We start from the raw sequence: 57671 nt of genomic DNA, 5'->3' as shown, positions 1-57671 counted from the left end.
CAGTGTTACGTAGTACTGATGGAAGGCGCGTTACAACTTGCGGTTAGCAATCGGTTACCTTGCACACGCGCTGGCGCCAATCCGCGATCTGGAATCGGAGGTTACCGGGACACGGCCCAGGGCCGGCTCCTCTCGTTCGAAGTGGTAAACGAACGATTAATTCGAAGCTGGCGTCGCACGCGGCCAGAAATGCACGAAAGCCCTTATTTTTCAGCGTAACTGACATCCCACAGCGCCGGCGGAGCTCCATCGCAAAAACGAATCCTGGCCGAGATGCCACAGATTTAGCTGATGCGAATCCTCCCCGTTTAACCGTTTCGCTAGTCGCGGCCGACCATAATGGGGGCAGACCCCAATTCATGAGATCCAGGTTCAGCACCGTGACATCCTTCGGACGTGTGATTTCCGTGCGCGGCTCCCTCGCTCGGGTCGGACTTCTGGCCGCGGGCCCGATGCCCGTCGCCGAAGTGCGCGCCACCGTCGGCCGCTTCATCAGCATCCGTTGCGCCGGTTCCACCATCATCGCGATGATCACTGAAGTATCGTGCGAGGACATGCCGAACTCCGATGAATATATCGCGACCGCCTCGGTCGACCTGCTCGGCGAAATTTCCGGCGGCGAGCGCCCCAAATTCCAGCGTGGCGTCACCAACTATCCAACCATCGGGGATGCCGTCGACGTCGTCACCGCCGAGGACCTTCGCACCGTCTATGCACCGAGCGGCTCGGACCAGATCAATGTCGGCACCCTGCAGCAGGACCGGTCGGTGATCGCCTATGTCGACGTCGAGGAAATGCTCTCCAAGCACTTCGCGGTCCTCGGCTCCACCGGCGTCGGAAAATCGACCAGCGTGTCGCTGCTGCTCAACGAGATCCTGAAAGCGCGGCCGAACCTGCGGGTATTCCTGCTCGACGTGCACAACGAATATGGCCGCTGCTTCGGCGACCGTGCGCTGGTGCTCAACCCGCGCAACCTGAAACTGCCGTTCTGGCTGTTCAATTTCGAAGAGATTGTGGACGTGCTGTTCGGCGGCCGTCCCGGCGTGCCGGAAGAACTCGACGTTCTCGCCGAAGTCATCCCGATGGCGAAGGGAATCTACACCCAGTACCAGAACTCCGATCGTCTCGGGCTCAAGCGCATGGACCCGAAGTCGGGCAGCTACACTGTCGATACGCCGGTGCCCTACCGGCTGGTCGATCTGATCTCGCTGATCGACGAGCGGATGGGCAAGCTGGAGAACCGCTCCTCGCGCATCATCTATCACAAGCTGATTTCGCGCATCGAGACCGTACGCAACGATCCGCGCTACACCTTCATGTTCGACAACGCCAATGTCGGCGGCGACACCATGGCGGAAGTGATCAGCCATCTGTTCCGCCTGCCGGCCAACGGCCGGCCGATGACCATCATGCAGCTGGCGGGCTTCCCCGCTGAAGTCGTCGATTCCGTGGTGTCGGTGCTGTGCCGCATGGCGTTCGATTTCGGCCTGTGGAGCGACGGCGTATCGCCGCTGTTGTTCGTCTGCGAGGAAGCGCACCGTTACGCCTCGGCCGACCGCAACATCGGTTTCGGTCCGACCCGCAAAGCGGTCTCGCGCATTGCCAAGGAAGGCCGCAAATACGGCGTCTTTCTCGGCCTCGTCACCCAGCGTCCGGCCGAACTTGACGCCACCATCATCTCCCAGTGCAACACGCTGTTTGCGATGCGCCTTGCCAACGACCGCGACCAGGCACTGTTGCGCTCGGCGGTGTCGGATGCTGCCGCAAACCTCTTGTCATTCGTACCCTCGCTCGGCACCCGCGAAGTGCTGGCCTTCGGCGAAGGCGTGGCGCTGCCGACGCGCCTGCGCTTCAAGGAAGTGCCGGTCCATCAGTTGCCGCGCAGCGAAGCCACCATCGCGTCCGTGCCGTCGGTCTCCGCCGGTCATGACATGCATTTCGTCTCCGCCGTGCTGGACCGCTGGCGCGGCGCCACCTCGCATCGCGACGTGCCGAACGATCCCGGTATTGGCGACCGGCCCGCCGCGGCCCGCATCATGACGCCGGTGGAAGCGCCGATGCTGCAGCCCTCGATGGGGCTCGATCCCGACCGCTTCTCGCTCCTGAAGAAGCCGCTGCGCTAAGGCCGCGAGCGTTTGCGCGAATTCTTCGCGCGGGCCGGTATCCACTTCAGCCAAAAACCCTATATGGTTCCGGCCAATGCCGCCTCGCGCGGCCTTAAGCCGGAACCTTTCATGACCAAGCCCGCCACCAAACGATTTCAACCGCCCGCCATCGACACGCTGCCGGAGGACATCCGCAACCGGATCCTCGCGGTGCAGGAGAAATCCGGCTTCGTCCCGAACGTCTTCCTGACGCTGGCTTACCGCCCGGACGAGTTTCGCGCGTTCTTTGCCTATCATGACGCACTGATGGAGAAGGACGGCGGGCTTACCAAGGCCGAGCGCGAAATGATCGTGGTGGCGACGTCGAGCGTCAACCAGTGTCACTACTGCGTGATCGCGCATGGGGCGATCCTTCGCATCCGGGCCAAGAACCCGCAAATCGCCGACCAGATCGCCGTCAACTACCGCAAGGCCGACATCACGCCGCGCCAGCGCGCCATGCTCGACTTCGCCATGAAGGTGAGCCAGGAGGCCAACACGGTTTCGGAAGCGGATTTTGCGGAAATTGCCAGCCACGGCTTCAGCGACGACGACATCTGGGACATCACGGCGATCGCGGCCTTCTTTGCGCTCTCGAACCGGCTGGCCAACGTCACGGCGATGCGCCCGAACGACGAATTCTACATGATGGGACGGCTGCCGAAGCAAGGCTGAGCCGGCTGGCTCGCTCCTGGTTCCAGGCATTGCGGGATGGGATGGCTGTCCTGCGGCCGGCAACATTTCATGTTGGAAGTGCTGCCGGCGTGCTAAAAGAGGCGCAAGATTTCTTGCGGACCGGCAGCAGTGAAAACCCAGCGGCCTATTGTTTCGGACGATGAGCACGTGGTGCTCAAGTTCCGGCCGCGTACCTCTGCCCACCCGCCCGGCCGGCGGGAAGAATCCGATCCGTCCAAGACGGCGAGCAAGACGTCCAAGACGGCGCCGGCGGCGAACGATCTGTCCCGCTACGAGCGGCCGCGCGACGAGGGCGACGATTTCCGTCAGCGCATGCTCGCCAATGTCGCCGCGCTGGCCTTCACGGTGGCGTTGACCGCGATCGGCATCTGGCTTGCGATAAGCATCGCCGATCTCCGCAAGACCCAGGATTGCGTCCTGATGGGCCGCCGCGACTGCGCCCGGATTTCGGTGACGTCGCCGGGGTAGCGGAGCAGGATCGCCGCACCCACGTCGTCCCTGCGAACGCAGGGACCCATACGCCGCGGCCATTGTTGGTGAAACACGAAGGAACGAGGAGCGAGCAAAAATACTGCTCCCTGTGGTTATGGGTCCCTGCGTTCGCAGGGACGACGGATCGATATGGGCTTGCGTTCTCGCGGCGCGATGCGCCCGAGCTTTTCCACCATTGTTTCCCAACAGAGGGAGCAGGGAATGATAACCGCCCTGCGAACAACGTCTCCAGGGCGGATTAGCGACAGCGTAATCCGCCGCTTCGACGCGGGTGCGTGTTCGCAATGTTGGCGTAGCATTGATGGAACGTGGCGGATTACGTCTGCGGCAAATCCGCCCTACGAGCTACGGGCTGTCATCGCACGGCCGTTTATTGGGTCCGTTCATTGACGATAGCCATCGCTGTTCGTAGCGCCTGCTCATAGCTCTTCAGTTGGCCTTGCGAATATTTCTGCATGGCCCGCAATTCGTCCGACGTCTTGCTCTTCAACTGAGCGAAGCTGGGCGACAGCGACGCGTCGCCAATCTCTCCTGATCCGTTCTCTCGACGTGCGAGCACGCTCTCGATACGTTGCAGCGCGAGCCGATTGCGCTGCGCTCCGTTGCCCGCGTGTGTGACATAGTGCTGCAGCCTGTCGGTGGACATGGCGCGAGCGCCCTCCTCGTCGCCTTTGATCAGGCGAAGCAGTTGCTCGTCGACGATGTCGGTGCACAATTCAATACATTCGTCGCAGATGAACACGGCGGGGCCGGCTACCAGCTTGTTCACCTCGTCCTGGTTCTTGCCGCAGAACGAACAATAGAGGAGTTTGGCTTGTGATGCTGGATTCTGCAGCCTGCCCGGCCAGCCGGACTGTGGCTGGGCCGCATCGATCTTGGCCGGTGGCTGGGCCGCATCGATCTTGGTCGACAGGATATTCCAATTGTCGTAGCCGAACGCTTTCGCGATCAGCTCCAAAGACTCGCTGTGCGTGGTTTGCACAGACTTGGCAGTTAAGGCATCGCGCAGGGAACGCGCCATGGCTTTCGCATCGCGGAAATCGCGCATGAGAGCACCCGTATCGGCGAACGGAGGAGATCGGTGCCTGCCTTGCCGACCCGTTCGCCAATAGCGAGGGCCGAGATATCAGATACGTTCACCATCCCAGAGGGCGCAGGCGGCTGGTGTATCAACCGGTCATTATAGTTGGCGCGACTGTGGTCATTGTCAACCCGGGCGACGAACGCAAGATCTCATAGCTCTTCGTCGGCGCAGTCTGTCCTTCCTCACCTTAGCTCCGCATCCCGCAGCGGCGCGCGGCTCAATGCGTTGCCAGCAGCGGTCGCTTTGCGGAGCAGCCGCATCAACTCCGCGCCCTCTTTTTCGGTGAGACCGCGCAGCATGAGGCGCTGGGCCGCCTCGACGGCGGGCGTGATTCCGCGCAGCGTTCGCTTTCCCGCCTCTGTAATCTGCAATTCGCGAGCGCGGCGGTCCCGGCTGCTGGCGTGGCGCACCAGCAAGCCTTTGTGCACGAGACGATCGACCACACCGGTGATGGTGGTGCGGTCATAGGCGATCAGACCGGCCAACGTTACCTGATCGATCCCCGGGTTGGTCCTGACGGCCGAGAGCGCCGCGTATTGAACCGGCGTGAGGTCAAAGCCGGCTTCATCGACCTCGGCGAGGAACACGGCCACCGCAATCTGCTGGAAGCGGCGCGCCAGATGGCCGGGCATCTCATTGTTGTCTCTCACCGAAATTCTCCGAGGCTGATCCGGAATTGACAAGCATACTGATAATCAGCATGCTGAGCAATGTCATCGATGCGCCTGGTCGCCGCGTCCGCCGCTTGCCCGGCATCCGTCGACCGACGCCGTCGATGAACGGCAACCTATCGGTCAAAATCGCGTTGGGGGCCAAGAACGGGAGGAGCAGGTCTCATGCAGTTTCATCTCAACGGCTTCGAGCCGGGCGATCCCGAAATCGCCGATCCCGTCGAGCGGGTTGCACCTTCCGGCATGTCCGGACCGGTTCCGGCGGAAGTCGACGTCCTGATCGTAGGGTGCGGACCGGCGGGTCTGACGCTCGCGACGCAGCTGGCGGCGTTTCCCGACATCAAGACCTGCATCGTCGAGCAAAAGCCGAGCCGGCTCTTGCGCGGCCAGGCCGACGGCGTCGCCTGCCGCACCGTGGAGATGTTCCACGCCTTTGGCTTCAGCGAGCGCGTGCTGAAGGAAGCCTGCTGGATTACCGAAACGACGTTCTGGAAGCCGGACGATCGCAAGCCTGAAAACATAGTGCGCAGCGGCCGGGTTCAGGATGTCGAGGACGGGCTGTCGGAAATGCCGCACCTCATCCTGAACCAGGCGCGCGTGCATGATTGCTATCTCGATGTCATGCGTAAATCGCCTGCGAAGCTCGAACCGTATTACTCGCGGCGCCTGCTCGACCTTCAGATCTCACCTGCTGCGCGGTTTGAAGATCACGCGGTGACCGTGCGCCTCGAACGGCTCGATGCCGGGCACGAGGGCGAGGTCGAGACCGTCAGGGCACGCTATGTCGTGGGCTGCGACGGGGCGCGCAGCACGGTGCGCAAATCGATCGGGCGCGAGCTGCGCGGCGATTCCGCCAACCATGCCTGGGGCGTTATGGACGTGCTTGCCGTCACCGACTTCCCCGACATCCGCTTCAAGGTGCTCATCCAGTCAGCCCGCGACGGCAGCATCATCGTCATCCCGCGCGAAGGCGGCTATCTGGTTCGGCTCTATGTCGAGCTCGCCAATCTCGACGCCGGCGAGCGGGTCACTAGCCGCAACATCACGTCGGACGATCTGATCGCGAAGGCACGGCGGATTCTCAATCCGCATACGCTCGACGTAAAAGAGATCGCCTGGTGGTCGGTCTACGAGATCGGCCAACGGCTTACCGACAAGTTCGATGACGTGCCGGCGGAAGAGGCCGGAACGCGCCTGCCGCGCGTCTTCATCGCCGGCGACGCCTGCCACACCCACAGCCCGAAAGCGGGCCAGGGCATGAACGTCTCGATGCAGGACGCCTTCAATCTCGGATGGAAACTCGCCTCCGTGCTGCGAAAGCGCAGCGCCCCGCAGCTTCTGCACAGCTATTCGGCCGAACGGCAGGCGGTTGCGAAGGAACTGATCGACTTCGACCGCGAATGGGCCGAGATCCTTGGCTCCGCCAAGGGCGACAACAAGGGCGCGGACGCGGCGGCAACCCAAAGCTATTTCGTCCGGCACGGCCGCTACACCGCGGGGACAGCGACCCACTACCATCAGTCCGTCCTGACCGCCGAACCTGATCACCAGCATCTCGCGAAGGGATTCGTGATCGGCACGCGCTTTCACTCCGCGCCGGTCGTGCGGCTCTCGGACGCCAAGCCGGTTCACCTCGGCCACGTCACGAAAGCAGACGGACGCTTCCGGCTCTTCATCTTCGCCGGCCCCGGCGATCCCGCAGCCGCCAACTCCCCTCTTCGCTCCCTCTGCGACTTCTTGAGTGAGAGCCCCAAATCTCCCGTCAGAAGGCATACGCCTGCGGGCGCCGATATCGATTCAGTCATCGATGTCCGTGCAGTGTTCCAGCAGGCCCATACGGAGCTCGCCATCGAGGCAATGCCCGCGCTTCTTCTCCCGCCGAAAGGACGCTACGGACTTCGCGACTACGAAAAAATGTTCTGCCCCGATCTGAGGGGCGGTCACGACATCTTTGCGATGCGCGGCATCGAAGGGAAAGCCGGCTGCATGGTCGTGGTACGGCCGGACCAATACGTCGCGCACGTGCTCCCGCTCGATGGCCATGCGGCGCTTGCGGCATATTTCGACGGCTTCATGTTGCGGGCGGAGTGAGCGCTGGGGCGATTGCGGCGGGCTTTCGCTGACGCCGCGGGCCGGCTCCCCGAAAGCGCCCATTTTTGTCGCAAAATCCAACGCATCGGGAACGGGCCGCCTCCATTGAACTAAGCGGTCTGCTCCGATATACGGGCACTCGACTCCGGCCGAGGGAACAGGGCCTTCCGGGGCCGTTCACGCCGCCTCCTCAGAGCCGTTCCGGATTATCTCCAATATATCAAAGGCTTAATGATGTCTTCCACATTCGATCAGATCGCCAACATTATCGCGGAGACCTGCGACATTCCGCGCGACACGATCAAGCCGGAGAGCCACGCCATCGACGATCTGGGAATCGACAGCCTGGACTTCCTCGACATCGCCTTTGCCATCGACAAGGCGTTCGGGATCAAGATGCCGCTCGAAAAATGGACCCAGGAGGTCAACGACGGCAAGGCCACGACCGAGCAGTATTTCGTGCTGCAGAATCTCGCCGATCGCATCGACGAACTGGTCGCCGCCAAGAATGCAGCGCCGGGCGCCTAGTCGCCCACCATGCAACTTGATTATTTCCAGCTCATCGACCGCATCGTCGACCTCAATCTCGACGAGAAGAGGATCACGGTCGAGGCCGAGGTTCCGACTAATCACACCATCTTCGAAGGGCATTTCCCCGGTTTTCCGATCATGCCCGGCGTGCTGCTGACCGAAGCGATGGCGCAAAGTTCCGGCTGGCTGATACTTGGCGTCCTGAAGTTCGAGCGCATGCCGTTCCTCGCCATCGTGAAGGAAGCCAAGATGCGGGGTTTCGTCAGTCCGGGCCAGTTGCTGACGATCGAAGCGAAGCTCGAGCACGAAGGTTCCGGCTTTGCCGTCACCAAGGCAAAAGGACGCGTCGGCAAGGAGCTGAAGTGCAGCGCTGAAATCACCTTCGGCCTTGCCCCCTTCCCCGACCCGGCCTTGCGCGTGCACATGGACGCGATGGCCAACAAGATCGGCTTCCCACTGCAGGCGATAACGCATGACTGAGCCAAAATCCCCGGATGCAAAAGAAGTCTGGATCACCGGCATCGGCATCGTGTCCTCGCTCGGTGAAGGGCTGGATGCGCATTGGGATGCGCTGAACGGCAAGAAGATCAATATCGACGACAAGCGGTTTGCGCCCTACATCGTGCACCCGCTTGCGCCCGTCACCTTCGACGCCCAGATTCCGAAGAAGGGCGACCAGCGCCAGATGGAAGCGTGGCAGCGCATCGGCACCTATGCCGCGGGGCTGGCGCTGGATTCGGCCGGCATCAAAGGCAACAAGGAAATCCTGGGGCGGACGGACATGATCGTCGCCGCCGGCGGCGGCGAGCGTGACCTTGCCGTCGACGTCGCCATCATGACCGCCGACGCCAAGGGTAATTCGAGCCCCGCCTTTCTCAACGAACGGCTGATGAACGATTTGCGACCGACGCTGTTCCTGGCCCAGCTCTCCAACCTGCTCGCTGGCAACATCGCCATCGTGCATGGCGTGTGCGGAACGTCGCGCACCTTCATGGGCGAGGAAGCCGCCTCTATCGACGCCGCGCGGATCGCACTCGCCCGCATCGAGTCCGGACAGAGCGAGATTGCGCTGGTCGGCGCCGCCCATAATGGCGAGCGCTCCGATCTCCTGGTCCTCTACGAATTTGGCGACTACAACCTGAAGGAAAAGTTCGCCCCCGTCTGGCAGCGCGAAGGCAACAACGGCTTTGCGCTCGGCTCCGCCGGCTGCTTCCTGGTGCTGGAATCCCGCGAGCATGCCGAGGCGCGCGGCGCCAAGCCCTACGCGAAACTGACCAAGGTGGTCGCCGATCTCGCCCAGCGCAAGCAGCCGGGCGCGGTGACCAAATCGCTGGAAGCGCTGTGGCCGAAGCTCGGCATAGCCGGCGACAGCGGCAATCTGATCACGGGCGCGACCGGCGCCGAGCCGGTGACCTCGGAAGAGAAGGCATTTTTGCGCCAGCACCCTGGGTTTGCGGTGCGCGCCACCGGAACGATGTTCGGCCACACGCTGGAGACCCAGTTTCCGCTGGGGCTGGCGCTTGCGGCGCTCTCACTCTCCCGCGGCGCGCTGTTTCCGCCCAACGATCCCTCCGGGTTCGAGGTTGAAAAGGCAGGTCACCCGGACCAGATTGTGGTGCTGGGGGCCGGTCACTGGCAGGGCGAAGGCATGGCCCTGGTCGAGGCCGTCAAGTAGAGCGTGGCCGAAAGCGCGCTTTCGGCACGGCTAGATGCAAGAGAGGCGCGCGAAACGCGCATTCAGGTTACGGCGCAACGTCGGGGGAACCAATGTCAGCACCACGCGATAAATTCGGCAGGCCGATCGTCGTCGTCACCGGCATGGGCGTGGTGACGTCGCTTGGCGCCGGCAAGCAAGACAACTGGCGCAAGCTGACCGCGGGTGTATCAGGCATCAAGACCGTGACGCGTTTCCCAATCGACGGCCTGAAGTCGACCATGGCGGGCACGGTCGATTTCGTCACCGTCGATCCCGTTACCTCGACGGGATTGACCGAACGGCTGGCCGAAATGGCCACCGAAGAAGCGCTCGAACAGGCTGCGATCGGAGCTAAGGCCGATTTTCCCGGACCGCTGTTTCTGGCGGTGGCGCCGGTCGAGGTCGAATGGCCGCAACGGCTCGAACTCGGGCGCGCGATCGGAAAGACCGAATTCGGCTATGACGACATGCTGCGCATCAGCGGCGGCGGCCGGTACACAAAGTATCATCATCGCTTCATGTTCGGTTCGGTGGCCAGCCATCTGGCCGAAGCTTTCGGCACCAAGGGATCGCCGATCTCGCTCTCCACCGCCTGCGCCTCCGGCGCGACCGCGATCCAGCTCGGCGTCGAGGCGATCCGCCGCGGCGATGCCGACGCCGCGCTGTGCGTGGCGACCGACGGCTCGGTCAATCCGGAAGCGATGGTGCGCTTCTCGCTGCTATCGGCCCTGTCGACGCAGAACGATCCGCCGCAGGCCGCCTCAAAGCCGTTCTCGAAGAACCGCGACGGTTTCGTGATGGCGGAAGGCGCCGGCGCGATGGTGCTGGAAAGCTATGAATCGGCAACCGCCCGCGGCGCCAAAATCCTCGGCGTGGTCGCCGGCTGCGGCGAACTGACCGATTCGTTCCACCGCACCCGCTCCAGCCCGGACGGCAAACCGATCATCGGCTGCATGCGCAAGACGCTGGCCGACGCCGGCCTCGAGCCGGAGCAGATCGACCATATCAACGCGCACGGCACCGCGACGCCGGAAAACGACAAGATGGAGTACAACACGACAGCGGTCGTGTTCGGCGAGCATCTGCCGAAGATTCCGGTGTCGTCGAACAAATCGATGGTCGGGCACACGATTTCCGCAGCCGGCGCGGTCGAGGCCGTGTTCTCGCTGCTGACGCTGGAACATCAGCGGATTCCGCCGACCATCAATTACGAGATTCCGGATCCGGCGATCCTGTTCGACGTGGTCGGCAACAAGGCGCGCGACGCCAAGGTTACCGCTGTGATGTCGAACTCATTCGGTTTCGGCGGGCAAAACGCCTCGCTGATCCTGACGCGCGAACCGGTGTAGCGGTTACGGCCCTGCATTTGCGATGAACCGCCTGCTCCTACGCACCAAGGCGCGCCTGCGCGACGCCGCCAAGCCGGTGGCGGAATTAGCCGTCGGCGCGCTGACGGTCGCGCTGTTGCGCACCACCCGCTATTTCGATCCGGACAAAACCGCCAATTTCTTCGGCCGTGTTACCCACTTCATCGGGCGACGGCTGCGCGAGGACCGCATCGGGCGCGAGAATCTCAAGGCAGCGTTCCCTGAGAAATCGCCGGAAGAGATCGAGACCATTCTGACCGGGGTGTGGGACAATCTCGGCCGCATCGGCGCCGAGTTCGCCCATCTCGATCACATCTGGGACTACGACCTCGACCATCCGGACAAGCCGAGCCGCATTGAGTTCACCCCGCGGACCAAGCAGATCTTCGATCACCTGCGGGACGACGGCAAGCCGGCGATCATCTTCGCAAGCCACCTCGGCAATTGGGAAATCCCCGCGCTTGGCGCGGTCGCGCATGGGCTCGATTGCGCGATCCTGTTCCGTCGGCCCAACATCGAGGCCGCCGACCGCGCCATCGAACGGATCCGCGCCGTCAAGATGGGCACGCTGGTGCCGGCCGGCCGCGAGGCGCCGCTCAAGCTCGCCGAGGCACTGCAGAGGGGCCAGCATGTCGCGATGCTGGTCGATCAGTACTTGGGCAACGGCGTCGAGGTGACGTTCTTCGGCCGCAAGACCAAGGCCAACCCCACGCTGGCGCGGCTGCTGCGGCAGGTCGAATGCCCCGTGCACGGCGTGCGCATCATTCGCCTCCCCAACCACCGCTTCCGCGCCGAGCTGTCCGAAGAAGTCAAGCCGGTGCGCGACGCCTCGGGACAGATCGACATCCAGGGCACGATGCAGGCGGTGACGTCAGTGGTCGAAGGCTGGGTGCGGGAGTATCCGGATCAGTGGCTGTGGCTGCACAGAAGGTGGCGGTAGGTCCGCAACCATCCCTCCCCGTCATTGCGAGCCAACGGGTCGCGCGAGTGCGCGCCCGATGACAGGCTCAGCGAAGCAATCCATCGCGCGGCATAACGGATAGATGGATTGCTTCGACGCTTCGCTCCTCGCAATGACGAGGAGCTCCCAGTCGAGGCTTATCCGCCGAATAGCAGGCCGAGGCTCCATGCCTTCATCGCCACGGTCGATGCCAGGACGAAGATAATCTGCAGCAGCGTGCGCGTTGAAAAGAACGTGAGGATGTTGGTCATGTGATGCTCCCGGCGGGAGCTATAGGTTCTCGCTCGGGTTTCGGCAACAGGAGTTCGGCGGGAGCGAACGTAGTCTGTTCGTCATTGCGAGCGGAGCGAAGCAATCCATCTCCGGGCTTGCCGAGACATGGATTGCTTCGCTCCGCTCGCAATGACGGAGGACATACGCCGGCCACCGCGCGTCACCTCCCGGTCTTCACCCTCGTCCACAGCCGGTTGATGATGCGCTGGGTGGCGGGGTCGCGGGCCTGGATGACGAACAGCTTTTTCTGCATCGCCTCGTCCGGATAGATGTTCCTGTCGTTGAGGATTTTCGGATCGATCAGTTTCTGGCTCGCCAGATTACCGTTGGCGTAGGACAGGAAGTCGGAATTCTTGGCGGCGACGTCCGGGCGGTAGAGGTAGTTGATCAGCTCATAGGCCTCCGCGACGTTCTTGGCGTCAGCAGGAATCGCGAGATTGTCGAAGAACATCTGCGCGCCCTCTTTCGGAATAGTGTAGCCGATCTCGACGCCGTTCCTGGCTTCCGCCGCGCGGCTGCGCGCCTGCATCACGTCGCCCGACCAACCCACCACGAAGCAGATCTCGCCGGAGGCCAGCGCGCCCAGATACTCCGAGGAATGAAACTTGCGGACATTGGGCCTGATCTTGCTGACGAGATCGGCGGCCTTTTCCAGATCGGCCTGCTTGGTCGAATTCGGATCGATGCCGAGATAGCTGAGCGCCGCGGGCAGAATGTCGTCGGCGGAATCCAGCATGTGGACGCCGCAATCCCTGAACTTGGCGAGGTTCTCCGGCTTGAAGACGATATCCCAGCTATCGATCTTCGCATCCGACCCGAGGATTTTCTGCGCCGTCTTGACGTTGTAGCCGATGCCCGTGGTGCCCCACATGTAGTTGGCGGCGTAATTATTGCCGGGATCATAGGCCGCGAGTTGGCCCGTCACCACCGGCCAGGCGTTGGCGAGATTGGGCAGCTTCGACTTGTCGAGCTTGAGGAAGACTTTTGCCGTGATCTGGCGCTGCAGGAAATAGCCTGTCGGCACCACGACGTCGTAGCCTGACTTGCCCGCCAAGAGGCGCGTCTCCAGGGTCTCGTTGGCGTCAAAGGTGTCGTAGACCACCTTGATGCCGGTTTCCCTGGTAAAGTCTTCCAGCACTCCCGGCGCCATGTAGTTCGACCAGTTGTAGAAATTGACCGTGCGCTCCTGCGCCCATGCGGGCGAGAGCGACAGCGCGACGGTCATCACACCGATCAGGCGAAGCGAGCCTCGGACTGGATCGCGCATCTTCTACCTCTTGCGACGGCCGTGCACCGCGTCCGACAGGCGTTCCAGCGCGGTATCAAGCGTTTCGTCCTTCTTGGAAAAACAGAAACGCACCACCGAGGTCACCGCATCCTGCTCGTAGAACGCCGATACCGGGATCGCGGCGACTTTATAATCGGTCACGATGCGCTTGCAGAACTCGACATCAGTCTCGTTGAGTCCGAGCGGCGACAGGTCGACGGTGAGAAAATACGTGCCTTGCGACTTCAGCACGGGAAAGCCGATGCTCTCCAGCCCCTTCGTCAACCGGTCCCGGCTCCGCGCCAGTTCCTTGCGCATGTCGTAGAAATAGTCATCTGATTTGCCGAGGCCATAGGCGACGGCGGACTGCAGGTTCGGTGCGGTGGTGAAGGTGAGAAACTGATGCACCTTGGCCGCCACCCTGAGCAGCGGCGGCGCGGCGCAGACGAAGCCGACCTTCCATCCCGTCAACGAAAAAATCTTGCCGGCGCTGCCGACCTTGATGGTGCGGTCGCGCATGCCCGTGATCGTGATCAGCGGAATATGCTCGCGGCCGTCGAAGATGACGTGCTCCCAGACTTCGTCACAGATCGCGATCGTATCGAACTGCTGGCAGAACCGCGCCAGCAATTCGAGGTCCTCGCGGGGATAGACGACCGCGGCCGGGTTGAGCGGATTGTTGAACAGCACCGCCTTGGTCTTGTGATTGAAGACACTCGCCAGCATCTCTTCCGTCAGCCGCCAGCCCGGCGGCTCCAGCCGCAGCAGGCGCGGAATGCCGCCGGCCTGGCGGATGATCGGCAAATAGCTGTCATAGACCGGCTGGAACACGACGACCTCGTCGCCGGGTTCGACGACGGCGAGAATGGAAGCGGTCAGCGCCTCGGTGCCGCCCGAAGTCACCATCACCTCGGTCATCGGATCGAGCGCGAGCTTGTGCCAGCGGCCGTAATGAGCGGCGATGGCCTGCCGCAGCTCCGGAATGCCCATCATCGACGGGTACTGGTTGTAGCCGTTCACCGTCGCGTCGGCCGCCGCACGGCGGATGTCTTCCGGCCCGGGATCGTCGGGAAAGCCTTGGCCGAGATTAATGGCATTGTTGTCGCGGGCGGCCTGCGACATCGCCTCGAACACGGTGACGGGAAGGTCGGCAAAGACCTTGTTCATGGACGTCATGGCGCGTCAGCCGCCGGTCCTGGTCTGCAATCCCGCAGCCTTCCACGCCAAAATGCCGCCCGCCAGATGCTTGTCATAGGGTAGACCCGCAGCCTGCGCCGCCAAAGACGCCGTCACCGAGCGCTTGCCGGAGCGGCAGGCGAACACCACCTGCCTGCCCTTGGGATCGGGAATGGCCGCCGGGTCGAACGACTGCAGCGGCACCACCACACCATCAGGATAGGCCTCCACCGCGACCTCGTTCGGCTCACGGACGTCGACCAGGAGATAGCGTCCTTCCGCCATCCCCTTCGCCACGTCTTCCGGCGTTAAATCGTGCACCTGATGGTCCGCCACGCAATCCTCCTGACAAGCCGCTGCGAGGGCTCCGATAGGCCCCCGCCAAGCGGGCGCCAAAGTCGCCCCTCGCGGGACGAAAATCAAGCGCCGTGAACGGTTTAAACGGCCGTCAAAACGCGCTGCAGCCCCGCGCTCTTATCCTCTTTCCGCCCTGTTTTTCAGGTCAGAAGTTCTTTCGCTATGGGCCAGGCGCCTGCCGGCGTTTGATGGCCGGCCGCCCGGTAGCCTCGACGAAGGTAAAAGCTGCGCGCGTTTGAGCTTGCCTCTGCGTACACCAGAGGGAACTGCCGTTCGCGCATCAGCCCTTCGAGCCTATCGAGCAATCCGGCACCTACGCCCTGCCCGGCACATTCCGGCGCCGTGTACAGGCCTTCCAGCCTGTCACCGGAAATGGCCCCCCACCCCGCGACGATGCCGCTCCGTTCGGCAACCCATACTTCCAGCTCACGCAGCTTCCGCTCCATGCCGGATGGCGTGAGCTTCGCCGCCCAAGTCTGCGCCTCGGCGATGGTCATCGTTGGCGGCGCAAGTTCAAGGATCGATCGCCGTCGAATGTCGCAGAGACGGTTCGCGTCGTTGCGCATCGCCGGGCGGTAAACGACGCCCATCGTTATCTGCCTCGCGTCAAACGGACCTGCCGAACCGGCGAGGCTGGCCGCTATTGAGAGAATTCAAATCTGATAGGTCGCCCGGTCGCCAATCGCTACGTTCGACTAACGGAGCGCGAGCGGCCGCAGCGTCGTGCCGGCCACGGTGCCGCGGATGGCGTTTGTGGTCAGGATATAGGCGAACTCGTAGACCCGATCTGCAGCGAGCCGCTCGAGGTTGTTGAACTCCAGGATGTGGACGCCCTGCTGGACCAGCAGATAGACGTGGACCGGGATGAAGCTGCCGCCAACGGCCTGAGAGTCGGCCGGCTTCGGCGGCCCATATTCGAGCCCCGACGTATCGGAACCGAGCACAAGCGCGCCCTTCTCCTCGACGAGCCACTTTGCGGCTGTCAGGCCGATGCCTGCTGAATCGTGCTGGCCGATCTTGGCGTGGTCGCGGCCGTTCTCGCCCCAGTAGCGCGCGGTTCCCGTGCGCAGCAGAACGACTGTGCCCGGGGTAACGTCGACGTTCTGCGCCTTCAACGCGCCCTCGATATCAGCGACAGTGATCTCGTAGGCAGACGGAAGGGCCTCCATGTTCTTGAAGCCCGCAACGTCGACCAACACGCCCCGGGCGACGATCGGCGGGATCGTCGTCACGTCGGCCTTGCGAACGCCGAAGTCGCCGCCCCACTCGTCGGACGTGAAACCATTGTAAAATTCGTTCTTCGGTCCGTGCGTGATGTGGCCGAGTCCATCAATCTGGGTCGCCACATTATCGTTCATGAAGATCGCGTTGCTATGCCAGGCTGTGAGGCCCGTATTGCCGCCCTCCGGCGTGGTGAACGATAGATCCTTCTGGCTCCTCACGCCGGCAGGCGATCGGAAGCTCATGATTTCTCCCGGGCTGTGGCCGGGCCATTTGTATGAATAGCGGTCGTACGGAAGGCCGAGATCGTAGACCTTACCCTGCGTCACGAGCTTCAAGGCGGCCAAACGTGATGCATCGGTCATCTCGTTGAGGTTTCCGACCTCGTCTTGAGGGCCCCAGACCCAGCCCCACCCTTTTCCTTTTGACCACTTCTTCATGCCACCGTCCTGCGCATAGCCGTTGCCGGCGGCGAATGCGAGAACGATCACGGCGAGCAGGAATCGCGAAACTACCTTCATGGAATCCTCCTGGAACGACATGGATAGCTCAGCTTGCCCAGTCTAGGCCTGAGCTGCCGGTGGGATCAACGAGATTGTCGATCGGGCCGTCCGACCGATTCCGTCGCACGCGGATGGTTCACGTGCGGCAAAAGCCGATAGCTGGCTCGGATGTCTCGCACCACAGGTGAGCCAGTTCACATCAGGGCGCGACAACGAGGATTAAAATGCCCATGCCCACCTGGCGTGAAACAACACACCATCGCGTGGGCGGCAAAACGGAGTCTTCCGATGAAATCCGTATCAGGAATGTCGGCAGCTACCTTGCTGCCGGGCATCATCGCTGCTGCGCTGCTCAGCGCATCAGCGCGCGCCGATGTCGTCACTGACTGGAACGTGACCACCAGTACCCTGGTGTCCAGCGACATCGGCAACAACCCCAAACTGCGCACCCTGGCCATGGTGCATGTTGCGATGTCGGATGCGATCAATACCGTGCATAACCGCTACACCCGCGTAGTCGCGACCGTTCCGGCTGCTCCGGACGCGTCGGCCGAAGCCGCGGCCGCGGCGGCCGCACGGCAGATCCTTGTTCAGACCTATCCGGCAAAGAAAGACAAGATCGAAGAGGCCTACGCGGCATCGCTCAAGGCGATCCCTGACGGGTCTGCCAAGGACGAAGGCATCAAGCTGGGTATGGCGGTCGCCGACGCGGTACAGGCCGACCGCGCAAACGACCGCACCAACGCTCCCGACACTTACCGGCCGCACACTGCCCCGGGGCTATATGTGCCGACCACGCTGCCGATGCTGGAGCAATATGCGCATGCGAAGCCATGGGTGTTTGGGAGTGCCGACCAGTTCCGGCCCGGCCCGCCGCCGGCACTGTCGAGCGCCGAGTGGGCCCGGGACTACAACGAGGTCAAGAGCCTCGGCGGCACCAAAAGCATGGCGCGTACCGCTGAGCAGACCGAGGCGGTCAGCTTCTGGGGCAACATTAATTTTGGTCCGGCATGGCAGGCGGCGGCGCGCGAGCTCGCCATGAAGCAGGAGATGCCGCTCGCCGAATGTGCCCGACTGTTCGCGCTGCTCAACATGAGTCTGGCGAACGCCTACATCGTCAATTGGGACGCAAAATACACCTACAATCTCTGGCGACCGGTCACCGCAATCCGCAATGGCGACCAGGACGGCAACGAGGCCACCGCGCGCGATGCCGGCTGGACCTCGTTCAACCCGACGCCGATGCATCCCGAATACCCCTCGCAGGCGACGATCAACGCAACGATTGCGTCGGCAGTTCTGGAATCGGTGTTCGGTCCCGTGAAGGCCATTCCTTTCACGGCATCTGATGTGCGGGATGCGAAGCGAACGCGGCAGTTCGCCAGCCTGGCCGATATGGCCGAGGAGCAGAAGAATGTCCGCGTCTGGGGCGGCGTGCACTACAGATTCGCAATCCGCACCAGCGAGGATGTGGGCCGAAAGGTTGCGGCCTATATGATCGAGAATACGCTCAAGCCAACGCGTTGAGCGCTTGAGCCCGATCGCGCGCGAAGCCCCGGATGCGAATCCGGGGCTTTCACGCAACTTATCCTGCGAATGTTCGCTAACCGGAATAGACTGGAAGTGGTTGATCGCCCTCACGCGCGGCGAATGGCTCACTTCGGTCCGTCGAACGCACGCGAAAATATATCAACTGGAATGAAAATATATCAACTGGAATGGAGACGGCAAATGGACATTCGAGCCGCACTGAAGGAGCTATGTGAAGCCTTCAACGCGCACGATCTTGATCGCATCATGGCATGCTTTTCTGACGATTGCGTCTTGGAGATGCCGAGGGGAAGCAGGCCCTGGGGCTCCCGTTTCGAGGGCAAGGGGAATGTACGAGAAGCGCTGGCGACACGCTTTGAAGGCTTGCCCGATGTCCGCTACGACAACGATGAACATTTTGTGGATGCGGCTGCCGATACCGGCATCTCAAAATGGACCCTCACAGGCACCACACGCGAGGGTGCGAAAAAGGAGGTCCAAGGCTGTGACTTCTATACGTTCCGCAATGGCAAGGTGATCCGCAAGGACTCGTACTGGAAAATCGTTGATTGAGATTTTGGTGTTGGCACCCGAAGCGGACATCGTTCCTTCAGAAGGCTCTTTCTTCGCTATGCATTATATCACCCACAGCTGAGGGCAAGCGCGCTCTGCCTTGCGTCGCGACTTTGTCGTGACACTTCCGAAAATAGGGCGTACTCATGCGTGCGCTGATCAGCGGCCAAAGCGCCTTGCGATAAATTCCCGAATGGCGCGTGCAACGGCGACCGGCTGATCAAACAAGCTTCATAGATCAAAATATCGTCCGCGTGGTGCCGAGCTTAGTGCAGCAGCCCCATCGCGAAGTGGCTTGACGTTCCGATAAGCAAACTCAAGGGGTGTTCTCAAAGAAGGAGAGCTTCCATGAAACTTCGTGCAGCATTGTTCTTTGCGGCCGCACTTGGCGGTGCCGCTGCCATGTTTGCCCCTGCTACAACGGCCGAGGCTGAGCCCAACAGCCAGATCACCATCCTTTACGACGCATTCGGCACCGATGCCGCGATGAAGAAGGATTGGGGCTTCTCCGCGCTCGTGGAGGTTGCCGGTAAACGAATTCTATTCGACACAGGCAACGATCCAGATATCTTCGCAGCTAACGTCAAGGCGAAGGGTATTGACCTCACCAACATCGATTTCGTCGTCCTGTCGCACCGCCACTCCGACCACATGGCCGGCCTGAACTATGTTCTAAGCGTGAATCCGACGGTGAAGATCTACGCACCCAGGGAAGGATTCGGCATTTACGGCTCGTCGCTGCCATCGAGCTTCTACCGCAAGGATGAGACTTTGCCGCCCGAGATGCGCTACTACGACGGCAGGCCGCCGGAAGTCATGAAGTTCGGCACCGCCTGGCAGGGCGCCAACATCGAGCTGATAGACAAGACTACCGAAATCGCCCCAGGCATTACCTTGATAGCACTGGTATCCGATGCCCCTGGCACGAGGGAGCTCAAGGAGTTGTCCCTGGCTGTCAACACTTCGGACGGTGTAGTGCTCGTGGTCGGCTGCGCGCACCCGGGGGTCGAAAAAATCGTCGAGGCGGCGACGGCCATCAGTCCCAAAATTCGTCTGATCGCCGGCGGCTTCCATCTCGTCGTCGCAGCGGACGACGTCATCTCCAAATCCGTGGCAGCGCTCAAGGATACGTTCAAGGTTGAAAACATAGCTCCGGGCCACTGCACTGGTGAGCCGACCTTCGCGGCGTTGAAGCAGGCGTTCGGTGATCGCTACCTTTATGCGGGCGTTGGCACCTCGCTGCCTTTGGGACCAAGCACGGGCTCTGTTGGCCGACGTGGCGAGGGGCCCGCGTTCCAAGAGGACGACCTAACCACTTATCGAAACCTCGCTCGCCGCGAAGACCCCTTCGGCATTCGCCAGGCGCGGAACCAACGGTAGAAGCTTTCGCGCCTGTGAAGGCGCTCAACGCGCCTGAGCACGATCGACAGCGCAGGACGAGATGACGCTATTGCCCATAAACGGCGGAGGGGTGACCTCTCAGAGATGCGCCTGAAGGTCAGAAATTGACCACCTTTCGGGAAGTGAAGGGCCGCGCCGGCGATGTCTGTTGACCGGGGGCAAAGCGGACTTCATCCGCCAACCGCTCACGTCCAAAAATGCCCCTAGGGGAACCCCCCGGTAACACACGGGGTTGGAGTCCTTGACGTCATCCCCATTCGTGTCCATATGTCGGGCTGTCGACACTTGGCCGAAAGACTGGGCCGCTTTGCCTTGCGCTACTCGCAGGCGCGCACGTTTCAGACCCTTCTCCAAAAAATCGATCAACCGACGAAGGTGCCGATCCATCGGTGCTTCGATCTTCCGTGCACAGTCAGAAGGAATATCTCCGTGCAAAAGAGCGCTGTGCAGTGGTCTGACAGGCAAGAGAGCTTTGGGCCTCCCAGTGGCGGCGATGACGTCCTCGATGCGCGGCGTTGGAAGCGCATTTTGAACGACTACAGCACCCCAAATCGGCTGCGCAGCATTACCGAGCTGGCGATCACAGCTTTGCCGCTCACCATGTTGTGGACCGCGGCCTGGTTCACGTTCTCCCTTGGCCATGCCTGGGCTTCATTACTTATCGCGATTCCGGCTGCTGGCTTTCTCGTACGCCTGTTCATGATCCAGCACGACTGCGGTCATGGCACCTTTTTCGCCAGCCGTCTGGCGAATGACTGGGTCGGCCGCGTCATTGGCGTGCTTACGCTCACGCCCTACGACTGCTGGCGACGCTCGCATGCGACGCATCATGCCACCACCGGCAACCTCGATCGCCGCGGTACCGGCGATCTCGATACGCTGACCGTGCGCGAATACCGCGCCCTTTCCTGGTGGGGTCGCCTGAAATACCGCCTTTACCGCCACCCGCTGATCATGTTCGGGGTCGGACCAGCCTATCTGTTTCTTTTGCAACAAAGGCTCCCGGTCGGCCTCATGCGCAATGGTTGGCAGCCTTGGGCCAGTACGATGGCAACCAATCTCGCGATTGCCGTCATCGTCGCTACGCTCACATGGTTTATCGGCATCAAGGCGGTCCTGCTCGTGCACCTTCCGATTATCCTCCTCGCCGCCACCGCCGGCGTATGGCTGTTCTACGTGCAGCACCAATTTGAGCACACGACCTGGGAGCGCGACGAGAGCTGGAACCTGCATCAAGCCGCTCTGCACGGTAGCTCCCATTACGAACTGCCGGCGCTGCTACGCTGGTTCACGGCCAACATCGGTGTTCACCACGTGCATCACCTTTCCAGCCGTATTCCCTATTACCGGCTGCCGCGCGTGCTGCGCGATCACCCTGAACTGCGCGACGTCGGTCGCATAACGCTGCTGCAGAGCTTTCGGTGTGTACGGCTTGTGCTATGGGACGAAGCGCAGCGCCGCTTGGTGTCGTTCCGGGAAATCAGGGCGCGGGACTTTTAGGAAGCAGCGCCAAATCTCGCCGCCCCATCGCCGTAGCGGTCGCGGCTTTCAGACATAACGTCATATCCGGCTTAAGTCGTAAGGCGCTTGGTCCTGCAGCGCGGCATGCGCGAATGTGCGGCCGGCGCTGCCGCGCGCCGTAGCCGGAATGACCAGGACTTCAGTTCAAGGTTGCCGCTGCAAGCTAGCGCCGCTCCACAAAAAAACAACAATCCGGTCAACTAATGAGCGCGCATCGAGGGACGTGTCATGGTGCACCGCACCGACATCGCCGGGCGCAGCATGGGGCAGGCAAGTCCTGGCCATGAAGGCGTGTGCCGCCCCGCCCTGAATGGCGCCCTTCTCGACAACAAATTCTCATTCAGCCGACCAGACGTGCTGCCGTCTCCTCACGACGGTAGTCCCGCCGGCCTATGCCATCTATCTCGAACTCCTGACCGTAAACTTCTGACCCTATGAGGCTTTGACGCCAGAGCATCCTGCAAGCGACGAAAATCGGCCAACAAACAAACGACAAGGGGAGGATACAGATGACTTTCCATGAGCGATATCTCGCCGGCTGCGCCGCGCTGGCGGTGGCTGCCCTGGTCACTGCCTCGCCGGCGCACGCTCAAGCGCCGACGCAGCCCCAAGACGCGGCCCTGAATGCCGAGGCGGCCCAGAACGACTGGCCGACCTATCACGGCACCTACAAGTCCTATCATTACAGCGGCCTCGACCAGATCAACACCGGCAACGTCAAGAATCTTGAAGTCGCCTGGATGCATTTCCCGGAGCGCGCCACCCGCGGCATTCAGTCAACGCCGCTGGCCCTTGACGGCGTGCTGTACTATTCGGGCTCCTACAGCCGTATCTACGCGCTGGACGGGGCGACCGGCAAAACAATCTGGGCCTACGCGCCGGAGCTCGACGAAGAGCTGGTCTCCAAGCAAACGCACTCGCCGTACAACCGCGGCATCGCCATCGGACACGGCAATCTCTACGTCGGCACGGTCGATGGGCGCCTGATCGCGCTCAACCTGAAGGACGGCAAGCCGGTATGGGACACCAAGCTGCTGGACTCCAAGAAGATGACCGTCGGCTTCACCGGCGCACCGCTGGTGGTGAAGGACAAGGTGATCATCGGCGCCCAGGGCGGCGAATGGCCCCATCGCGGACCGATCTTCGGCGTGGACGGCAAGACCGGACAGAAGAAATGGGAGTTCTTCACGGTCGCCGGTACCGAAGAGGCCATGAAGACCTGGGGCGGCGACTCCTGGCGGACCGGCGGCGGCGGCGGCTGGATGCCCGGAACCTATGACCCGGAAACCAATACGGTGTGGTGGGGCACCGCCAACCCGGCGCCGCTCTACGACTGGGCGGGCGCGGACTGGAAGAAGAGCGGACCGCGGCCGGGCGACAATCTCTACACGACATCGGTCATCGCGCTCGATCCCGATACCGGCAAGCTCAAGTTCTATCATCAGGAGCTGCCGCACGATGCCTGGGACTTCGACTCTTCGGTGGGCGAGTTCGTCATGATCGAACGTGGCGGCAAGAAGCTCGTCGTGCACGCCAACAAGAGCGGATACGTCTTCGTCTATGATCGTTCCAACGCCAAGATCGAGAACGTCTGGCCGCTGGTAAAGAACATCAACTTCGTCAAGAGTATTGATCCGAAAACCGGCGAATTGATCGGTCGCCGCGACCTCTCGGAAGGCAAGGTGGACCCGCCATTGTGCCCGGCGATCATGGGCGGCATCAGTTGGAACTCGGGCGCCTACAACCCCAAGAACGGGCTGTTCTACCGGATCGGGCAGGAGTGGTGCATGGAGCTGACCGTCGAGAAGACCACACCGATCCTGGAGCCGATGGCCCAGCTCAACCTCGGCGCCACGTTCAAGGCTATACCGCCTCCGGACGGGCCGGCCCGTGGTCATCTTAGCGCTCGCGATCCAGTGACCGGCGCCAAGAAGTGGGAGGTCACCTACAAGCAACCGCCGCTCGCCAGCGTTCTCGCCACCGCCGGCAATCTGGTATTCGTGCCGGATTCCGAAGGCATCGTGCACGCCTACAATGCGGATACCGGCGAAGAGCTGTGGTCGCGCAACAACGGCATGGGACATAATGCCGGCATCATCAGCTACATGGCCGGTGGCAAGCAGTACATCGCCGTACCGGCGGGCTGGGGCAGCCTGGTGGCCGACGAGTTTGTCGCGCTCTTTGGCGAGCCCTTCAAGAGCATGCCGAAGAACACTGGAGCCCTGGTTGTCTTCGCGCTCAGACAGTAACGATGGCGTGGGCGGCAGGGATTGATCTCCTTGCCGCCCTTGCGGTCAAGACCTTGCCGCCCTTGCGGTGCTTACGGATGCTGGAATGCGCATACAGTTTGTAATTGTTGCTTCCCTGGCCGTCATCTGGCCATGGCTGCCAGTCGCCTCGTCTGCCCAACGGTCCACCCCAGCGGGCACGACAAATCCGCTGCCGCAAGCCGAAGCCTCGCCGGACGACATCGAAGGTGGGAAAATGTTCGCTACCGCCTGCGGCTTTTGTCACCAGGATGGCGGCCGCCATGCCGGCCGGGGTCCGAAGCTGTCGAAGTCGGAGCGCAGCGACGAGTACATCATCGAGCGCATCAAGAAGGGCAAGACGGGCGCCATGCCAGCGTATGGTGGGGTGTTCAGTGACGGCCAGATCATCGCGATCCTGGCTTACATCCGAGGGCTCGATGATTAGAGCGTTTTCCGCAGCGTGGGGACCGCGATATCGCCTCATCAGATACACGGCAAGCCTCTCGCTGCTGATGCTCTGGAACGCGTCGGCGGATGCCCGCTCGCTGGAAACCGTCATCGAACGCGGCGCGTTGACGCTCTGCGCCAGCCCCAACGCGCTGCCGTTTGCAAGCAAGGCCGGGCCTGTCCCGGGATTTCAGATCGAACTCGGCGAGAAGATTGCCGCGCAACTCGGTGTCAAGCTGACGCGGGAGTGGGTGGTCAGTGCGATCCAGTATCGCCGCGCCGATTGCGATCTCGTGCTCGACGTCATCGCCCGCAAGGATATACCGCCCGCGGGCGGTGTGCGGGTTTCGCGTCCCTATCATCGCAGCGGCGTCGTGCTCGCGGTGCGCGGCGATTCGCCGGCGTCATCGCTGGCAAGTCTCGGTTCCGATCAGCGGGTCGGGGTCGCGGTCGGCTCATTGGTCTCCATGATACTCGCCAAGGGCGGCACTGCCACGTCTCCGTTCGTGTTCGAGGACGATATTGTTGCAGCGTTGGCCAATCGCGAGATCGAGGCAGCCGCCGTTACACCGATGACAGTCGGCTGGTTCAACCTGCAGCATGCCGACAAACCGCTGCGCCTGATTCCGGCGTTCGACAACGACCAGGATTTGAATTGGAACATAGCGGCCGGACTGCTTCGCCCCGACGACAAGCTGCAACAGCGGGTTGATGCGGCGATCGAGGCCCTGCTCGCCGATGGCACCATCGCGCGGATCTATGCTCGTTACGGCATCGAGCTGCGACCTCCGCAGTGAGGCTGCGGTATCGGTTTGGGCGGATTGTTACGAAACTTACGCCGATGTCTGAGAACGACCCCAACTGAGACATGGGCGACGCGCGCGAAATCTGCGTCATTGCCTCGCGTGATGCATCTGCAGCTCGGCAATACGATTATCGGCGCGTCGAAGCCGCCGGCAAAGCTCGCGGTTGATGTTCTGCATCACCATCACATACGCATGGATGTCGGACTTGTAGCACGTGTAGAGTTTTTGGGCCGTGAGCTCGTACAGCACGGTTGGGCTCTCCGCGACAACGGTGGCCGATCGATTTTGCATTTCGATAAGCGTCATTTCGCCGAAAAAATCTCCAGGCATGAGATCCGCCATGCGAATGACGCGCCCGGAATCTCCCAGTTTGCTCACCACCAGCTCGCCGGAGTGAACAATAAACATCGAGCGCCCCGGCTCTCCTTCCGCGACCACAGTGGCACCGGCGTCGAACCGGCGCTCGACCAGCATCGACGCCAGGAGATCGAGGCTTGCGTCCGAGAGGCCGCCGAAGAAAGGGCTGGCGGCCAAGAACGCTTTCAGATCGGGAGAGCTGACAGCCATCAGCGTAACATACTCCCGCTGCCGGACGCGGCAAGCGGGCCAAACCGACAGGACGTATCTGAGAAGAGTACTTGTCTGAGAAGAATACTCGCGCGAAGTGTCGGGCTGCCGATCGAGCCGGCAAAACGAAAAACCCCGGCATGAAGCCGGGGCTCGAGAAGCCACGGCGTACATCCGGCCATGACGATCCGGCTCTACCTAGCACGCAGTTTTTGAAGAAAGTGTGACGTTGCTTCTCGAGTCGATCGGGCAGCTTTACTGACCGACACCCTCGCCGTCTGAAGGCAGTTGCGACGTCGGGCGCTGCTTCATCAGCGCGTCCATGCCGTTCCGGTGCAGCCAGAGCAGCCCCATGGCAAGCTGCCGCAAGTCATTGCGGGCCGCACCGACAGGCAACCTTCTCGCACGGCGCAATGCGTCAGCAGCTTGCTTTTCCAATGCTGAGAGCTGGCGTTTCACCTGCTGCTCCGGCCTGATCTCGCTTGCCGGAGCTGTCTATCGCATTTCACACGCAAGCTTTGTGAAGGAGATCACTGGCGGCTCAGGTTTGCGCTGCAGCGGGCCGCCTGGAGTATGGAGCAGGAACGGGTCTCAATTTGCTTTTCGCAACCTGAAATCTCATGCGGCCGGATTGGACCGGACGTGCTGGGCTGGAATGCTCTCGTCTCGTTCCAGCGGCAGGGTAAATTGAAAGACGGCGCCGCGGGGCTCATTCGCGCTTGCCCACATCCGGCCCCCGTGAGCCTCGACCATCGACCGGCAGATAGCGAGGCCCATGCCCATGCCCTTGGGCTTGGTCGTGTAGAAGGCCTTGAAAACGTGCTCTACATCCGCCGGGTCCAGGCCCGGGCCGGAATCGCGAACCGTGACGAGTACGCCGCCGGCGGCATCCCTCCCCGTGTTGATCCGGAGCTCGCGCGTCCCCCAGTCGATGCCGTCCATGGCTTCAATGGCATTGATGATCAGGTTCAGGATCACCTGCAGTAGCTGAGTACGATCGCCTTCCACCATCGGCAAGCCGGGCGCGAGCTCGGTCTGAAGCGAGATGCCATGCTTGAGCACTTCGCTTCGGGTCAGCACGACCATTTCCAGGATGGCTTCATTGAGGTCGAAGCGATCCCTTCGCGGCGGCAACTTGTTGATGAGGGCCCGGATCCCGCCGATGACGTTGCCGGCGCGCTGGCCGTCCTCGACGATACGGCCGAGGGAGTCGCGAACCTCGCCAAGATTGGGCGGTTGAGCGCGCAGCCAGCGCAGGGCGGCCTGGGCGTTGGTGACCGTCGCGGCGATCGGCTGGTTGACCTCATGGGCGATCGAGGCCGTCAGTTGTCCCATCGTGGTGACGCGATTGACGTGCGCGAGCTCCGCCTGCATGGCGCGCAAGGCTTCTTCGGCAAGCCTGCGTTCGGTGATGTGCCGCCCGACGCCGCGGTAGCCGACGAAGCGCCCCGTATCGTCAAACACAGGCATCCCGGAGACAGACACGTAACGCTTGCTCCCGTCGGGAGCTAGGCGCGCGAGCTCAAAATCACGGAACGGCAGGTGGGCGTCGAGCGTCTCCCGGTGCTTGCGCCAGGTCTCTTCATCAGGCTCCAGGTAAGGCACTTCCCAACGTGTCTTACCGATCTCGGAGCCCGACGCCGGCGCGTCGGCAAGGCTGTCCGCGAACTCCTGGTGAATAAAGCGATGTTGCGCATCGGTCTCCCAATACACGTCGAAGGAAAACTGCACGAGGGTGCGAAAGCGCTCCTCGCTCTGCCGCAGCGCCTCTACCGCCCGCTTGCGCTCGGACAAATCGAGGACAAAGCCAACGCCTTGATTTGCACCTTCCTCGAACGTCGCCCCGCCGATCAGCACGGGGACGCGGCTTCCGTCTTTTCGCACGTACTCTTTCTCGAATGGTTGCGCAGTCCCGCTCCGCCTGAGCTCCGCCTCGGTGCGCGCGTCGCGCTCGTGCCATTCCGGCGGCGTCAGCGTTGCCCGGTGCAGGCGACCCGCGGTGAGATCCTCCCGGTCGTATCCCACCATGCGGAGAAACGCGTCGTTGGCCTCAAGAATGCGTCCGTCCACTTCCCAGATGATGATCCCGATGATGTTGGCGTCGACCAGGCGCCGGATCTTCTTTTCGCGCTCTGCGACATCGTTCTGGAGCTGAACGTTCTCCTCTGTCGCTTTTCTACGCCGTCTCGCTTCAAGCCGTGCAAGCGCCAACGCCGCCCCTGCCAAGGTTGCGACAATGACGACGGCCGCAGCAATCAGCCAGGTTTTGCGTCGCTCGAGTGCCTCGGCGCGCTTCTCGTGATCCACGAGCAGGAAGCGCTCGTGATCCACCATCTGGTCGATTTGCGACCTTATCTCGTCCAGGCTGCGGATCATCGCCAGCGCCGCCAGCCCGGAGGTGCTGGCAGTTTTGACGATGTCATCGATCTCGCGCAGCTTTGCTGTAACGGTCAGCGCCAGATGTCCGGCACGATGGTTCTGCAATGGATCGCTCGCTACCAGAGCCTGCAGCGCCTGGGCGTCTCGGCGCACGCTTTCGTCGGAGACGCCGTAGGCCTTGAGATATGAGGGGTCGAGAGTCAGCAGATACCCGCGCCTTTGGGCCTCCACGTCGGCGATGACCGTCCGCAGCCGCTCCAGCGTCTCGAGCACCTGGCGACTCCGCTCGAACAAGAGATCTGCCGCTTGTCGCTCCTGACGATATTGGATGGCGAGAAACCCGGTCGCGGCAACCACAGCCAGAAGTACCACGACCACGAGCGTCAGCGGACGAGCAAACCACCGAGAGGACTGGCTCAGAGGGATTGACATGGCCTTAAGCCTTCGATGCTCGCGAGAGCGGCTGTTTTCTGATGCCGCCGCAAAGTATTGCTAGTATAATCGAAACATAGCCAGGCCCGCGCGGGTGAAGTAGGAAACCGGCTACTCGGCCGCGCAGATTACACTGGCTCAGGGAGCCCGTCAGTTCCCTCGCAACGGCCAGAACGTCACGGGCAGCGCGCTCGCGTATTGTGAGGGCCTATCCTCAGGCAGGAGCAACCCGCATGGCTCCGGGTGAAAAGTCGCCGCGCGGTCGAGGGCCGGCTAGCCGGCGCAGCTTCGTCAAGGGATTGGGGGCGGCGTTGCCGGCCCTCGCCCTGCTGCCGCGGTGGGGTTTCGCAGAGGATGTGGCCGCGATTTATGCCAACGCTGCGATAGATTGGAAGCAATTTGCGGGGCAGACGGTCACGCTCGCGGGCGCGATCCATCCCTGGTCGAACGCGATCACTCCGCTCTTGTGGGATTTCACCAAGCTCACCGGTATCAGCGTCGTTACGGACTTCCGATTGGAGACCACGTATCTGGGCGCGCTGCCGATCCAGCTTGCCCGTGGCGCCGGTACACCCGACGTCTTCATGTTTACGACCTATGGCCAGGGCATCTCGGCAGGATGGCTCGAGCCGCTGAACGCCTATTATTCCGACAGGTCGCTGACCGATCTCGGCTGGTATGACGAGAGCGACCTTCTCAAGACAGCTCGCGCCTTTCCGTTGTGGCGGGACGGAGAACGCTACGCCTGCCCGATCACTTCAGAGGCGGTAACCTTGTTCATCAACGGCGATGCGCTGGCAGCCAAGAACCTGCCCGTTCCCCAGACTTTCGATGAGTTGCTCGCCACCGCCAACGCAATCAAGACCAATGAGATGTCCGGGATCGCCATGCGGGCCCAGGCCGGCGGCAATTCGTCTGTGCCGGCCATGAGCTTCGTGTTCTCCTATGGCGGGGACATGGTCAAGGACAACAGGGCCGCTTTCGCGAGCCCCGAGGCGATCGCGGCCGTCGAGATGTTCGGTCGATTGCTCAGTCAAGCCGGGCCTCGCGGTGTGGGCGGCTACGAATGGTACCACGTGCTGGACGACTTCCTGCAGCGCAAGACGGCGATGGCGATCGACAGCAGCAACTTCGCTACCGACATCTCCAATCCGGCGAAGAGCCAGGTCGTCAGGCAGGCCGTGTTCGCTGCTCATCCGCATATCGCCGGTCGCAAGTCCGTGCCGTTCATGTCGCACTGGCAGGTGTGCATCAATTCCAGATCGCGAAACAAGCGGGCGGCTTTCCTGTTTCTGCTGTGGGCGACTAGCAAGCCGACCTCGATGCGGACCGCCGCAGCGGGGCTGGCGACGACACGCACATCGGCCTGGTCGAGCGAGGACTTCAAGAAGGCGTTCGGCGCCCAAGCCGCGGAGGCGGCGCTGACCAACTTGCAGAATGCCGATGTTGACCGCGCCAAGGCGATCCTTTTCCATCCGCAATCGAGACCGATCCTGGACGCTTTCATGATCGGCGTAAATGAAGTGGTCTCTGGAGCGAGACCGGCGAAGGTTGCGATGACTAGCGCCGCCGAGAAAGCCAATGCGGTGATTCGCGGATAGCGGAGCATTCGGCCGCGCTGTGATAGATGAATTGCTGCCAACCCGGAAAATCAGCGAGCTACTGCTGTCATAGCCATCGCACGCGTTTGAAGCGCAAGTAAAGCACCGTGCAAAGCAGAGCGATAATAGCAACGACGACAAAGTAGCCGTATTGAGTCTTCAACTCGGGCATATTTTCGAAGTTCATGCCGTAAATCCCGGCGATCGCGGTGGGTACGGCCAGTATCGCCGCCCAGGCAGCCAACTGCCGCGTAATCACGCCTTGACGCTGCTGCTCCAGTAGATTGCTCACCTCAAAAACCGAAGTCAGAACGTCTCGCAAGGAGTTCACCATCGCATCGACGCGTCGCACATGGTCCAGGACGTCCTGGAAATAGGGACGAGCGTTGGCGTCGAGACACGGCGTATCGAGGTGTACGAGACGGCCGCAGACCTCCATCATGGGGCCGATGATCCGCTTAAAACGGATGAGTTCTTGTCGCAGCCCGAAGATTCGCTTGACCTCTGCGCGGCTGAGGAAGCTGTCGAGTGCGCTTTGCTCCATGACCAGAACGCGTTCCTCGATCGTTTCGACAATCGGCAGATAGCCATCAACGATAAAGTCGAGGATGGCGTGGAGAACGTAGTCCGGGCCCTGGCCCAGCAGGCTAGGCGCCGCTTCGAGTTGCGCGCGAAGCTCGCTATGCGCCCGTGCCGAGCCATGCCGAACCGAAATGATGAAGTTCTTCCCAACAAAAATTGCGGTTTCGCCGTAGGCTATATGATCGTGCTCGAGGTGAGCGGTGCGTGTCATCACAAACAGTTGGTCGCCATAGACATCAACCTTCGGTATTTGGTTCGCTTTGAATGCGTCCTCAATCGCAAGAGGATGAAGCCCATAATTCTTCTCAAGTTGCTCAAGCTCTCGCTGCGAAGGTTCGAACAATCCGATCCAGACAAACTCGGATTTGCCCCTGCAATCGATGGGCTCGTCCAATGAAACGGCTTTTGCTTTCTTGCCATTGCGATACAGATGGGCTGCCACGACGCTCACAACGAGCTTCCTCCGAACTTATTGAGCGGGGCACCATCCTATCACGTAAATTGCCTGGGCTCAGAACTCATAGCCAGAAGATGACGGCTGCGACTTGTCGCGGCGCTCATTTCGACAGGGTCGGGCCAAAGGCGACATCTCTTCTTTGGTTCAGTATAGTGACAGTCGGAGCCTGAGCTTCGTAGATCGGGCGTAAGGGGTTAATTGATGACGAGGATCTCGGCTGACATGATACCCGAGCACTTCTGGCAAATTAGGTTCGATCAAAACCACGATTCGAACACGCCGACGCTGCCAAGCATTTCCGAAAGCCCGAACTGCCAGAATTTCGCGTACGCTCTGCTCAAGCACTTCGGATTTGAAATATTTCCATTTCGGTCAAGTAACCTGTGGGAGGACAGCAGCGAGACCTATGTGGTGTCAGACGACTTGAGGCCACTCGACCTTTTGCTTTTCAATCGGACCCAAAATCCTTGGGGAGCGCATGTCGCACTTCACCTCGGTGAGGACCATGCCATTCATCTGAGCAAAAAGCAGTCAGAACCGGTGATCTGGCCGTTGGCCCAATTCCTCGAGCTTGCTGAGTATCAAACCTTAATCGGGGCAAAGCGGCTCCGAAAAATTGGCGTTTGCCCATAGTCGAAGAGCGCTAATTCGCCTTGTCCGCTTCGGGCTTCAAGGCGGACATCGACCGACGATCGGCGTTTATGGGTCTCGCCGCTAGATCGTGACCTGCGTTCCCACTTCCACCACCCGCCCCGTCGGAATCTGGAAATAGTCGGTGGCGTCGTTGGCAGACTGGCTGAGGCGGATGAACAGCAAATCCTGCCAGCGCGGCATGCCCGAATGCGCGGCCGGCTTGAGCGCGCGGCGGGACAGGAAGAACGACGTCGACATGATGTCGAACTGCCAGCCGAGCTTGCGGGCGATCGCCAGCGCCTTCGGCACGTTGGGCGATTCCATGAAGCCGAACTTCAGTGTGATCTTGGAGAAGGTCTCGCTGAGCTGCTCCATCCGTACCCGCTCGGCGTCGTCGATCCGCGGCGTCGGCGCAGTCTCGATGGTGAGAATGACGTTTTTCTCGTGCAGCACCTTGTAGTGCTTCAGGCTGTGCATCAGCGCCGTCGGCGCGCATTCGGGGTCGGAGGTCAGGAACACGGCGGTGCCGGGTACCCGCTGCGGCGGGCGCTTCTCCAGCATCGCCACCAGCTCGGCCAGCGGGAATTCCAGCTTGCGCGATTTCTCGAACAATAGCCGGCTGCCGCGACGCCATGTGTACATCAAGAGCATCACGATGCCGCCGAGCGCCAGCGGCACCCAGCCGCCCTCGAACACCTTCAACAGGTTGGCCGCGAGGAAGGTGATGTCGAGGAACAAGAACGGGGCTATCAAGGCTGCGGCCGCGATCGGCGACCATTTCCAGACCCGCCAGATCACGACAAAGCCCATCATCGCCGTGACCACCATGGTCCCGGTCACCGAAATGCCGTAGGCCGCAGCCAGCGCGCTCGACGAGCGGAACAGGACCACCAGCAGCATCACCGCAATGAACAGCAGCATGTTGATGCGCGGAATGTAGATCTGGCCGGAATGGGCTTCCGACGTATGGCGAATTTCGAACCGCGGCATCAGGCCGAGCTGGATCGCCGTACGCGTCAGCGAATAGGCGCCGGTGATGACGGCCTGGCTCGCGATCACGGTCGCCGCCGTCGCCAGCGTCACCATCGGGATCAGCGCCCAGTCCGGGAACATCAGGAAGAACGGGTTCTCGATCGCCTTGGGATCGGCAATCAGCAGCGCGCCCTGCCCCAGATAGTTTATCGCCAGCGACGGCAGCACGATGAACAGCCATGCGGTCTGGATCGGCCGTTTGCCGAAATGGCCGAGGTCGGCGTAGAGCGCCTCCGCGCCGGTGACGGCGAGAAACACTGCGCCGAGCGTGATGAAGCCGATCATGCCGTGATGGAGCATGAAGGAGACGGCATGAAGCGGGTTGAACGCCGACAGCACTTCGGGGTGGCGCGCGATCTGCGGCACGGCCGCGATCGCGATGACGGCGAACCAGACGCACATGATCGGTCCGAAGAATGCGGCAACGCGCGCGGTGCCGTGGGACTGGACCGCAAACAGCGCCACCAGAATCACCAATGTCAGCGGCACGACATAGTGCTCGAAGGTCACCGTGACGAGCTTGATGCCCTCGATCGCCGACAATACCGACAGCGCCGGCGTCAGCACCGCATCGCCGTAAAACAACGCGCCGGAGATGATGCCGAGCAGCACGATTGCGCCGCCGCCCTTGGTGACCGCACGCTGCGCCAGCGCCATCAGCGCCAGCGTTCCGCCCTCGCCGTTGTTGTCGGCGCGCAGCAGGATGACGACGTATTTCAGCGTCACCACCACGATCAGCGCCCAGAGGATCAGCGACAATACGCCCTGTACCGCCTGCGGGCTGGCCGTACCGGCGTGCTCGCTGGCCGCGACAATGGCTTCGCGCAAGGCGTAGAGCGGGCTGGTGCCGATATCGCCATAGACGACGCCGATGCTGCCGAGCATCAGGGCCTTGAAGGTGGCGGTGGAATGCGTTTCGCCATGCCCATTGGCCGCGGGCGTTTCCGCCGCGGGGATCGCACTTTCAGATGACATGGGATGTGAGCCTCGGTTGTTTGCTGCAACGCACAATGCAGAACGGCAGCCCTATACTCCCGCCACACCTGAACAGGTTAGCCGGAATTCAGGCCTCCGGTATGCACCACTCGCATGGGTAGCGGAAGCTCACCGTTCCAAATTTCGCATCAAGTCAAATAGTTACCTGAGTTCCGACTTCCACAACCCGCCCCGTCGGGATCTGGAAGTAGTCGGTGGCATCGTTGGCCGACCGGCTCATGGCGATGAACAGGTGATCCTGCCATAGCGGCATGCCGGACTGCGCCGAGGGTTTAAGCGACCGCCGCGACACGAAGAACGATGTCGCCATGATGTCGAACTGCCAGCCGAGCTTGCGTGCGATCACCAGTGCCTTGGGCACGTTCGGCGATTCCATGAAGCCAAACCGCAGCCGCACCGTGGAGAACTTCTCGCTGATAGCTTCCATCTTGACGCGTTCGGACGGATCGACGCGCGGCGTCTGCGCGGTCTCGATGGTCAGGATCACATTGTGCTCGTGCAGCACCTTGTTGTGCTTGAGGTTGTGCATCAGCGCGGTCGGCACGAAGCTTGGATCGGAGGTCAGGAACACCGCCGTGCCCTTGACGATATGGGGCGGTCGCTTTTCCAGGCTCTTGATCAGGTCCGCCAACGGCACCTCGATGCGCCGCGTCTTCGCGGTCAGGATCGCGGCACCCCGGCGCCAGGTCCAGATCATCACCGCCACGGCGACGCCGAACAGCAGCGGCACCCAGGCGCCTTCGAACAGCTTCAGCAGGTTTGCGGCAAAGAAGCTCATGTCGACGACGACGAGGGGCAGGATCACGGCCGCCGCTGTCGCCGCGCGCCAGTTCCACAGCTTCCAGATCACGACAAAACCCATGATGCCGTCGACCACCATGGTGGTGGAGACGGCGATGCCATAGGCCGAGGCAAGGCCGCTCGAGGTGCGGAACAACAGCACCAGCAGCACGACCCCGATGAGCAGCAGGCGGTTGACGCGCGGCAGGTAGATCTGGCCGGCATGCGTTTCCGAGGTGTAGCGCACCTCGAACCGCGGCAAGAGCCCGAGCTGCACCGCCTGGCGGATCAGAGAAAACGCGCCTGTTATCACCGCCTGACTCGCGATGACGGTCGCTGCGGTTGCGAGCACCACCAGCGGCAATACCAGGATCTCCGGAACCATCCGGTAGAACGAGTTTGTGATCGCCGATGGATCGGACAACACCAGCGCGCCCTGGCCGAAATAATTAATCAAGAGCGCCGGCAATACGAAGCAGAGCCATGCGGTTTGGATCGGCTTGCGTCCGAAATGGCCGAGGTCCGCATAGAGCGCCTCGCCGCCTGTCACTGCCAGAAACACCAGGCCCATCGTCACCAGTCCGACGACGCCGTGGGAAAGCATGAACTGGATCGCATACCAGGGATTGATCGCCAGCAGCACCGTAGGATCGTCGCTGATGTGGACGAGACCCATCACCGCCAGTGCCACGAACCAGATCACCGTGACCGGCCCAAAGAGCGAGGCGACGCGCGCGGTTCCGCTGTTCTGCACCGAGAACAGCACGACCAGAATGAAGATCGTCAGCGGCACCACATAATGTTCGAGCGCGGGCGTGACGAGCTTGAGACCTTCGACCGCCGACAACACCGAGATCGCCGGCGTGATCATGGAATCTCCGATGAACATCGAGGCGCCGACCACACCGAGCGCCAGCAACACCCAGCTTCGGCGGCCCAGCGCCCGTTGTCCCAGCGCCATCAGCGAAAGCGTGCCGCCCTCGCCGTTGTTGTCGGCGCGCAACAGTAGCAGCACGTATTTGGCCGTGACGACGATCAAAAGCGACCACAGGATCAGCGAGAGCACGCCGAGTACGATGATGCGTGACGCCGGCTGGCCTTCGGCCGCGTGGGTGACGGCCTCGCGAAACGCATACAGCGGCGAAGTGCCGATATCGCCGAACACGACGCCGATACTGCCCAGTGTCAAGGCCCAAAAGCCAGAGGTAGCCTGCCCCTCATGGGCCTCAGTGGATGTGACGCTGACAGTCATGATGGAGAGGAACGTTCTCGTCGTTGAATTGATCCGGGCGGCTATCGACGCTTCCGCGCCGCCTGTCAATCATCGACAAGCATAGCACCACACGCGATGCGGAGCTTACGCAAAGCAGATTCCATCGAAATGGCAAGATGGTATTATGGTAGTCGCACGCTATGGCTTCAAGTTTGGCGGAAGCGGCGGATTTTCGCGCATCAGTGTGATGGTGACGCGACGATTTGCAGGCAATGTCGGATCGTCGGGAAATAATGGCTGGCTGTCGGCCCTGCCGCCGACGGCAAAGATGTGAGATGCCGGCAGTCCCTCGCGTTCGAGGATCTGGCGCACGGCATTGGCGCGGTCCGCCGACAGATCGAACGCACTATAATCGCTGCGCGCCGGCAAGAAGCCGGCAGACGTGTGGCCGACGATATTGACCCGCAGCGGTGTCGCCTTCAACGGCACGGCCAGTTTCTGGATCAGCCGGCGGGTGCGGTCGTACGGCACCTTGGAGCCGTCGGCGAACATCGAGCGGCCCTCCTGGTCGACGATTTCGAGATTGAGTCCCTCTTTGGTTTCCTCGAACATGATGTGCTTGGACATTTCGGTCAGTTCCGGCATGTCCTGCAGCGCTTGGCGCAATGAGGCCGAGGCGAGCGCGAACTCGCGATCGACCTTCAGTCGGGCGCCGCTTTCACGCTGACGGTCCTTGTCGTCGGGCGTCGGGGTATTGGAGGAATCCTCGGGCGCAATGTGCTCGACATTCTTCAGCTTCGGCCGCGTCGGCAGGCCATCGGATTCGACGATTCCCGAATACCGGGACTCGGTCTGCACGCCGAACGCTTCGCGCATCGAGCCGGCGACGATCTTGAGCTTCTGCTGGTCCTGGCTGGAGAACGCAACCAGCATCACGAAGAACGACAGCAACAGCGCCATCAGGTCGGCGAACGTCACGAACCAGCCGTGACCGCCATGCGCCTCTTCGCGTTTTTTCTTGGCCATGCTTTATGTCCGCGCCTGGATGCTATCAGCTGATCAGGCCGGAGCCAGTTCGCCTTCTTCGTCGCGATGTTTTTCGGGCAGATAGGCCAACAGCATTTCTCGCACCAAGGCCGGGCTCTTGGAATCGCGTATCATCAGGATGCCGTCGATGATCAGCGTGCGGTTGGTCTCCTCGTCGATCAGTTTGCCATGCAGCTTGTCGGCAATCGGCAGGCAGATCAGGTTCGCGACGACCGCGCCGTAAAGCGTCGCCAGCAAAGCTACCGCCATGAAGGGACCGAGTTTCGACGGGTCCGACATGTTCGAGAACATCTGCACCATCCCGAGCAGCGTGCCGATCATGCCGAATGCCGGCGCGCAATCGCCGATGGCGCGATAGATCTTCGAACCCTCGTTCAGGTGCATCAAAAAGTTGTCGCGGTCGCGCTCCATGTTGTCGCGGATGAATTCGAGATCATAGCCGTCGGCGACGTAGCGGATTCCCTTGGCGAGAAAGGGTTCGTCGGTCTCGACTTTTTCCAGGCCGACCGGCCCCTGCTTGCGCGCGATTTCCGCGATGCGGGCGAGTTCGTCGACCAGATCGCGGGCCGAGAGACGGCTCATGGTGAAGGCGAATTTTGCACCCAGCGGCATGCCGTGCAGGATCGCGCTGAGCGGGAAGCGGATCAGTGTCGCCGCGGTCGAGCCGCCGAAGATGATGATGACGGCATGGATGTCGTAGAACATCCGGAAATCACCGCCCATCAGAATCAGCGTCGACAGGACGATCGAGCCGGCAATCAGGCCAACGAGCGTGGTGATATCCATTCTGCACTCCAACGCATACGCGAACTACCGGCCGTCCTGGACGGTCGCGCGGCTCATCTGGAACCTGCGCACGAGGCACCCTACGACCGCGCCATTAAAGACGCGTAAAGGTTAAACCTAAAGCGCGGTCGTAGAATTGCGGGCAGACGGCCCGCACAATCTCAAGGATTCGCTAACCATAGTGCGGCGGTGGTTTTTCGTCGCCGTCCCCATTTCTCGCCGTCATTGCGAGGAGCTCGCGACAAAATTGCAAAGCAATTTTGCGCTGAAGCGGCGAAGCAATCCATCTATCCGCTTTGCCGCGATATGGATTGCTTCGCGGAGCCTGTCATCCGGCGGCGCTACGCGCCGACCGGGTGGCTCGCAATGACGGGTTAGGCCAATCGACCTCGGCCCGCCAGATTACTGTGCCTGCACGCCGATGCCGGCGGCCTTGATGATCGGCCACCATTTTTCGATCTCGGCCTTCTGGAAGGCGGCCAGTCCTTCCGGCGTCTGCTGCGCGCGCGGCGCGACGTCGAGGCCCAGTTCGCTAAACCGTTTCTGGATCGCCGGGTCCGCCAGTGCCTCTACCGTCGCGGCGTTGAGCTTGGCGATGACATCCTTTGACGTGCCCTTCGGCGCCCAGAAGCCGAACCAGCCCGACATATAGAGGCCGGCCACGCCGCTCTCATCCGCAGTCGGGATATCGGACATCGAGGCCGAGCGCGCCGGCGAGAGATTGGCAAGCGCCTTGATCTTTCCGGCGCGGATCTGCGGCAGCGCCACTGCGCCCTGCACAACCAGCAAGTCCACGGTGCCGGACACGAGATCGGTCATCGCCGGTCCCGCCCCACGATAGGGAATGAACTGCACTTTCTGCTTGGTCAGGCTCTCGAACAGCACGCCGGTGACGTTCGCCGCCGCATTCTGGTTGACGAAATTGATCTTGCCGGGATTTTCCTTCATCCACGCGACCAGCTCGGCAAGCGTGTTCGCCGGCAGATCTTTCTTGGCGACCATGAGCTGGGGATTGTTTGAAACAAGCGCGATCGGCTCGAAATCCTTTTCGAGATCATAATCGAGCTTGTAGATGATGCTGCCGACATGGGTGTCCCATTGCCCGATGTCGAAGGTGTAACCGTCAGGCGCGGCACGAGCGACGCGGCCGACGCCGATGCTGCCGCCGGCGCCGCCGACATTTTCGATCACGACGGACTGCCCGAGAGTAGCGCGCATCCGCTCGGCCATGATCCGGGCGGCGGTATCAGTCGATCCGCCCGGCGGGAACGGCACGATCAGCGTGATGGGCCGCGAGGGGTAGGTTTGCGCCTGTGCAACCGCGACGCCGGAGAGGATCAACAACGACAGCGCCGCCCAAAATCCTCGCATGACGTTCCCCCTCGCCTGTCTCAGGAATTCCGACTTCTCGTCAGTGAATCTCCGCCGAGCGCTTCAGCGCCTCCTTCAGTTTTTCGAGCGTGAAGTCCGGGCTGCGCGCGATCTCCAGGATCGGCGTTTCGCGCCGGCCGCAAAGTTCGGCGGCTTCCGGAATCTTCGCCGCGATGTCGACGGGGATCACGATGGCGCCGTGCTGGTCGGCGTGGATGAGATCGTCGGAATGCACGGTCATGCCGGCGACGCGCACCTCGCCGCCCCAGTTTTCGGCATGGACCCAGGCGTGCGACGGCCCGATCGAACCGGCCAGCGCCTGGAAGCCCGGCGCCCATTGCGGGATGTCGCGGATCGAGCCGTCGGTGATAACGCCGAGGCAGCCGAGCGCCTTGTGCACATTGCTCTGCACCTCGCCCCAGAACGCGCCGTAGCCGACATCGGCGCCGTCGATATCCTGGATCACGGTGATGCGCGGGCCGAAACCGGTGCCGACATATTCGTAATAGGCGATGCGACGGCGTGCCTGCTCGTCGGGCGGAAGGGTGGATTTGAGCACCGAGCGGATCGTCACGGTGCGGGCATAACCGACCATCGGCGGCAGGTCGGGGAACGGACAAACCAGCGGCTTGGTCGTGTAGCCGATCAGGCGGCGTTCGGGTGCGACGATTTCCATCGCATTGCAGATCGTCGGCGTGTCATAGCGCGCCAGCGCCTCGAGGACGGAAGCAGGCAACGGGGCGGTCACGGCTTTGTTCACGGCGTTTTCTCCCGATTTCTTTGGCCGGCTGTTTTCGAAAGCCGTGCATCCATAAGCCCTATAGCCGAGATTGGACGTGAACCCAACTCGGCCTCAGCTCATGGCAGATATCAGATTACGGGCGCGCTCAGTTCAGCCGCGCCGGCCGCTCGTCTTCGGTATCGCTCGGGGTGGTCGGCGCAAAGGATGGCGCCGGCGTTTGCGCCGCGGCGACTTCAGCCGTGGCGGACGGCTGCGCTGGTGCGGCTCTGCGCTCATGGTCGCGATAGGACTTCCAGCCCCAGGGCAGGCTCGCGAGGTAGAGCACCGAGCCGATCGACAGAATGTGCCAGGGATAGCCGATCAGGAGCGCGACGAAGAACACGACAGAGACGAAAACCGGCAACACCATTTCCGGCGGCACCCGCATCCGCACCGTCTTGCCGGAAAAGACCGGCAGCCGCGACACCATCAGGAACGCGATCAAAAGCGTATAGGCCGCGGTCAGCATGGCCGGCGGCTTCGAGACGCCGAGGAACGCCAGATAGAACGGCAGCATCGCCAGGATGGCGCCGGCCGGCGCCGGCACGCCGGTGAAGTAGTTCGCCGCAAAGGCGGGTTTATTCGGATCGTCGATACTGGCATTGAAGCGCGCCAGCCGCAGGCCGCCCGCGATCGCAAACACCATCGCCGCGATCCAGCCGCCATTGTTCAGCTCTTGGAGCTGCCAGAAATACAGCATCAGGCCGGGCGCAACGCCGAAATTGACGAAGTCCGCGAGGCTGTCGAGCTCGGCGCCGAATTTCGATTGCCCCTTGATCATGCGCGCGACGCGGCCGTCGACGCCGTCGAGAACGGCTGCGAACACGATGGCTGCGACCGCGAGCTCCATCCGCCCTTCCATGGACAGCCGGATCGCGGTCAACCCGGCGCAGATCGCAAGCAGGGTGATGACGTTGGGCACCAGCATCCGCACCGGAATCGGGCGAAACCGGCGGCGGCGCAGTTCAGGGTACTTGGGATCTGGGGTCAGCATGGCTGCTACTATATAGCAAGCGCCGGCCTTGTCCGCCATTGGCGGCGGCCAACCCATTTTGGTGGCTGGGACTGGTTAATCGGCGCGAAACGTCCGGCCCTGCTCGCTGGAGCCGAAATCAGCCAAAATCGTCTCGCCGGCAACCGCGGTCTGGCCCTCGGAAACCAGCGATCGGGTGCCTTCGGGCAGATAAACGTCCAGACGCGAGCCGAAACGGATCAGGCCGAACCGTTCGCCCGCCCCGATCGACTGGCCTTCGCGCACGAATGAGACAATCCGCCGCGCCACCAGGCCCGCGATCTGAACCACCCCGATCCGTCCGTTGGTCGTCGAGATGACCAGCGAATTGCGCTCATTGTCTTCGCTGGCCTTGTCGAGCTCGGCGTTGATGAAGGTGCCGGGCCGGTAGGCGATGCGGTCAATGCGGCCCGCCACCGGGCTGCGGTTCACATGGCAGTTGAACACGCTCATGAAGATCGAAACGCGCGGCAGAGGCCGATCGCCGAGACCGAGTTCGGCCGGAGGCAGCACCTGCGCGATCATCGAGACGCGGCCATCGGCCGGCGATACCACGATGCCGTCGCGCACCGGCGTGACGCGGACGGGATCGCGGAAGAACAGCGCGCACCACACGGTCAACCCCGTGGCGATCCAGCCGAGCGGCGTCCAGATCCAGAACAGGATCAGGCTGACCAGCGCAAAGCCGCCGATGAAGGGATAGCCCTCGGGATGGATCGGCGGGATCTGCGCGCGGATGGAGTTCGCAATCGACATCGAGGCTCACTGTTATCTGGCCAACTTTCCCGTTTCGGAAAGTAGCGCCCGTATTTGGATTATTCCGCGGCGGTTGCCAAGGGATCTTTGGACAAGGGATCTCTGGATTTGGGCAGGTCCTTGGACTGATCGTTGAGCGGATCATCGACCGGCGGCGGGGCGCGGTTCGGCGCCTCGTTGCCGTCGTCGATCTGCGCGAGTTTCTCCCGCGCTGCCTCGGCTTCGCGCTGCCTGTTCCACATGCTGGCATAAAGCCCGCCGGACGCCAAAAGCCTGGCGTGGGTGCCGCGCTCGGCGATGCGCCCTTGATCCAGCACGATAATTTCATCGGCGCCGACGATGGTGGAGAGCCGATGGGCGATCACCAGCGAGGTGCGGCCACGCGAGACGCGCTCCAGCGCTTCCTGGATTTCATGCTCGGTGTGGCTGTCGAGCGCCGAGGTCGCTTCATCCAGCACCAGGATCGGCGGCGCCTTCAGCACGGTGCGCGCGATCGCCACGCGCTGCTTCTCGCCGCCTGACAGTTTCAGGCCGCGTTCGCCGACCTGGGTTTCGTATCCCTTCGGTGAACTCCGGATGAAGCTGTCGATCTGCGCCAGTTGCGCCGCCTGCTCCACCTCGGCATCGCTGGCGTCCCAGCGGCCGTAGCGGATGTTGTAGCGGATGGTGTCGTTGAACAGCACGGTATCCTGCGGCACCATGCCGATCGAGGCGCGCAGGCTCGCCTGCGTGACGTTCCTGATGTCTTGGCCGTCGATCAGGATTTTTCCGCTGGAGACGTCGTAGAGGCGGAATAGCAGCCGCGAAATCGTCGACTTGCCGGCGCCGGAGGGACCGACGATCGCCACCGTCTTGCCGGCGGGCACCTCGAAGCTGAGGCCTTTTAGGATCGGCCGCTCCGGATCATAGGCGAAGCGCACGTCATCGAAGCGCACATTGCCCGGGCTGACGACCAGCGGCGCAGCGCCCGGGATATCCTTGATCTCCGGATTGCGCGACAGCACGCTGAACATCTTTTCGATGTCGATGATCGCCTGCTTGATCTCGCGGTAGACCATGCCCATGAAGTTCAGCGGCTGGTAGAGCTGGATCATCATGGCGTTGACCATGACGAAATCGCCGACCGTATTGGTGCCGTTGCGCACGCCCAGCGCACACATCAGCATGGTCGCGGTGAGGCCGAAGGTAAAGATCACCGCCTGCCCAGTGTTGAGCACCGCCAGCGACGTATAGGTCTTCACGCTGTTGCGCTCATAGCGCTCCATCGAATGGTCGTAGCGCTCGGCCTCGCGCCTTTCGGCGCTGAAATATTTCACCGTCTCGTAATTGAGCAGCGAGTCGATCGCCTTGGTGTTCGCCTCGGTGTCCGAATCGTTCATCTTGCGGCGGATCTCGATCCGCCATTCGGTCGCGAGGTAGGTGTAGTACATGTAGATCACGACAGTGATCGCGGTGACCAGCACGTAGCGCCAGTCGAACTGCCACAGCAGCACGGCCATCAAGAGCGAGACTTCGACGATGGTCGGGATCAACTGCAGGATCACCATCCGCACGATCACCTCGATGCCGGTGCGGCCGCGCTCCAGCACGCGCGTCAAGCCGCCGGTCTTGCGCTCCAGATGAAAGCGCAGCGCCAATTCGTGCATGTGAACGAAGGTGATGTAGGCGAGCTTGCGTACCGCATGCATCGCGACGCGGGCGAAGATGCCGTCGCGCCACTGCGTCAGCACCGCCATCAATACGCGCACCGCGCCGTAGCTTGCCGTCATCAGCAAGGGCGATGCGATCAGCCACAGCATCCAGTTCGACGCTTCGACCGGCGCGGAGCCCGTGCCGCTCAGCGCGTCGATCGCCCATTTGAAGGTGAACGGCACCGTCAGCGTCGCGAGCTTCGCGGCCAAGAGCAGCACCATCGACCAGACCACGCGCATCTTCAGGTCCGCACGGTCGCCCGGCCAGATATAGGGCCACAGATGCACCAGCGTCCCGATCAGGGTCGCTTTTTCGGGAGCGTTGTCGGCTGCAGGCTGGGCGGGATCGGAGCGCGAATCAGTGTCAGCCATCGCGCTCGCGCCCAAAGCAAGATGGCGCACCGGCCGCCGTCAGATGATTTCTGATGATCTGCATATGTCCGTCATATAGAGCGTTTAACTCTCCCGTACAGCCTTGAAAGATAAATCTTTCCCCCGTTTGGTTTGATTTCGGGCCTATTTCTGCTGCAGCAGCGAAACGAGCCAGACTTGAGCTTTACTGGGTGCAGTGCCACATGATCTGCATGGATCAAATCAAAACCGAACAAATCAAAACCGTTTGTGTCTATTGCGGCTCCGGCGCTGGCTCCAGCCCCCGCTTTGTCGAAGCTGCCCAAGCCCTGGGAAAGGCTTTTGCCGAGAACAATATCCGGCTCGTCTATGGCGGCGGATCGGTCGGGCTGATGGGCGCGGTCGCCAAGTCGACGCTGGATCACGGCGGCCTGGTCACCGGCATCATCCCGGATTTTCTGAGATCACGCGAGCATGCGCTGTCACGCGTTCAAGAAATGATCGTCACGCCCGACATGCACGAGCGCAAGCGGCTGATGTTCGAACGCTCCGACGCATTCGTGGCGCTGCCCGGCGGCATCGGCACGCTGGAGGAGCTGGTCGAGCAGATGACCTGGCAGCAACTCGGCCGCCACTCCAAGCCGGTTCTGCTCGCCAATGTCGACGGCTTCTGGGAACCGCTGATCGCGCTGCTGGCGCATATGCGTGCAACCGAATTCATCCGCCCGTCGCTGGACATCGATATCCTCAAGGCCGAGCGGGTCGAGGACATCGTGCCGCGCTTGCGCGCCGCCGTGGCCCGTGCTCCGGCAGGCACCAGGGAAATCGCGCCGGAATTGGTCAGAAAGCTGTAAGTCCGCCCTACCCTACGTCGCGGGAAACGCACCGCCTCGATGCGGTTGCCGTCGGGATCGACGACGAAGGCGGCGTAATACTTCACGCGATCATGCGGCCGAATTCCTGGCGCGCCGTCGGAGCGGCCGCCGGACTTCAGCGCCGCGGCGTAAAACGCATCGACATCGCCGGTTGTTTTGGCGCGAAGGCAGATGTGCGTGCCGCTCTCGGGCGGCACGGACGCCATGCCGGCGCGCAGGTTGATCCAGAATTCGGGATAGGTTTTGCCGAAGCCGATGGTGGCGGGGCGCGTCACCAGACGCGACAGGCCGAGGGCTGCGAGCGTTGCTTCATAGAAGCGCGCGGAGCGTTCGAGGTCGCTGACGCCGACGGAGATGTGGTCGATCATCGATTCCCCCGCTCTCTCCCCGTCATTGCGAGGAGCGTTAGCGACGAAGCAATCCATACTTTCCTTGCGGCACGATGGATTGCTTCGCTTCGCTCGCAATGACGGCGTTTGTGGACCGCCTTGCGTTCCTCACACCGGCGCGCCTGATTTCACCAGCTTGTAGACCACCGAATCCATCAGCGCCTGGAACGAGGCGTCGATGATATTCGGCGACACGCCGACCGTGATCCAGCTATCGCCGTTTTCATCCTCGCTCTCGATCAAGACCCGCGTCACCGCCTCCGTGCCGCCATTGAGGATACGGACGCGGTAATCGATCAGCTTCAGGCCTTCGATGTATTTCTGATACTTGCCGAGGTCCTTGCGCAGCGCGACGTCGAGCGCATTGACCGGACCGTTGCCTTCCGCCGCCGAGATCAAGCGTTCGCCGGCGACATCAACCTTGACCACCGCCAGCGCCACCGTGACGCGCTGGCCGTTGGCGTTGTAGCGCTGCTCGACATTGACGTCGAACTGCTCGACCTTGAAATATTCCGGCACCCGGCCAAGCGTGCGCCGCGCCAGCAGGTCGAACGAGGCGTTGGCGGATTCATAGGCATAGCCTGCCGCTTCGCGCTCCTTCAACTCCTCGACCAGACGCGCCAGCTTCGGATCGCTCTTCTCATAGGTGATGCCGGCGCGATCGAGTTCAGCCATCACGTTGGAGCGGCCGGCCTGATCGGACACCAGCACCTTGCGATGGTTGCCGACGGATTCAGGCAAGACGTGTTCGTAGCTATGAGGGTCCTTCATCATCGCTGAGGCATGAATACCTGCTTTGGTGACGAAGGCGCTTTCGCCGACATAGGCGGCATGGCGGTTGGGCGCGCGGTTGAGCATGTCATCGAGCGTGCGCGAGACCTTCATCAGCGTCGCCATCTTCTCCGCGGTGACGCCGATCTCGAACGCGTCGGAAAATTCGTTCTTCAGGCGAAGCGTCGGGATCAGCGAACAGAGATTGGCGTTGCCGCAGCGCTCGCCGAGCCCGTTCAGGGTGCCTTGGATCTGCCGCGCGCCGGCGCGCACTGCGGCCAGCGAATTGGCGACCGCCTGCTCGGTGTCATTATGGGCGTGGATGCCGACATGGCTGCCCGGGACATGCTTGACGACGATGCCTACGATGGTTTCGATCTCGTGCGGCATGGTGCCGCCGTTGGTGTCGCACAGCACCACCCAGCGCGCCCCAGACTCATAGGCCGCTTTGGCACAGGCCAGCGCGAAATCGGCATTTTCCTTGTAGCCGTCGAAGAAGTGTTCGCAATCGACCATCACCTCGCGGCCGGCCGCCTTGGCCGCACTGACGCTGTCGCGGATCGAGGCGAGGTTCTCCTCGTTGGTGGTCTCGAGCGCAACCCGCACCTGATAGGCGCTGGATTTGGCGACGAAGCAGATCGCGTCGGCCTTGGCCTCGATCAGCGCCGCGAGCCCGGGGTCGTTCGAGGCCGAACGGCCCGGACGGCGCGTCATGCCGAACGCCGTGAACTTGGCGTTCTCGAACTTTGGGCTTTCCGAAAAGAATTCGGTGTCGGCCGGATTGGCGCCGGGATAGCCGCCCTCGACATAGTCGATGCCGAGATCGTCCAGCATCTGCGCGATGATCTGCTTGTCGTGCAGCGTGAAATCGACGCCGTTGGTCTGCGCGCCGTCGCGCAGCGTGGTGTCGAAGAGATAAAGGCGTTCGCGGCTCATGTCGGAACTCCCGGCCCGGCCCCTGCCAGCGCCTTCTGCATCGTTGTGTTGGCGAGCCATTCGCCGTTGAGCGAGACGGTGTTGCGCTGTTTGGCGGTATAGCCGCGTTTCTTGAAGAAAGCCTCCGCAGTATCGCTGGCGTCGACCGTTAGATGCTTGGCGCCACGTGCGCCTGCCAGTTTTTCCAGCGCGTCGACCAGCATCGACCCAACGCCCTGCCCGGCCACGCTCGGATGTACATAAAGCATATCGATGTGGTCGGTGCCCTTCAGCGAGGCGAATCCAACAGGCGCGTTCTGGATGGTCGCGATCAGCGTCAGTTGCCCCGCCAGCTTCTTGCCGAACGCTTCTTCGTCCTCGGCAGCGTGAGTCCAGGCTTCCTGCTGCGCCACGCTGTAATCGTCGCCGGTCAGCCCCTCGATGGCGGCAACGAAGATCGCCGCCAGCATCGGAACATCCGCCGGCAAAAACGGCCGCAAGCCAGGTTTGGGCAACGCCTGTCCCATCGCGTCAAAATACTCCGAACAGTCTCAAAGCCAGCACGACCGCGGCAACGATCAGTGCCCATTTGATGAAGATGTAATAACGCCAATGTTTCGGGAAGGGCGTATCGGGACGGGTCATCACGCGACCTCCCATGTCGTTACAGGTTTTCCGTCGGCATCCTTGCCATCCTTGATGGCAACGCCCATCGCGGCGAGCTCGTCCCGGATGCGGTCGGATTCCTTGAAGTCCTTGCGCGCGCGGGCGGCCGCGCGCTCCGCGATCAGGCGATCGACCTGCTCCGGATCGATGCCGCTGGCCTGCTGCTTGCGCCCCTTCCACTCGGCAGCACTCATTGAGAGGAAACCGAGCAGCCGAAGCGAGGCGGCAAACTCGCCGCGCTCCCGCGTGCCACCGGACGCCGCCGCATTGCGCAGGCCGTGCAGGACAGCCATGGCCAGCGCCGTGTTGAGGTCGTCATAGAGCGCCTCGACCAAGGCGGGCGACGGCTCGCTGGCCACGGCGTCAGCCGCGATCGCGTACCAATCGTCGAGCGTCTTCGCGCTCTCTTCCGCACCCTTCAAGGTCCAGTCGAGCGGTGAGCGATAATGCGTCTTCAGCATATTGAGACGCAGCACCTCACCCGGCCAATCGGCCAGCATGTCCCGAATCGTGAAGAAGTTGCCGAGCGACTTCGACATCTTCTCGCTCTCGATCTGCAGGAAGCCGTTGTGCATCCAGACATTCGCCATGCGGTCGGAATGAAAGGCGCAGCAGGTCTGCGCGAGTTCGTTCTCATGGTGCGGGAACACCAGGTCGATGCCGCCGCCATGAATGTCGAACTTCTCGCCGAGATGCTTCCAGGCCATCGCCGAGCATTCGATATGCCAGCCGGGGCGGCCTTCCGCCTTGATGCGCGATGGCGACGGCCATGACGGTTCACCCGGCTTCGACGGCTTCCACAGCACGAAATCGGTATTGTCGCGCTTGTAGGGGGCGACGTCGACGCGGGCGCCCGCGATCATCTCGTCGAGCGAGCGTTTCGACAACGCGCCATAGCGCGGCATCACGGAATTAGCTTCGTTCATCGCCTGCGGCGAGAACAGCACGTGGTCTTCGGCGACATAGGCAAAGCCGCCGGCAACGAGCTTCTCGATGATCGCCCGCATCTCCGGGATATGTTCGGTCGCGCGCGGCTGCACGGTCGGGGCCAAGCAGCCGAGCGCGGTGACGTCGTCCTGATATTGGCGATAGGTCTCTTCGGTGACCTTGCGGATCGCCTCATTCAGCGGCACGCCGGGATAGTCGCGTGCGGCGCGGACGTTGATCTTGTCGTCGACGTCGGTGACGTTGCGGACATAGGTGACATGATCGGGGCCATAGCGATGGCGCAGCACGCGAAACAGCACGTCGAACACGATCGCCGCGCGACCATTGCCGATATGGGCGAAGTCATAGACCGTCGGTCCGCAGGCATAGATGCGGACGTTATCGGCATCGAGCGGCACGAACGGCCGCTTCTCCTTCGTCAACGTATCGTAGAGGCGCAGTTCCATGGAAAACCCATCCCAGTGCCGAGGGCGATTTGAAGTTCCTGCAGTGATAGCAGCGAGATCGTCCAGGAACTTCAGATCGCAGGCGGCACTAAACTTTTAGTGTCTTGCAGCGCACCGGCTCTCGCATTCGCAACCCATTCGCCGCAAGAACGTGCGAATGCGAGAGCCGGTGCGCTGCCGGCCGGGCGTCCAGTGATCTCAGTTTTTGAGAAAAGACGGCCTCAGCCAGCGAATCGCTAGCTAATAATCTCGCGGCAAATGCTGCAGATGGCGAGGAGACCGTTCATGGTTCCACCATTGCGGTATCGGAGGGACGCCGTCAAGGCCTTGCTTGTGCCCGATTTGGGGCCGATCAGGCCGCCGAACCCCTGCTATCCGCTGCCGCCCTGCGGGCTCATGGTTAATCATTATTAACCCTTTGGGCCTATCTGTGCGGGGCGATCCCTTTCCCCTGCCGGTGTCTTCCATGCGACTTTCCTCCGCACTCATTGCCAGTGCCTTCCTGCTTGCCGCCCCGGCGGCCTCCGCCGACAGCCGCGTCTTCATCGTCGCCAACCAGGCTGATGGTTACGGCGTCGACGAGTGCCTCGCCAGGGGCGACAAGTGCGGCGCCCATGCCGCCCGCTCCTATTGCCAGTCACGGGAATTTGCACAGGCGACCGCCTATCGCCGCGTCGATCCCGACGAAGTCACCGGCGCGATTCCGAGCCGCGGCGGCGACCGCTGCTCACGCCCGGGGTGCGGCGAATACGTCGCCATCACCTGCCAGCGCTAGAGGCAATTATTCCGGAGAATCAAGGGCTGGTTGCCACACCTGCGCCCCGGAAACGACGTGACGCTGCCCCGAGAAGCAGGTATTGGATGCGGCCTTGGCCGCAGAACGCCGCCTTGGCCGCGCCATCAGGCTGACAAGCCGCGCGGATCAGCTCTCTCATGGCCGGATATGCTGGAAATTCGCAACGTTCCCCTCTCCCTTCGGATTTTGACCTGCGCCGTCCTGCTCGGCATCGCCGCCCAGGGCGCACCCGCCTTGGCGCAGACGAACGAGGACGCCATGGCGCAGATGAGCCAGGACGCCCCCCCGCCGCCGCAGCAGCAGGGCGCGCAGGCCAATCCGGTCTGCATCCGGCTCGAAGGACAATTGGCGACCATCGACCGTGGCGCCGGCACCGGCGACCCGGCCAAGGATGAACAGATCCGCCGCTATCAGGAGGCCCAGGCCAAGCAGCAGGCCGAACTCGATCGGGTCACGCAGCAAGCCAAGCGCATGGGTTGCGAAAGCTCGGGCTTCTTCTCCCTGTTCAACGGGCGTTCCGCGCAGTGCGGTCCGGTGAACAACCAAATTCAGCAGATGCGTTCCAATCTCGACCAGATCACCACCAGCCTGGAGCGCCTGCGCAGCGGCGGCATCGGCGGCGCCGACCGCGAAAACCAGCGCCGCTCGGTACTGACGGCGCTCGCGCAGAACAATTGCGGCCCGCAATATGCCGCCGCCGCGCGCGGTCCCGGTAACTTCATCGACAGCCTGTTTGGCAACAACCAGACGCTCCCGCCGCCCAGCGCCGAACTCGGCCCGCCCTCCGGAACCTTCCGCACCGTCTGCGTCCGCACCTGCGACGGCGGTTACTTCCCGGTGTCGTTCGCCACCTACCAGGCGCGATTTCAGGACGACGAGCGGACCTGCAAGGCACTTTGCCCAGCGACGGAAGCGACGCTGTTCACCTATCGCAACCCCGGCGAAGACATCAACCAGGCGGTCTCGGTCAACGGCCAGCCTTATACGTCGCTGCCGAACGCGTTCAAATTCCGCACCGAGTTCAACCCGTCCTGCGCCTGCAAGGCCGCCGGCCAGACCTGGTCGGAAGCGCTGAAGTCGGTCGACGACAGGGCCGGGGTCGAACAAGGTGACATCATCGTCACCGAGGAGAGTGCGAAGCGGATGCAGCAGCGCGCACAGCCGAAGGGTCCGCCCGCTCCCAAGAAAGGCACGGCGCCCGCGCCCTCCACCGCCGCGGCGCCGCCGCCGGCCGATACGACTGCGACCGCCAGCGACAAGGACAAGCCGATCCGCACCGTCGGCCCGACCTTCATCCCGCCGAAGCAATAGACGCCCTACCCCTCGAACGCTTTCGCCGACGCGGGCGGAGGCGCGATCCTGGGCTCAATCTCGCGGCCAAGAGCTTTCCGTTCCGACGGAATCGGAACGGGGCTCTAGATTTTTGATTTGACGCGCTTTCTTGACGCGAACCCACCCCGGATCAAGTCCGGGGCAGGTTCTCGCTGGAAACCGCTCTAGATCTACTGCGTCAGGGCCATTTGATCCTCATCCCGAGGAGCCCGCGGAGTGGGCGTCTCGAAGGATGTAGGCCACAGGCGGGGCCTCATGGTTCGAGACGCGCTTTGCGCTCCTCACCATGAGGGGCTCATGACGCAGTAAGACTACGGCTCGCGCTCACGGCTCCACGGGAAGAGAACGGCCGGGAAATCGGCGGCGTAGCGGTGTCCTTTCCGCAGGTGGGGTTCTTGCTGTGGAGGGTTGGGATCCGGCTCCACCACCTTCCGGTACAGATGCCAGGTGGCATGACCGAGCACCGGCAGAACGACGGCGAGACCGACGAAGACCGGCAACGAACCGAGCACGAGCAGCGCCGCCACGATCAGGCCCCACCCGGCCATGGCAACCGGATTCATCATGACAGCCCGCAGCGACGTCCGGATGGCGTCGATTGCAGTGGCATGGCGATCGAGCATCAATGGAAACGACACAGCACTGACGCACAGCGCCACGACCGCGAACAGAAAACCAACGCCGCAACCGATGATGATGAGCGACCATCCTTCCGGCGTCGTCAGCACGCGCGTTGCGAAATCGGGGATGCTCGCAGCCGGAGCGTGACCGAAGATCGAGACGTAGATAGCGTTCGCTGCGCCGATCCAGGCCCCGAACAGAACGAGCAGGAGCACGCCAAGCTCGATCATGGCGCCGAAAGCCGGAGCGCGCAGCACGGAAAGCGCATCCCATGCCCCGACTGCCTCGCCGCGCTCGCGGCGGCGGCTGAGCTCGTAGAGACCAATCGCGGCAAAGGGGCCAATCAGGGCAAACCCGGCTGCCAGCGGAAACAGCAGCGGCAGCACCGAATAGCCAAGGACCATCCTGAACAGAAAAATACCGAGAACGGGATAAATCACGCACAGGACGACCGCGTGACTTGGCATTGCACTGAAGTCTTCCCAACCCAGGCGCAGCGCCTCGCCCAGGTCGGATAGTTTGATCTTGCGAACGGGATATGTGGCGGCGTCGCCGAATACGTGCCGTGCAACTTTTGAGATGTTGTCGGAATACACAGTGGCCATGGACACACCCTCTCGTGCTGTTACGGCGGTCAAAATGACGCGCCGCAACCCACGCGTCTCCGCCCTGATGTGCGAGAGTCGCGGTCGAGCCGAGTACGGCCAAGTGCAACGAAAGGAGCTTAGCCGGACGAAACTTGTCGCGACTTACCCAATAAGTTTAGCGCGATTGGAGTTGGACGGCAACGGTTGGGGTGAATTGCGCACGCGTACGGCCATTTGGTGCGTTGCGTCATTATCAACCGATGGTGCCGGCTGATGCTCGCCGGCTGGCGCCACCAGTCTGGCGCACCGCCGAAGGGGCATAGTTCTCTATTGTTCTATTGACATTGCTCTATTGACGCGCGGCTCGACGCGTACCATCCTTAGTTTCTGACGCCCGGTTCCGATGATTAGCGGTCGTACGTGTGCTCCGTGCCACGTTTAGATGTCGCGACCGATCACATGGGCGAGGCAAGACACACTGCGATGGCGCATGTGAAGTCGGCCATCGAGACAGGTGTAAGCTCCGCCCTTTAGTTCGTCTCCATTGCCTTTGGTGGCAAGGAGGAATGAGGGATGGTTGTCGCTATCATACTGCTGTTAATCGCAGTCGGCTCGGTGCTGTTTCACATCTACAGCCCGTGGTGGTGGACGCCGATCGCCACCAATTGGAGCTACATCGACCACACCATCAGCATCACCTTCTGGATCACCGGCGTCGTCTTCTTCGCGGTGATCGCATTCATGGCCTATTGCGTCCTCCGCTTTCACCACAAGGAAGGAAGGCAGGCACACTACAATCCGGAAAACAAGAAGCTCGAGTGGTGGCTCACGATCGGAACTGCGATCGGCGTTGGAGCCATGTTGGCGCCCGGCTTGGTGGTCTGGCACCAGTTCGTCACGGTTCCGGCCGACGCTACCGAGATCGAGGTTATGGGCCAGCAATGGAGCTGGAACTACCGTCTCCCCGGCAAGGATGGCCGGATGGGCACGACCGATGTCCGCCACGTCAGCTCCGAGAACCCAATGGGCTTAAACCCTGACGATCAGCATGGGCAAGACGACGTCGTCGTTGCAAGTGAAGACTTGCATCTCCCCGTCGGGAAGCCGGTCAAGGTTTTGCTCCGCTCCCTCGATGTCCTGCACGATTTCTATGTGCCCGAGTTCCGAGCCAAGATGGACATGGTCCCGGGCATGGTCACCTATTTCTGGATGACCCCGATCCGAACCGGAACGTTCGATGTTCTCTGCGCCGAGTTGTGCGGCGCAGCGCACGCGCAAATGCGCTCCAAGGTTATCGTCGAAGAAGAGAATGACTATAAGGCCTGGCTGGAGAAGCAGAAGACGTATGCAGAATTGTCAGGCCGAAGCGCCGTTATGAGGGCTACGTACGAATCCAGCGGCAAGTAAGAAATGCCGTTGCAAGAAAAACTGGGCGCGTGAAACCAACTCATCGCCCGCCTTATGGAAACGACCGAGGAGGTGTCTTCGATGGTCGATGTCCCGTATGACAGAATCGCAGACGTTCCGCCTGCCGAAGTGCCGGAGGTTGAACTCTATCATCCCAAAAGCTGGTGGACGCAGTACGTCTTTTCGCAGGACGCCAAAGTCATCGCCATCCAGTACTCGCTCACAGCGACGGCAATCGGGCTGGTAGCTTTGGTGCTGTCGTGGCTGATGCGGCTGCAGTTGGGATTTCCCGGCACGTTCTCCTTTATCGATGCAAATCAATATCTCCAGTTCATCACCATGCACGGCATGATCATGGTGATCTACCTGCTGACAGCGTTGTTCCTGGGAGGCTTCGGCAACTACCTGATCCCGCTGATGGTCGGCGCCCGGGACATGGTCTTCCCCTATGTGAACATGCTGAGCTACTGGGTCTACCTGCTCGCAGTGCTGGTGCTGGCGTCAACCTTCTTCGTGCCCGGCGGGCCAACCGGCGCTGGCTGGACGCTGTACCCGCCGCAGGCGATTCTCTCCGGCACCCCCGGGCAGGATTGGGGCATCATTCTGATGCTGTCCTCGCTGATCCTGTTCATCATCGGCTTCACCATGGGCGGGCTGAACTATGTGGTGACGGTGCTGCAGGCGCGCACCCGCGGCATGACGCTGATGCGCATGCCGCTGACGGTGTGGGGCATCTTCACGGCCACGGTGATGGCGTTGTTGGCTTTCCCGGCGCTGTTCGTCGCCTCTGTCATGATGCTGTTCGACCGCGTGCTGGGAACCAGCTTCTTCATGCCCGCCCTCGTCGAGATGGGGCAGCAGATGAAGTATGGCGGCGGCAGCCCGATCCTGTTCCAGCACCTGTTCTGGTTCTTCGGCCATCCCGAAGTCTACATCGTTGCCCTGCCCGCCTTCGGGATCGTTTCCGATCTGATCAGCACCCATGCGCGAAAGAACATCTTCGGCTATCGCATGATGGTCTGGGCCATCGTGGCGATCGGTGCGCTCAGCTTCATCGTATGGGCGCACCACATGTATGTGAGCGGCATGCACCCGCATTTCGGGTTCTTCTTCGCTACGACGACGCTCATCATCGCCATCCCGACCGCCATCAAGGTCTACAACTGGGTGCTAACCCTGTGGCGCGGCGACATTCATCTCACGGTCCCGATGTTGTTCGCCCTCGGCTTTATCATCACGTTCGTGAACGGCGGGCTCACCGGCCTCTTCCTCGGCAACGTCGTCGTGGATGTCCCGCTCTCGGATACCATGTTCGTCGTCGCGCATTTCCATATGGTGATGGGCGTGGCGCCGATCATGGTTGTGCTGGGCGCGATCTATCATTGGTACCCCAAGGTAACGGGACGGATGCTGGATGATTGGATGGGCAAGTTCCACTTCTGGGTAACGTTCCTCGGCGCCTATCTGATCTTCTTCCCGATGCATTACATTGGGCTGCTCGGAGTTCCGCGCCGCTACCACGAGATCGGCGAAGCGGCGTTCATCCCGTCATCGACCCACACGCTCAATGCCTTTATCACCGTGATGGCCTTGATGGTGGGCTTCGCCCAGATGGTGTTCCTGTTCAATCTTGTCTGGAGCTATTTCAAGGGCAGGCCTTCCGGCGGCAATCCGTGGCGGGCGACAACACTGGAGTGGCAGACGCCGGAGACCCCGCCCGGACACGGCAACTGGGGCAAGGAGCTCCCGGTGGTTTATCGCTGGGCGTATGACTACAGCGTGCCAGGCGCTGAGCAGGACTTCATTCCGCAGAACCAGCCGCCGCGACCGACACGGGCCGTTCAGGAAGCTGCGCCATGAGCGCAATCATCCTGTTTATGGTTGTGATAGCGGTCATCATCGGATGGTGGCTCGCGCAGCAACGGCTCACAGCCAAACCCTGGCTGGAGGAAGGTTCGATCGATCGCTTCCCTGGCACGGGAGCAATGACCTTGCCGGCAGCGAAGATCGGACTGGGAGTGTTTCTCGCTGTCGCCAGTTCGTTGTTCGCACTTTTCATGAGCGCTTATTCCATGCGCATGAACATGGTGGACTGGCGGGCGCTGCCCGTACCGGGGCTGCTGTGGTTCAACACCGGCGTCCTGGTCGTGAGCAGCGTCGCGCTGCAATGGGCATACGTGGCCGCGCACCGGAACAGTATGGACGGTGTAATCGTCGGCCTCTGCGCGGGGGGAGCCTCCGCCGTTATATTCCTGGTCGGGCAACTGCTGGCGTGGCAACAGTTGAGGGCCGCGGGCTATTTCGTGGCGTCAAATCCGGCCAATTCCTTTTTCTACATGATCACCGCGGCGCACGGCCTGCACCTGATGGGCGGTCTGGTGGCCCTGGGCAGAACGACAGCCAAGGTGTGGCGTGGCGCTGAGATGCCCCAGGTGCGCCTGAGTGTGGAGCTCTGCACCATCTACTGGCATTTCCTGCTGTTGGTCTGGCTGGTTTTGCTTGGCCTGTTGACGGGCTGGACAGACGATTTCGTCGACATCTGTCGCCGGCTGCTCAGCTAGGGAGAGACCAGATGGCAGAGACGGCGCTGACAAACCGTGAAAAATCGCCTGCGCAGACTGCCGGCTGGAAGGGCATCGCTGCCGACTGGTCGTCGGATCAGCGCGCTTTCAAGAATGTCTCCTGGGGGAAGGCCATGATGTGGATCTTCCTCCTCAGCGACACCTTCATCTTCAGTTGTTTTCTGCTGTCCTACATGACGGCGCGAATGTCCACGACCGTGCCGTGGCCGAATCCGAGTGAGGTATTCGCTCTCGAGATTGCGGGGCAACATATCCCCCTCATCCTGATCGCCATCATGACCTTCATCCTGATCAGCAGCAGCGGGACCATGGCGATGGCCGTCAACTTCGGTTACCGCCGCGATCGCGTCAAAACCGCAGTGTTGATGCTGGTCACGGCGGCGCTTGGCGCAACGTTCGTCGGAATGCAGGCCTTCGAATGGACCAAGCTGATCATGGAGGGCGTGCGGCCCTGGGAAAACCCGTGGGGCGCGGCGCAGTTCGGCTCCAGCTTTTTCATGATCACAGGGTTCCACGGCACCCACGTGACGTTCGGCGTGATCTTCCTGGTCGCTATCGCGCGAAAGGTTTGGCGCGGAGATTTCGATCACGGGCGCCGCGGCTTCTTCACGAGCCGGAAGGGGAATTACGAGATCGTCGAAATAATGGGCCTGTACTGGCACTTCGTCGATCTTGTGTGGGTTTTCATCTTCGCCTTTTTTTACCTTTGGTGAGGCCGGCACATGACAGAAGCAGCACTGCAATTAGAAGGTCGACGACAACAGCTACACGCCCATGTGCCTGACGCAGCTGTATCAGGAGCCGTGCACGTAGAGGGGCAGCAGCACCCGATCAAGCTCTATCTCGTGGTCTGGGGATGGTTGTTCGTCCTCAGCACCTTCTCCTATCTCGTCGACTACTTTGGCCTCCAGGGTTATCTCAGATGGTCGCTGATCCTGCTGTTCATGGTGCTGAAGGCCGGCTTGATCGTCGCCGTATTCATGCACATGGCCTGGGAGCGGCTGGCGCTCAGCTATGCCATCCTGCTGCCTCCGGTTCTGGTGCTGGTGTTCGTGGCCATCATGGTGTTCGAATCCGAGTACACGCACCTCATCCGGGTCCTGTCCTTCGCGGCGCCGACTTGAGTGCTGCGGCCTTGCACCAGAAGGGGCATTGGGAAACGTCCGGACGCGCACGCTAAGGCGTTTCCCGAAGCAGCCTATCGGGAAATCATCCATTCGCTGGACTAGAGTTTATCCGTCAAATACGTCCGCCGAGGCGCGGCCGGCGCGCGCGACCAGCTTCACGTCGGGCGCGGGCAGTGCGTTGCCGTTGTCGCGGAAGCGGTTGGTGATGGGATAGCGGCGGTCGCGGCCAAAGTTCTTTTCCGTCACCTTGACGCCCGGCGCCGCCTGCCGCCGCTTGTATTCGGCAACGTTGAGCAGCCGGTCGATCCGCGTCACCATTTCGGCCGGGAAACCGGCCGCGATGATCGTGGCCAGCGGTTCCTCGCGCTCCACCAACCGTTCGAGGATCGCATCCAGCATTTCATAGGGCGGCAGCGAATCCTGGTCGGTCTGGTTCTCGCGCAACTCCGCCGTCGGCGGCCGGGTGATGATATTGGCCGGAATGACTTCCCCGGACGGACCAAGTGCGCCGTCCGGCTTCCACTCGTTGCGCAGGCTCGAGAGGCGGAACACTTCGGTCTTGTAGATGTCCTTGATCGGATTGAAGCCGCCGTTCATGTCGCCGTAGAGCGTGGCGTAGCCGACCGACATTTCCGACTTGTTGCCGGTCGTCACCACCATCGCGCCGGTCTTGTTCGAGATCGCC

50 protein-coding genes and 3 pseudogenes (1 of these 53 running past the window's edge) are annotated in these 57671 nt (G+C 62.0%); 26 read left to right on the top strand and 27 right to left on the bottom strand.

Features of this window, described 5'->3' with window-relative positions; translation table 11 throughout:
- Nucleotides 1-359: 359 nt before the first annotated feature.
- The 3 genes from GWE18_RS03365 to GWE18_RS03355 all read left to right on the top strand — a co-directional run bounded on the left by GWE18_RS03365 (nt 360) and on the right by GWE18_RS03355 (nt 3308).
- The gene (locus GWE18_RS03365; protein ID WP_156438200.1) at nt 360-2123 is read left to right on the top strand and encodes an ATP-binding protein; all 1764 of its coding nucleotides are present in this window, start codon (nt 360-362) and stop codon (nt 2121-2123) included.
- A gap of 111 nt (nt 2124-2234) precedes the next feature.
- Entirely contained in the window at nt 2235-2819 is a 585-nt protein-coding gene (locus GWE18_RS03360) for a peroxidase-related enzyme (protein WP_275184362.1), read from the top strand.
- A gap of 129 nt (nt 2820-2948) precedes the next feature.
- Nucleotides 2949-3308 carry a hypothetical protein gene (locus tag GWE18_RS03355; protein WP_275184361.1) on the top strand — a complete coding sequence of 120 codons (360 nt, stop codon included), beginning with the start codon at nt 2949-2951 and terminating at the stop codon, nt 3306-3308.
- A gap of 712 nt (nt 3309-4020) precedes the next feature.
- On the opposite strand, the pseudogene GWE18_RS03350 reads toward GWE18_RS03355, so the two are convergent.
- The 3 genes and pseudogenes from GWE18_RS03350 to GWE18_RS03340 form a co-directional block, all read right to left on the bottom strand.
- Nucleotides 4021-4167, bottom strand: a pseudogene (locus GWE18_RS03350) (ClpX C4-type zinc finger protein); the annotation flags it as partial.
- Nucleotides 4168-4209: 42 nt separating this feature from the next.
- Nucleotides 4210-4380: pseudogene (locus GWE18_RS03345) on the bottom strand (glyoxalase superfamily protein); the annotation flags it as partial.
- 218 nt (nt 4381-4598) lie between these two features.
- The gene (locus GWE18_RS03340; RefSeq protein ID WP_275184360.1) at nt 4599-5066 is read right to left on the bottom strand and encodes a MarR family transcriptional regulator; all 468 of its coding nucleotides are present in this window, start codon (nt 5064-5066) and stop codon (nt 4599-4601) included.
- A gap of 186 nt (nt 5067-5252) precedes the next feature.
- Here GWE18_RS03340 and GWE18_RS03335 point away from each other — a divergent pair, with 186 nt between their 5' ends.
- From GWE18_RS03335 to GWE18_RS03310, 6 genes are all read left to right on the top strand, one after another.
- Nucleotides 5253-7178 (top strand): FAD-binding monooxygenase, encoded by a 1926-nt coding sequence (locus GWE18_RS03335; RefSeq protein WP_275184359.1) that lies wholly within the window; start codon nt 5253-5255, stop codon nt 7176-7178.
- 234 nt (nt 7179-7412) lie between these two features.
- On the top strand, nt 7413-7706 hold the full coding sequence (locus tag GWE18_RS03330; protein WP_028346689.1) for an acyl carrier protein: 294 nt from the start codon (nt 7413-7415) through the stop codon (nt 7704-7706).
- 9 nt (nt 7707-7715) lie between these two features.
- Nucleotides 7716-8189 carry a 3-hydroxyacyl-ACP dehydratase FabZ family protein gene (locus GWE18_RS03325; protein ID WP_275184358.1) on the top strand — a complete coding sequence of 158 codons (474 nt, stop codon included), beginning with the start codon at nt 7716-7718 and terminating at the stop codon, nt 8187-8189.
- Nucleotides 8182-9384: a beta-ketoacyl-ACP synthase gene (locus tag GWE18_RS03320; RefSeq protein WP_275184357.1), complete on the top strand. Its 1203-nt coding sequence runs from the start codon at nt 8182-8184 to the stop codon at nt 9382-9384. Before GWE18_RS03325 ends, GWE18_RS03320 begins: the two co-directional genes overlap by 8 nt.
- Before the next feature lie 92 nt (nt 9385-9476).
- Complete coding sequence (locus GWE18_RS03315) at nt 9477-10754, top strand: beta-ketoacyl-ACP synthase (protein WP_275184356.1); 1278 nt, start codon at nt 9477-9479, stop codon at nt 10752-10754.
- A 22-nt stretch (nt 10755-10776) separates the two neighbouring features.
- Nucleotides 10777-11712, top strand: coding sequence for a lipid A biosynthesis lauroyl acyltransferase (locus GWE18_RS03310; protein WP_275184354.1), 936 nt, complete (start codon nt 10777-10779; stop codon nt 11710-11712).
- Nucleotides 11713-12166: 454 nt separating this feature from the next.
- On the opposite strand, the gene GWE18_RS03305 is transcribed toward GWE18_RS03310, so the two are convergent.
- The 5 genes from GWE18_RS03305 to GWE18_RS03285 all read right to left on the bottom strand — a co-directional run bounded on the left by GWE18_RS03305 (nt 12167) and on the right by GWE18_RS03285 (nt 16548).
- Nucleotides 12167-13231 (bottom strand): polyamine ABC transporter substrate-binding protein, encoded by a 1065-nt coding sequence (locus GWE18_RS03305; protein ID WP_275184664.1) that lies wholly within the window; start codon nt 13229-13231, stop codon nt 12167-12169.
- A gap of 45 nt (nt 13232-13276) precedes the next feature.
- The gene (locus tag GWE18_RS03300) at nt 13277-14449 is read right to left on the bottom strand and encodes an aminotransferase (protein ID WP_275184353.1); all 1173 of its coding nucleotides are present in this window, start codon (nt 14447-14449) and stop codon (nt 13277-13279) included.
- Between the two features lie 6 nt (nt 14450-14455).
- Entirely contained in the window at nt 14456-14734 is a 279-nt protein-coding gene (locus GWE18_RS03295; RefSeq protein ID WP_210265022.1) for a rhodanese-like domain-containing protein, read from the bottom strand.
- Between the two features lie 212 nt (nt 14735-14946).
- Nucleotides 14947-15396, bottom strand: coding sequence for a GNAT family N-acetyltransferase (locus tag GWE18_RS03290; protein WP_275184352.1), 450 nt, complete (start codon nt 15394-15396; stop codon nt 14947-14949).
- 105 nt (nt 15397-15501) lie between these two features.
- Nucleotides 15502-16548 (bottom strand): cyclase family protein, encoded by a 1047-nt coding sequence (locus tag GWE18_RS03285; protein WP_275184350.1) that lies wholly within the window; start codon nt 16546-16548, stop codon nt 15502-15504.
- Between the two features lie 270 nt (nt 16549-16818).
- Between GWE18_RS03285 and GWE18_RS03280 the strand changes: the two genes are divergently transcribed.
- The 7 genes from GWE18_RS03280 (at nt 16819) to GWE18_RS03250 (ending at nt 25048) form a co-directional block, all read left to right on the top strand.
- A complete protein-coding gene (locus tag GWE18_RS03280; protein ID WP_275184349.1) occupies nt 16819-18057 on the top strand; it encodes a vanadium-dependent haloperoxidase in 1239 nt (412 codons plus the stop codon).
- Between the two features lie 204 nt (nt 18058-18261).
- Nucleotides 18262-18633, top strand: a complete 372-nt coding sequence (locus GWE18_RS03275) for a nuclear transport factor 2 family protein (RefSeq protein ID WP_275184348.1) — start codon at nt 18262-18264, stop codon at nt 18631-18633.
- A 348-nt stretch (nt 18634-18981) separates the two neighbouring features.
- Nucleotides 18982-20013, top strand: coding sequence for an MBL fold metallo-hydrolase (locus GWE18_RS03270; RefSeq protein ID WP_275184347.1), 1032 nt, complete (start codon nt 18982-18984; stop codon nt 20011-20013).
- Between the two features lie 465 nt (nt 20014-20478).
- On the top strand, nt 20479-21534 hold the full coding sequence (locus tag GWE18_RS03265; protein WP_275184663.1) for a fatty acid desaturase: 1056 nt from the start codon (nt 20479-20481) through the stop codon (nt 21532-21534).
- 530 nt (nt 21535-22064) lie between these two features.
- Nucleotides 22065-23804 (top strand): PQQ-binding-like beta-propeller repeat protein, encoded by a 1740-nt coding sequence (locus GWE18_RS03260; protein WP_275184346.1) that lies wholly within the window; start codon nt 22065-22067, stop codon nt 23802-23804.
- Between the two features lie 85 nt (nt 23805-23889).
- Nucleotides 23890-24249: a cytochrome c gene (locus GWE18_RS03255; protein WP_275184345.1), complete on the top strand. Its 360-nt coding sequence runs from the start codon at nt 23890-23892 to the stop codon at nt 24247-24249.
- Nucleotides 24242-25048, top strand: coding sequence for a transporter substrate-binding domain-containing protein (locus GWE18_RS03250; protein WP_275184344.1), 807 nt, complete (start codon nt 24242-24244; stop codon nt 25046-25048). Before GWE18_RS03255 ends, GWE18_RS03250 begins: the two co-directional genes overlap by 8 nt.
- Before the next feature lie 96 nt (nt 25049-25144).
- Here the strand turns inward: GWE18_RS03250 and GWE18_RS03245 are convergent, their stop codons facing one another.
- The 3 genes from GWE18_RS03245 to GWE18_RS03235 form a co-directional block, all read right to left on the bottom strand.
- Nucleotides 25145-25624 (bottom strand): cyclic nucleotide-binding domain-containing protein, encoded by a 480-nt coding sequence (locus GWE18_RS03245; protein WP_275184343.1) that lies wholly within the window; start codon nt 25622-25624, stop codon nt 25145-25147.
- Between the two features lie 255 nt (nt 25625-25879).
- The gene (locus GWE18_RS03240; protein WP_057849928.1) at nt 25880-26083 is read right to left on the bottom strand and encodes a hypothetical protein; all 204 of its coding nucleotides are present in this window, start codon (nt 26081-26083) and stop codon (nt 25880-25882) included.
- Nucleotides 26084-26242: 159 nt separating this feature from the next.
- Nucleotides 26243-28435 carry a PAS domain S-box protein gene (locus tag GWE18_RS03235; RefSeq protein ID WP_275184342.1) on the bottom strand — a complete coding sequence of 731 codons (2193 nt, stop codon included), beginning with the start codon at nt 28433-28435 and terminating at the stop codon, nt 26243-26245.
- A 233-nt stretch (nt 28436-28668) separates the two neighbouring features.
- Here GWE18_RS03235 and GWE18_RS03230 point away from each other — a divergent pair, with 233 nt between their 5' ends.
- Nucleotides 28669-30036 (top strand): extracellular solute-binding protein, encoded by a 1368-nt coding sequence (locus GWE18_RS03230; RefSeq protein ID WP_275184341.1) that lies wholly within the window; start codon nt 28669-28671, stop codon nt 30034-30036.
- Nucleotides 30037-30103: 67 nt separating this feature from the next.
- Here the strand turns inward: GWE18_RS03230 and corA are convergent, their stop codons facing one another.
- On the bottom strand, nt 30104-31069 hold the full coding sequence (corA, locus tag GWE18_RS03225; RefSeq protein ID WP_275184340.1) for a magnesium/cobalt transporter CorA: 966 nt from the start codon (nt 31067-31069) through the stop codon (nt 30104-30106).
- 207 nt (nt 31070-31276) lie between these two features.
- Between corA and GWE18_RS03220 the strand changes: the two genes are divergently transcribed.
- Nucleotides 31277-31708, top strand: coding sequence for a hypothetical protein (locus tag GWE18_RS03220; protein WP_275184339.1), 432 nt, complete (start codon nt 31277-31279; stop codon nt 31706-31708).
- A gap of 81 nt (nt 31709-31789) precedes the next feature.
- Here the strand turns inward: GWE18_RS03220 and GWE18_RS03215 are convergent, their stop codons facing one another.
- The 9 genes from GWE18_RS03215 to GWE18_RS03175 form a co-directional block, all read right to left on the bottom strand.
- Nucleotides 31790-33715: a potassium transporter Kup gene (locus GWE18_RS03215; protein WP_275184338.1), complete on the bottom strand. Its 1926-nt coding sequence runs from the start codon at nt 33713-33715 to the stop codon at nt 31790-31792.
- A gap of 154 nt (nt 33716-33869) precedes the next feature.
- Nucleotides 33870-35768 carry a potassium transporter Kup gene (locus GWE18_RS03210; RefSeq protein WP_275184337.1) on the bottom strand — a complete coding sequence of 633 codons (1899 nt, stop codon included), beginning with the start codon at nt 35766-35768 and terminating at the stop codon, nt 33870-33872.
- A 159-nt stretch (nt 35769-35927) separates the two neighbouring features.
- On the bottom strand, nt 35928-36755 hold the full coding sequence (locus GWE18_RS03205) for a flagellar motor protein MotB (protein ID WP_275184335.1): 828 nt from the start codon (nt 36753-36755) through the stop codon (nt 35928-35930).
- Nucleotides 36756-36788: 33 nt separating this feature from the next.
- Nucleotides 36789-37562, bottom strand: a complete 774-nt coding sequence (locus tag GWE18_RS03200; protein ID WP_275184334.1) for a MotA/TolQ/ExbB proton channel family protein — start codon at nt 37560-37562, stop codon at nt 36789-36791.
- 402 nt (nt 37563-37964) lie between these two features.
- Complete coding sequence (locus GWE18_RS03195; protein WP_275184333.1) at nt 37965-38933, bottom strand: tripartite tricarboxylate transporter substrate-binding protein; 969 nt, start codon at nt 38931-38933, stop codon at nt 37965-37967.
- A 40-nt stretch (nt 38934-38973) separates the two neighbouring features.
- The gene (locus GWE18_RS03190) at nt 38974-39693 is read right to left on the bottom strand and encodes an RraA family protein (protein WP_275184332.1); all 720 of its coding nucleotides are present in this window, start codon (nt 39691-39693) and stop codon (nt 38974-38976) included.
- Between the two features lie 127 nt (nt 39694-39820).
- On the bottom strand, nt 39821-40705 hold the full coding sequence (locus GWE18_RS03185; protein ID WP_275184662.1) for a phosphatidylcholine/phosphatidylserine synthase: 885 nt from the start codon (nt 40703-40705) through the stop codon (nt 39821-39823).
- 78 nt (nt 40706-40783) lie between these two features.
- Nucleotides 40784-41482 (bottom strand): phosphatidylserine decarboxylase, encoded by a 699-nt coding sequence (locus GWE18_RS03180; RefSeq protein ID WP_275184331.1) that lies wholly within the window; start codon nt 41480-41482, stop codon nt 40784-40786.
- Nucleotides 41483-41541: 59 nt separating this feature from the next.
- Nucleotides 41542-43545, bottom strand: a complete 2004-nt coding sequence (locus tag GWE18_RS03175; protein WP_275184330.1) for an ABC transporter ATP-binding protein/permease — start codon at nt 43543-43545, stop codon at nt 41542-41544.
- Nucleotides 43546-43757: 212 nt separating this feature from the next.
- On the opposite strand from GWE18_RS03175, the gene GWE18_RS03170 reads away from it, so the two are divergent.
- Nucleotides 43758-44378: a TIGR00730 family Rossman fold protein gene (locus GWE18_RS03170; RefSeq protein WP_275184329.1), complete on the top strand. Its 621-nt coding sequence runs from the start codon at nt 43758-43760 to the stop codon at nt 44376-44378.
- Between the two features lie 20 nt (nt 44379-44398).
- Here the strand turns inward: GWE18_RS03170 and GWE18_RS03165 are convergent.
- The 4 genes and pseudogenes from GWE18_RS03165 to cysS form a co-directional block, all read right to left on the bottom strand.
- Nucleotides 44399-44767, bottom strand: a pseudogene (locus GWE18_RS03165) (VOC family protein); the annotation flags it as partial.
- Between the two features lie 129 nt (nt 44768-44896).
- A complete protein-coding gene (gene cimA / locus GWE18_RS03160; protein ID WP_275184328.1) occupies nt 44897-46495 on the bottom strand; it encodes a citramalate synthase in 1599 nt (532 codons plus the stop codon).
- A complete protein-coding gene (locus GWE18_RS03155; protein WP_275184326.1) occupies nt 46492-47001 on the bottom strand; it encodes a GNAT family N-acetyltransferase in 510 nt (169 codons plus the stop codon). The genes cimA and GWE18_RS03155 overlap by 4 nt, the downstream gene beginning before the upstream one ends.
- A 117-nt stretch (nt 47002-47118) precedes the next feature.
- On the bottom strand, nt 47119-48534 hold the full coding sequence (gene cysS / locus GWE18_RS03150; RefSeq protein ID WP_275184325.1) for a cysteine--tRNA ligase: 1416 nt from the start codon (nt 48532-48534) through the stop codon (nt 47119-47121).
- Between the two features lie 466 nt (nt 48535-49000).
- Between cysS and GWE18_RS03145 the strand changes: the two genes are divergently transcribed.
- Nucleotides 49001-49309 (top strand): hypothetical protein, encoded by a 309-nt coding sequence (locus GWE18_RS03145; protein ID WP_275184324.1) that lies wholly within the window; start codon nt 49001-49003, stop codon nt 49307-49309.
- Nucleotides 49310-49588: 279 nt separating this feature from the next.
- Nucleotides 49589-50641 (top strand): DUF2865 domain-containing protein, encoded by a 1053-nt coding sequence (locus GWE18_RS03140; RefSeq protein ID WP_275184661.1) that lies wholly within the window; start codon nt 49589-49591, stop codon nt 50639-50641.
- A 332-nt stretch (nt 50642-50973) separates the two neighbouring features.
- Here the strand turns inward: GWE18_RS03140 and GWE18_RS03135 are convergent, their stop codons facing one another.
- Nucleotides 50974-51888 carry a DUF2189 domain-containing protein gene (locus tag GWE18_RS03135; protein WP_275184660.1) on the bottom strand — a complete coding sequence of 305 codons (915 nt, stop codon included), beginning with the start codon at nt 51886-51888 and terminating at the stop codon, nt 50974-50976.
- A gap of 555 nt (nt 51889-52443) precedes the next feature.
- Here GWE18_RS03135 and coxB point away from each other — a divergent pair.
- The 5 genes from coxB to GWE18_RS03110 all read left to right on the top strand — a co-directional run bounded on the left by coxB (nt 52444) and on the right by GWE18_RS03110 (nt 56983).
- The gene (gene coxB / locus GWE18_RS03130) at nt 52444-53277 is read left to right on the top strand and encodes a cytochrome c oxidase subunit II (RefSeq protein WP_275184322.1); all 834 of its coding nucleotides are present in this window, start codon (nt 52444-52446) and stop codon (nt 53275-53277) included.
- 81 nt (nt 53278-53358) lie between these two features.
- Nucleotides 53359-55137, top strand: a complete 1779-nt coding sequence (locus GWE18_RS03125) for a cbb3-type cytochrome c oxidase subunit I (RefSeq protein ID WP_057850395.1) — start codon at nt 53359-53361, stop codon at nt 55135-55137.
- Nucleotides 55134-55838 (top strand): cytochrome c oxidase subunit 3, encoded by a 705-nt coding sequence (locus GWE18_RS03120; protein ID WP_275184321.1) that lies wholly within the window; start codon nt 55134-55136, stop codon nt 55836-55838. Before GWE18_RS03125 ends, GWE18_RS03120 begins: the two co-directional genes overlap by 4 nt.
- Before the next feature lie 11 nt (nt 55839-55849).
- Complete coding sequence (locus tag GWE18_RS03115) at nt 55850-56572, top strand: heme-copper oxidase subunit III family protein (RefSeq protein WP_275184320.1); 723 nt, start codon at nt 55850-55852, stop codon at nt 56570-56572.
- Between the two features lie 9 nt (nt 56573-56581).
- The gene (locus GWE18_RS03110) at nt 56582-56983 is read left to right on the top strand and encodes a cytochrome C oxidase subunit IV family protein (protein ID WP_275184319.1); all 402 of its coding nucleotides are present in this window, start codon (nt 56582-56584) and stop codon (nt 56981-56983) included.
- Nucleotides 56984-57091: 108 nt separating this feature from the next.
- On the opposite strand, the gene GWE18_RS03105 is transcribed toward GWE18_RS03110, so the two are convergent.
- Nucleotides 57092-57671, bottom strand: the 3' end of a protein-coding gene (locus tag GWE18_RS03105; RefSeq protein WP_275184318.1) for an NAD+ synthase. Its footprint extends 1169 nt past the window's final position; only the last 580 of its 1749 coding nucleotides appear in the window; its start codon lies beyond the right edge, outside the window; its stop codon occupies nt 57092-57094.

Origin of the sequence: Bradyrhizobium sp. CSA112 (assembly GCF_029051645.1) — a bacterium.
GTDB lineage: Bacteria > Pseudomonadota > Alphaproteobacteria > Rhizobiales > Xanthobacteraceae > Bradyrhizobium.
This window is presented reverse-complemented; position numbering and strand designations above follow the sequence as displayed.

Excerpts from the sequence above, each read along its gene's own strand:
- GWE18_RS03280 (WP_275184349.1), top strand. The coding sequence starts at position 16,819 with ATGAAATCCGTATCAGGAATGTCGGCAGCTACCTTGCTGCCGGGCATC.
- GWE18_RS03155 (WP_275184326.1), bottom strand. The coding sequence starts at position 47,001 with ATGGGACAGGCGTTGCCCAAACCTGGCTTGCGGCCGTTTTTGCCGGCG.
- GWE18_RS03170 (WP_275184329.1), top strand. The coding sequence starts at position 43,758 with ATGGATCAAATCAAAACCGAACAAATCAAAACCGTTTGTGTCTATTGC.
- cimA (WP_275184328.1), bottom strand. The coding sequence starts at position 46,495 with ATGAGCCGCGAACGCCTTTATCTCTTCGACACCACGCTGCGCGACGGC.
- GWE18_RS03110 (WP_275184319.1), top strand. The coding sequence starts at position 56,582 with ATGACAGAAGCAGCACTGCAATTAGAAGGTCGACGACAACAGCTACAC.
- GWE18_RS03310 (WP_275184354.1), top strand. The coding sequence starts at position 10,777 with ATGAACCGCCTGCTCCTACGCACCAAGGCGCGCCTGCGCGACGCCGCC.
- GWE18_RS03330 (WP_028346689.1), top strand. The coding sequence starts at position 7,413 with ATGTCTTCCACATTCGATCAGATCGCCAACATTATCGCGGAGACCTGC.
- GWE18_RS03200 (WP_275184334.1), bottom strand. The coding sequence starts at position 37,562 with ATGGATATCACCACGCTCGTTGGCCTGATTGCCGGCTCGATCGTCCTG.
- coxB (WP_275184322.1), top strand. The coding sequence starts at position 52,444 with ATGGTTGTCGCTATCATACTGCTGTTAATCGCAGTCGGCTCGGTGCTG.
- GWE18_RS03120 (WP_275184321.1), top strand. The coding sequence starts at position 55,134 with ATGAGCGCAATCATCCTGTTTATGGTTGTGATAGCGGTCATCATCGGA.
- GWE18_RS03220 (WP_275184339.1), top strand. The coding sequence starts at position 31,277 with ATGACGAGGATCTCGGCTGACATGATACCCGAGCACTTCTGGCAAATT.
- GWE18_RS03210 (WP_275184337.1), bottom strand. The coding sequence starts at position 35,768 with ATGACTGTCAGCGTCACATCCACTGAGGCCCATGAGGGGCAGGCTACC.
- GWE18_RS03360 (WP_275184362.1), top strand. The coding sequence starts at position 2,235 with ATGACCAAGCCCGCCACCAAACGATTTCAACCGCCCGCCATCGACACG.
- GWE18_RS03230 (WP_275184341.1), top strand. The coding sequence starts at position 28,669 with ATGGCTCCGGGTGAAAAGTCGCCGCGCGGTCGAGGGCCGGCTAGCCGG.
- GWE18_RS03245 (WP_275184343.1), bottom strand. The coding sequence starts at position 25,624 with ATGGCTGTCAGCTCTCCCGATCTGAAAGCGTTCTTGGCCGCCAGCCCT.
- GWE18_RS03255 (WP_275184345.1), top strand. The coding sequence starts at position 23,890 with ATGCGCATACAGTTTGTAATTGTTGCTTCCCTGGCCGTCATCTGGCCA.
- GWE18_RS03115 (WP_275184320.1), top strand. The coding sequence starts at position 55,850 with ATGGCAGAGACGGCGCTGACAAACCGTGAAAAATCGCCTGCGCAGACT.
- GWE18_RS03235 (WP_275184342.1), bottom strand. The coding sequence starts at position 28,435 with ATGTCAATCCCTCTGAGCCAGTCCTCTCGGTGGTTTGCTCGTCCGCTG.
- GWE18_RS03290 (WP_275184352.1), bottom strand. The coding sequence starts at position 15,396 with ATGGGCGTCGTTTACCGCCCGGCGATGCGCAACGACGCGAACCGTCTC.
- GWE18_RS03270 (WP_275184347.1), top strand. The coding sequence starts at position 18,982 with ATGAAACTTCGTGCAGCATTGTTCTTTGCGGCCGCACTTGGCGGTGCC.
- GWE18_RS03320 (WP_275184357.1), top strand. The coding sequence starts at position 8,182 with ATGACTGAGCCAAAATCCCCGGATGCAAAAGAAGTCTGGATCACCGGC.
- GWE18_RS03175 (WP_275184330.1), bottom strand. The coding sequence starts at position 43,545 with ATGGCTGACACTGATTCGCGCTCCGATCCCGCCCAGCCTGCAGCCGAC.
- GWE18_RS03325 (WP_275184358.1), top strand. The coding sequence starts at position 7,716 with ATGCAACTTGATTATTTCCAGCTCATCGACCGCATCGTCGACCTCAAT.
- GWE18_RS03300 (WP_275184353.1), bottom strand. The coding sequence starts at position 14,449 with ATGACGTCCATGAACAAGGTCTTTGCCGACCTTCCCGTCACCGTGTTC.
- GWE18_RS03215 (WP_275184338.1), bottom strand. The coding sequence starts at position 33,715 with ATGTCATCTGAAAGTGCGATCCCCGCGGCGGAAACGCCCGCGGCCAAT.
- GWE18_RS03145 (WP_275184324.1), top strand. The coding sequence starts at position 49,001 with ATGCGACTTTCCTCCGCACTCATTGCCAGTGCCTTCCTGCTTGCCGCC.
- GWE18_RS03275 (WP_275184348.1), top strand. The coding sequence starts at position 18,262 with ATGGACATTCGAGCCGCACTGAAGGAGCTATGTGAAGCCTTCAACGCG.
- GWE18_RS03305 (WP_275184664.1), bottom strand. The coding sequence starts at position 13,231 with ATGACCGTCGCGCTGTCGCTCTCGCCCGCATGGGCGCAGGAGCGCACG.
- GWE18_RS03140 (WP_275184661.1), top strand. The coding sequence starts at position 49,589 with ATGGCGCAGATGAGCCAGGACGCCCCCCCGCCGCCGCAGCAGCAGGGC.
- GWE18_RS03135 (WP_275184660.1), bottom strand. The coding sequence starts at position 51,888 with ATGGCCACTGTGTATTCCGACAACATCTCAAAAGTTGCACGGCACGTA.
- GWE18_RS03125 (WP_057850395.1), top strand. The coding sequence starts at position 53,359 with ATGGTCGATGTCCCGTATGACAGAATCGCAGACGTTCCGCCTGCCGAA.
- GWE18_RS03205 (WP_275184335.1), bottom strand. The coding sequence starts at position 36,755 with ATGGCCAAGAAAAAACGCGAAGAGGCGCATGGCGGTCACGGCTGGTTC.
- cysS (WP_275184325.1), bottom strand. The coding sequence starts at position 48,534 with ATGGAACTGCGCCTCTACGATACGTTGACGAAGGAGAAGCGGCCGTTC.
- GWE18_RS03195 (WP_275184333.1), bottom strand. The coding sequence starts at position 38,933 with ATGCGAGGATTTTGGGCGGCGCTGTCGTTGTTGATCCTCTCCGGCGTC.
- GWE18_RS03250 (WP_275184344.1), top strand. The coding sequence starts at position 24,242 with ATGATTAGAGCGTTTTCCGCAGCGTGGGGACCGCGATATCGCCTCATC.
- GWE18_RS03335 (WP_275184359.1), top strand. The coding sequence starts at position 5,253 with ATGCAGTTTCATCTCAACGGCTTCGAGCCGGGCGATCCCGAAATCGCC.
- GWE18_RS03315 (WP_275184356.1), top strand. The coding sequence starts at position 9,477 with ATGTCAGCACCACGCGATAAATTCGGCAGGCCGATCGTCGTCGTCACC.
- GWE18_RS03260 (WP_275184346.1), top strand. The coding sequence starts at position 22,065 with ATGACTTTCCATGAGCGATATCTCGCCGGCTGCGCCGCGCTGGCGGTG.
- GWE18_RS03180 (WP_275184331.1), bottom strand. The coding sequence starts at position 41,482 with ATGTCGATTGCGAACTCCATCCGCGCGCAGATCCCGCCGATCCATCCC.
- GWE18_RS03285 (WP_275184350.1), bottom strand. The coding sequence starts at position 16,548 with ATGAAGGTAGTTTCGCGATTCCTGCTCGCCGTGATCGTTCTCGCATTC.
- GWE18_RS03365 (WP_156438200.1), top strand. The coding sequence starts at position 360 with ATGAGATCCAGGTTCAGCACCGTGACATCCTTCGGACGTGTGATTTCC.
- GWE18_RS03295 (WP_210265022.1), bottom strand. The coding sequence starts at position 14,734 with ATGGCGGAAGGACGCTATCTCCTGGTCGACGTCCGTGAGCCGAACGAG.